The sequence below is a fragment of the Lutibacter profundi genome (assembly GCF_001543325.1).
Lineage (GTDB): Bacteria > Bacteroidota > Bacteroidia > Flavobacteriales > Flavobacteriaceae > Lutibacter > Lutibacter profundi.
On sequence record NZ_CP013355.1, the window covers coordinates 2228774 to 2286444 of the forward strand.

Below are 57671 nucleotides of genomic sequence, written 5' to 3' on the forward strand. Positions count from 1 at the left end.
AGATTTTAAATATTTTTAGAGAAAAAACATAAATTGAGAATTACAAATTATTTACTATTAGAATGATAAATGTCATTAATTTAATCAAAAATTCATACTACTTTTACAGCACTTATTCATTACTTAATAGATTTTTAAGTGGTGAGTTTTTGATTTTTTTAGTTAGTAGTAAAAAAGGGAGCCTCCAAGGCTCCCTTTTTTAAATTTTGTTTTATTTTGGCTCCATAGTTCAAGGGATAGAATAGAAGTTTCCTAAACTTTAGATCCAGGTTCGAGTCCTGGTGGAGCTACTAAAAATTATTAGTTAGTTAAAATGAAATTCTAAAGGTGAAATTTGGAGTTAAACCTATTGAGTTATTATTAACAGCACTTATACTGTTTTCAGCATTTATTTTGTAATATCTGTTTAAGATATTTTTATTGTTGAGTATATTAAGAATTGAAACTCCAGTCATACCATTTATAGTTTTACTCAATTTGAACTTATAGGTAGATGAAAAATCTACTCGAAAATAATTTGGAAGCCGATTGCTATTAGGCTTATTATAATTAATATAATTGCTAACTCCATCAAAAGAAATTGAGTTATCACTAAGCGGTGTTGTAAGTGGTTTTCCTGTTCTCCAAAGTAAGCCAATTGCTATATCTAATTTTTTATAAGTATATGTATTACCCATAGAAATACTGTGTTTTATATCTAAATTATTTGGGAAGTTTGCAGGGGTGAGTTCGCTAAAATTATAATTATTATTGTTAAAAGTATAGCCTAGCCAAGTGCTAAAGGCCTCTGTTTTTTTATTTATTAAAAACTCTATTCCGTTAACGGTGTAACTACCCGAAGTTTTGATAAATTGATTTTGATTTTGAAAACCTTGGTTAGCAGTTGTTATACCGTTAACGTATTTGTAAAACCCTTCTATATCAATAAAAAAACTATTTTTTTTATAATTAATGCCTATAGATGCTTGTTTACTTTTTATAATTGGTATTGATTCATTATCGGCCAATATCCATCTGTTTTTTTCAACGCCTAAAAAATCTTCTTGTAAATCAATTACTTGAGTGGCATTTTGACTTTTAAATTCACCCGCAAATTTTAATGATAAATTTGAATTTACTTTGTGTAATGCCTGAATTCTTGGTTCAGGAATGAAAACTCCAAATTTTTCAATATAATTAAGTCTAAAACCACTATTAATAAAAGTTTTATTATTGGTTGAAATATAGTTTAGCTCACTATATAAAGAATGATTTCTAATAACAGATTTTAGGATTCTTATGTATAAGGGAAGGTTTACATCTTCAGCATTTGAAATACCTAATTCATAAAAATGATAGCCAGTTAAAATTTTAATATTTTTAGTTGGTTGGTAATAAGTGTTTAATTTAACACCTGTTTCTAATACTTCATTATTTTGTAGTAAACGTTGTTCAGTTAATAAGGTGTAATTAGATGCTTTTATATTATATTTTGTGTAATATATATTTAGAAGTGTTTTAAACTTTTTGCCCCATTTGCTAGAAAGTTTAGCACCAAAGGCTAAGTTTTTTTGCTGTAGAGTACTTGTTTTAGATTCATTTAATGTTTCATTTTTTAACGTTTCATTGTAATCTAAATTGTTTTCAACCTTTAATAAGTTAAACCTAAATTTGTGTTGTTTGTTAATATTGTACAAGAACTTTAAATTATAATCATAAAAATTAAAATTAGAAGCCGTTTTAACATCGGTATTATTAATATTAAGTTGGGTAGAAATTTTAGAATCTTGAAATATACGATTAAAGTATTGTTCAAAAGTAGGAGTGCTAAATAAATCGGTTACAGAGCGTCTTCCTGAGAATTGTATGGCTACTTTTTTTGAAATAGGAACTTGTCCGTAAGCATCAACACTTAAAAGATTAAACCCAGCTCCACCAAACGGTTTTTCTTTAATATCATTTATAGATTTCATATCTACTGTGCCAGAAACACCATCGTTATATTGTGAGCTAGTACCATTTTTAATAATTGTAACATCCTCTATTAAATAGGGGTTGAAAGCTGAAATTAAACCAAAAAAATGACCTGAATGATACATTTTAATACCATCCCAAATAAGTAAATTTTGATCATTTGTACCACCTCTAATGTTGATAGTTGAAATAGTTTCATTAACACTGCTAATCCCTGGAATTGATTGAATTTTATGTAGTACATCAGGTTCAATAAGGCCAGGTAAAATACCAAATTTTTCAGTATTTAGGTTAATTGTGTTATTTGTTTTTACAGTTATACCAGAGGTTAAATAATTTGTTAAAATTACTTCATTGAGTTGTTCAACCTTTTGAGTTAAAGGGATAATTAAGCATTTATTTTTTTTAATAAAATCAGTTGAATTTAAATAAACGGTAGCGTATGAAATATGACTTATTTCTACAATGTCGTTTCCATCAATTTCAGGTAATTCAAAATAACCTTTAGCATTAGAAACGGTACTAACATTTGTGTTTAAAACAGCAACATGTGCATTGTCAATGAAAATTTGAGAATTAACATCAAATAAGTTTCCACAAATTTTAATTCCTGCAGTTTTGCTATTAATTAAAATATTATTTGAGGTTAAAAAAGTGAAGTTTAATTTTGTAGCATTTTTCAAATAAGAAATAGCTTCCTTTAAGTTTAGAGCTGTACTGTACGGGATTATTTCAAAATTTTCAACCGTTTTATCTGCGTAAGTAAAGGTAATGTTATACTGTTTTTCAGCAACAATTAGAACATCCAAAAGAGGATGAGCTTTTTTATTAGGGGTTTGAGAGTAATTGCAAACGGTATAAAAAAAGCATAAAGTAATTAAAAAAAATTGTTTTAAAAATTTCATTATTAATTTAAACGAACCTTATTATTTGTTACAAAGGTATAATTTAAATTAAAAGGAATGGTAATAGCTTTTAAAGCATTTTTTAAATTGTTATGTGTAAAGTTACCTGTAAATAAGTTTTTTGAAAGTGTATTGTCAAACTCAATAGATATATTGTATTGTCTTTCAAGTTCATTAACTACATACCAGTAAGGCATACTTTTAAATGAGCTATTGTTTTGAATCCACGATGGGCTTAAGTCTGTAATGGTTTTTTCAAACTTAGTTTTAGAATTTATGACTTTAAAAGAGCTTCCAGCAGGAATCTTAATGGTGTTATTTTTATAAGTAGCACTAACTAAACCTTCATAGCAAATAACTTCGAAATAATTATTTCTAGCTACAACATTAAATTGTGTTCCAAGTACGGTTACATTTCCGAGTGCCGTTTTTACAGTAAATTTAGAGCCTTTTGCAACTTTAAAATAAGCTTCACCTTTTAAAGATAAATTTCTATTATTTTTCCAGTTGCGTATTTTATATTTTATCTCTGAATCGGCATTTAAATTTACAATGGACTTATCTGGTAAATTAAAAGTGATTTTCTGAGCAAAAGAGGTTGTATAGTTTTGTGAGCGATTACCAATAAAATAGTAAGAAGAAACAACAACAATAATAATTGCTGCTACTTTGTATATAAATTTCGGAAAGTTTAATCTTCTTACCTTTGTTTTAGAATTCTTTAAATTTAATTTTTTTAGCGCTTCTTCAGCATTAAAAACAGGTGCTTCAAGTTTATTTGAATGGGAAACAATTTTTTTGTAGGTACGTACCTCGTCTTCACTTAAATATTTTTTAAGTTCAGTTTCTGAAATTTCGTTTGCAAGCCATTTGGCTAAAAAATTATTTTCTTTCATACCTTTCATTATACGTATAACAGTCAATTTTAAAAATACCCTACCTTAATTTTATAAATTTTCTATTTCACTCCTTAAATTTAACAGTGCATTGTGAATTCTTTTCTCTACTGCTTTTACTGAAATCTCTAAAATTTCAGCAATTTCTTTGTATTTTTTACCGTCAATTCTATTCATTAAGAAGGCTATTCGTTGAGCTTCAGATAAATTTGATATTGCACGTTGTAACTTTATGCCAAACTCTTTTTCTTCTAATAAAAACTCAGGAGATTCATTGGTGTAATTTTTTGTTTGAGAGTTTTTAAAGGTAAGTACAACGTTGCTTTTAGAATATTCATTTAAAAATAAATTATTGGCAATAGTATATAGAAAAGATTTGGCTTTTCCCGGAATTACTTTTTTACAATTACTCCAAAACTTAAGAAAAGCATCTTGAACAATGTCACTTGCTAAATTAGAATTACCACATTTATAGAATATATAATTGTTTAATAATTTAGAGTGATTTATAAAAAAATCACTAAATATTTTTTCATCACAATAATTATTATTCTTGTTAATATCCATTAATATTAATTGGAGATTTATTAAAATTAAACGCAAAGATAAAATTTTTAAAAATAAGGTAGGGTATTTTTAAAGTAGATTGTTACAAGAGTATTAATAACACACAAATTATATAAATTATGAAAATTATAAGCAAATTACTTTATCTAAATTTCTTTTTATTACTATTTATTTCTTGTGATAAGAATGATGATTTAAGTTTTAATGATGTTGCAGGAATCTACGAAGGAACTCTTTCAACAAACGTAGCAGGAAAATCTAATACCAAATCTGTTACAGAAACAACAAGCCAAGCAACTGTAGAAATAACAATGAATGGTAATGAAATTCAAGTGCATTGCTACAATGACAATTTTGACACAACCCAAACGTTAGATTTATTTAGAGATAATGAAGATATTAAGGTGTGTTTAACAGGAAGCGATTTTGAAGGAATGTACGGACATATGGAAGGGGATAGGGAGATGAATGGAGGAATGATGGGAAGTGAAAATGAATGGATGCAACATTTAAACGATGAACACAAACAAGGTGATGAACATTTTGGAGGATTTGATATGAGCCAAAACTCATTTGATTATACCTTTAAAGTAAATGGCATGGATTACCATTTTGAGGGGTATAAACAATAATTATTTTGAATTAATAATCTTCCAGTACAAATGTATTGGAAGATTTTTTTAATTTTAAGGTAGGGTAACTTAAGTTTAAAATGTTACATATATAAACACAAACATTTAATTATGAAAACAATCAGCAAATTTTTACTATTAAGCTTAAGTATTATTGTTTTTATTTCTTGTCAAACCGAAATTAACAGTATAGAACAATCTTCTGAAAGTGAAACCTTAAATGCTGCATCTGAAGTAGCCACTCTAGTACAGCGTACCGTTTCTCAAGATGGTTCAAAAGATAATATCATTGATAAAGCAAGTTGTATAACCGTAAGTTTACCGGTAACAGTTTTAGCAAATGGCGTAGAAATTGCTATTGAAAATGAATCAGATTTTGAACTTATTGAGCAAATTTTTGATGAATTTGAAGATGATGATGATATTTTACAAATAGTATTTCCAATTGTAATTACTTTAAGTGATTATACAGAAATTACAGTCAATACTATTGAAGAATTACAAAATTTAGCCAGTGAATGTGGTAATGAAAACGAAATAGATGATGATATTGAATGTTTAGATTTTGTATACCCCATTACATTATCAAAATATGACGCTAACAGTCAACTAATTGAAACAGTTGTAGTTACTAATGACATGCAGTTTTACGCTCTTGTAAATCATTTAGGTGATGGTAACATAATTTCAATCAATTTTCCAATTACAATGAAACTTTATGATGGTACTGAAGAAATAGTCAACAATATGGAAGAAATGGGTAGCTTAATGGAAGATGCTGAATTTATGTGCGATGAAGATGATGATAATGATTATGATGATGATGATTGTATGCATTGCACAGAAAATCAAATTTCTGAATTATTGCAAACCTGTAGCTGGAATATTCACAAAATAATTATAGACGATATTGATATAACAGCGCAGTACACAGATTTTATATTTACATTTTTAGAAGATGGAACTGTTGTAACTATTATTGCAGGAGATTATATATATGGAACATGGGAACTTATAACATCGCAAGACGGTATGGGTATGGGAAATAATTCTCAAGCAGGGAAATACATCAATATTTATTTTGAAGACTACCCAGATTTTTCATTCAATTGGATGGTTTACGAAATGAATGATGATAATGAAATAGATTTGCGATCAAACCAAAATAGACTAACATTGGAGATAGTATGTGATGATAATGATAACGAGGAAAATGATAGTAAAACCGAATTAATAAATATATTAAGTGAAGGAACTTGGTTGGTTGCTAATTTTAATTATGAAGGACAAAATGAAATCACAAATTATAATGATTTTGTTATAGATTTTAAAAATAATTCTTTAGTAACTGCAACTAAAGGAGATAATACAATAGAAGGGAGTTGGTCTGTTTTTTATGAAGATGAAAAGCTAAAACTAGAATTAAACTTTGGCGAAAACATGCCCTTTAATAAATTTAATAAAAATTGGTTAGCGGTTGATATTAAAAATACTAGAGTTGAGGTAAATAATTTAGACGACTCAGGAAATGAAGAGAGTAATTTAGTGTTTGAACGTATTTAGAGACCCCTCTTTAGTTTAATTTAATTTCATTAAAAGCCACTTTTTTAAGTGGCTTTTTCTAGTTATAAACTTTTGTGAAATAAAACTTTATAACTTGAATTAATAATTACTTAAAAACTCAAATAAATTATTATATTTATAATGATAGAATTTAAATTTATATCAAAATTAGTTCAGTTATTTTAATTCTAAATGTTTTACTAAAAATAAAAACAGTAGATGAATGAAAATTTAATCTACATTGTAAAAATAAAGAATAAAAAAGTATCTTTAAATAAAGTGAAATAGTGAAAATAAAAAACAAAGAAATAGAAAATTCAACAATTTCTAATTTGCTATTAAATGAAGCTGATATATTAGTGATTTCATATAATAGAAAAGGTGAAGTAACCTATATTTCCCCAACAACAGAAAAACTTATTGGTTATAAATCTAAGAAACTATTAGGTAAACAGTGGTGGAGTTTAACTTTTTTTTCAAAAGAAAAAAGCAAATTATTTAGAGATAAAATAAAAGAAACTATATCTGGAAAAAGAGAATTTAATCCAACGCCATATCGAAGAAAATTAAAATGTGAAAACGGGAATGTAAAATGGATTGAGTGGAGAGACTCTTTAAGTGATAATGAAATAGTTTCTGTAGGAACAGATATTACTTATTGGAAAAAGAAAGAAGCATCAAAAATACAATCAGATAAAATTTTAGAGAATATTAATTCTCTTGTTATGGTTAGTAATAATAAAGATGAAATTATTTACTCATCACCCTCAGTAAAAAAAATGTTAGGATATGAAGTTGAAGAAATTATGGGAGATAAATGGTGGGATGTTACTTACGATAATAAACAAGAAGCAATCAAAACTAAAGAAGCAATTAATAATTATGTCAATTTCAGTATAAAAAATTTTGTTGATATATCTAAACGAAAAATTAAAGCACGTAACGGAGAATATAAATGGATAGAATGGCACATATCAAAAGGCGTAAACGATACTTATATTTCTGTTGGAACGGATATTACAGATAGGATATTAACAGATATTGAATTAAAAAAAGCTAAAGAATCTGCTGAAGAGTCATTAAAAGTTAAAAATGAATTTTTAGCAAATATGAGTCATGAAATTAGAACCCCACTTAATGCAATTATTGGATTCACAGATTTATTACTTGAAACAAAACTAACCACAGAACAAAAGTTACATTTAGAAACAATGCAAAACTCAGGAGAAATTTTACTTTCTCTAATTAATGATGTTTTAGACCTTTCAAAATTAGAATCAGGAAAATTAGAAATTGAAGTAATTCCATTTAATTTACATAAACAATTAAATGAAGTTGTTAGACTTATGAAAATAAAAGCTCGTGAGAAAAATATTTCTTTAAACTTGGAGATTGATTCAAACACACCAAAAGAAGTTGTTGGAGACCCTACCAGATTAGGGCAAATACTTCTAAACTTAATTGGAAATGCTATTAAATTCACAAATAAAGGATCAGTAACTGTTTCGGTTAAACAACTAAAAGAGTCAACAAAGAGTACAACAGTTTTTTTTGAAATTCAAGATACAGGTATTGGCATAGTTTCGAATAAAATAAATACGGTATTTGGAGCATTCACACAGGCAAAAAGTGATACTTCTAGAATTTATGGAGGTACAGGTTTGGGACTTACAATTGTAAAAAAATTAGTTAGCTTATTAAGTGGGCAAATTACAGTTGAAAGTAAATTTGGAAAAGGAAGTGTTTTTAAATTTACATTACCACTGCAAAAAAGCTCTAGTAAAACAAAAGTTGAAGAGCATGAAGAAGATTTAGCTATGGATAAACCATTGAACTTAAATATTTTATTGGTAGATGATAATAAAACAAATCAACTGCTTGGTAAAACTAGGCTAAAAAGATGGGGATGCAATGTTGATCTTGCAAATAACGGGATAGAAGGTGTGAAAAAAACCCAACAAAAATTATACGATGTTATTTTAATGGATATTCAAATGCCTATTATGGATGGTTATGAAGCAACAAAAATTATTAAAAATGATATTTCTGAACAAGTATCTAAAATACCAGTAATTGCCATGACTGCTTATACCTCTAAAAATGACATTAAAAGAGCCATAAATGCGGGTATGGATGATTATATTTTTAAACCTTTTAAACCTGCTGAAGTTTACAAGTTGTTAAAAAAATATGGGAAAATTACTGAAGAAAATAATGATAAAAATCCTGAAAACATTGAAAAACAAATTAAACCTAAATCTAAAAAGTATATAGACTTAAAATTTATTAGAGAAGAAACAATGAACGAAAGCTCTATTTTAGCATTATTAATAGAGTCTTTTATAAATGATATTGATGAGTTTTTAGAAATATTAGATAAAGGATTTAGAAGTAAAAACTGGAAACTTTTGCATGAAGCTACACATAAAATTAAACCAAGCATAAGGATGTTTGGAATTTCAAAGTTAGATCAAGTAATTCATGACCTTGTAAATAGATTTAGAGAAAAACAACAATTGAATAATGTTGATGAGCGTATTAACTTATGTAATGAAATACTTAAAGATGTTAAAACTGAATTATTAACAGAACTAAAATTATTAAAAGATGAACAATAAAAAAAAGATTGTTTTAGCAGAAGATAATTCTACACTTTCATTGCTGTTAAAGTTTAAGTTAGAAAAAGAAGGATATGAAGTTTTAGTAGCTGAAGACGGGAAGAAAGCCATAGAGCTTATAGAAAAACACAACCCAAATTTAATTTTAACAGATATAATGATGCCTTTTGTAAGTGGATTAGAAGTGATAAGCCATGTTAGAAATAAATTAAATTTAGAAACCAAAATTATTGTTTTTTCTGCAGCAGGACAAGAGGAAATGGTGTTAAAAGCATTTAATTTAGGAGCCAGTGATTTTATGGCAAAACCTTTTAGTCCCAATGAGTTAACAATTAGAATTAAACGTTTGTTGTTGTAACCTAATAATAAAATTAACTTGGAAACATTTAAAATTATTCAAAACTATTTTCAGCAATTACCATTCTTATTGCAATTAGTATGGATAGTGAGTAGCTTTTTGAGCTTTCTTGTAGTTATTTTTGTAATTTATTTGAAAATTTTAAGGAACTCGTTAAGAAAAAAAGAAGTTTTAAAGGAAGAGTATAAAAAAAAATACGAAACCTTACTATTATCCTTTTTGTTTAATGAACCTGATGGAGATAATGCTAGTTACCAAGAGGATGAATTCATAAATATAATTAACACTGAAATTAATGTTGATTTTAATAGAAAAATTATTATTGAAACTTTACTAAAGTTAAAAAATGAAATTTCAGGTGAAATTGAAAAAAACATTCAACATATTTATTTACAATCAAATCTAAAAGAGTTTGCCTATCAACAATTAAAAAGTAAAAATTGGTACGAAATAGCCAAGGGAATAAAAGAACTAACTCAGTTTAAGGTAAAAGCAGCATATTCAGAGATTAAAAAATTAATGAATCATCCTAAAAAAGAGGTACAAAAAGAAGTACAACTATATTTGGTTAGTTTATTCCATTTTGGAGGACTTAAATTTTTGTCTAGTTTAGAATCATATTTATCTGAATGGGATCAAATTGAATTGCTAGAAGAACTAAAACATCTTGAAAATCAGGAAATTCCGGAAATTACAGATTGGTTAATATCTAAAAATGATTCGGTGGTTATGTTTGCCTTAAAATTAGCTAAAATGTATAATAAATATGAAAATGTTGACACATTAATGCAATTAATGAACCATGAAAATCAGAAAATAAGATTACAAGTTATTTTGGTTTTAACTCATTTACAAGTGACAGATGTTAAACCTATTTTAAAAACCAATTTCAAAAGTTATAGTGAAGAGGAGCAAATTGCTATTTTTAAAATGTTAGAAAATATTTTTGAACCATCAGATGAAAAATTTATAACAGAAAATATTTATAACAACAATTTTGAAATTCAACTAGCAGCCTTAAAAATGTTAAAATCTATAAATAAAAATACTTTTTCTCAACTGTTTACCAGCAAAACGGCATTTAAAAATACAAAGGTGTTAAATTTCGTCCAAAAAAATTAATATATGAATACAACCACATTAAATGGTATTATACAGGTAATTCATTATTTGTTTTTTGGCTATGCTTTTTTAGCTATTTCGTCTTATATAATTTTATCAATAATATCGGCTTTTGAAACTATTGAATATTTTAAAAAAAATAGTTTTGTTAACTATAAAAAAATACTTTCATCTGATGCAGCTCCTTCAATTTCAATAATAGCACCAGCATTCAATGAAAGTTTAAATATTGTTGAAAATGTTAGATCGTTACTATCTAATCACTATGTTAATTATGATGTAATTATTGTAAATGATGGTAGTAAAGACAACAGTTTAGAAAAACTTATAGAGGCGTATGACTTGGTTAATGTTAATTATTTAATAAATCAACAAATAAGTACGCAACCACTTCGCAAAGGAGTTTTTAAATCAACCAATCCAGCATTTGAAAAACTAATTGTGGTTGATAAGGAGAATGGAGGAAAAGCAGACGCGCTAAATATGGGCTTAAATATTAGTAATAGTAGGTATGTTGCCTGTATTGATGTGGATTGTCTATTATTAGAAGATGCTTTACAAAAAATGGTAAAACCTTTTTTAGAAGCAACAGAAAAAAGAGTTGTAGCTACAGGAGGAGTTATTAGAATTGCAAATAGCAGTATTATCAAAGATGGTAAATTAATGGATGTAAATTTACCAACAAAGCTTATTGAAAAAGCGCAAATACTAGAATATTTAAGATCATTTTTATTGGGAAGAATGGCTTGGAGTAGGTTAAATGGATTGCTTGTTATTTCGGGGGCATTTGGTATGTTCGATAAAAAAATTGCTATTGAAGTTGGAGGGTATGATACCTCAACAGTGGGTGAAGACATGGAAATAATTGTACGAATACGAAGATATTTAGAAGAAGAAAAAGTAAACTATAAGGTTGCTTATATTCCAGACCCACTATGTTGGACTGAAGCTCCTGATAATTATAAAATATTTATTTCACAACGTAATAGATGGACTAGAGGAACTATTGAAGTTTTAAGAAAACACCGTAAAATTGGCTTTAATCCTAATTATAGAAACTTAGGGTTGTTAAGTTATCCTTATTGGCTAATTTTTGAACGTTTTGCACCAGTTATTGAAGTTATAGGGATTATTTATTTTGGAATTTTAATTGCACTAAATGAAGTGAAATGGGATTATGCATTGGCATTTTTTATTTTGGCCTACTTATTTACAATACTGTTATCATTGGGAGCTATTTTTTCAGAAGAGTTAACTTACCATCAATACAAAAAGAAAAAAACAGGCTTAAAATTAATAATTATAAGTTTGTTAGAACCTTTTGTTTTACACCCTTTTATTTTATACGCAGCTGTGAGAGGAAACTTAGATTATTTTTTTAATAAAAAGAAAAAATGGGGAGAAATGACAAGAAAAGGCTTGGGAAATATTAATAAATAAATACAATTAATAAGTAAATATGAAGCTAAAGATTTCAAAATTATTGACTAGTTACTTCCAGCTGGTATTCACGCTATTGATTCTATTATGGATTGGTAGTTTTGTTGAATGGCTTTTAACAGATTATGATAAAAATTTATCGGCATTAAATATTATTGTATATAAGCTTTTAAATGATTTTTGGGCAGTTACATTCTTAGGAATAGTTTTTTTCCCACTATTTTGGCTATTTGGCCTTATTTTAAAAAAATATACGACTTCAGTTTTTCAAGTATTATTTTTAATTATTTTATTAATACAAGCATCTTTAATAAAATATAGTTTAACAACCCATATTAATTTAGGAGCAGATTTGTTAGGGTATTCATATAATGATATGTACACTACAGTAACATCGTCGGTTTCTTTATCACTGTATACATTTCTACCATTTTTATTACTAATAGGTTTGTTTTATGGAGTTTACTGGTTCCTAAAAAAATGGTTGAATGGTTCTAGAGTACTTATTATTTCTATATTGTTAATATTAATTTTTGGAAGTTTAAAACTGGTATTTGCAGATGCATCAAATGAATTATTTCAAAATAAAACACAGTATTTAGTTACTGAAATTATAAACTTCCATACTGAAAAATACAAATCAAATGCAAATTTATATGGGAGAGATGATTACCCTCTACTTAAATCATCTTCAAAAATAAATGACGTACTAAAACCTTTTTTTAACATTTCAAAAAGTAAGCCAAACATTGTAATTATAATGGTTGAAGGTTTGGGAGGTGAATTTGTTGGAAATCATACCTATGCAGGTTTTACACCATATTTAGATTCATTAATATCAAAATCATTGTATTGGGAAAATTTTGTAAGTAACACTGGAAGAACTTTCGGAATATTACCATCTTTAACAGCTTCTTTACCATTTGGAGATACAGGATTTTTAGAAATTCATAACACACCTTCTCATATTTCTCTAATTAGTATTTTAAAGGCAAATGGCTATACAACGTCTTATTATTCAGGAGATCCTTCAAGTTTTGACAGGAAAATCAACTTTTTAGAATACAATCAAATTGATGATGTAATTGATGAAAGTAAATATGGCCCAAAGTATCAAAAAACAGCAGCTAATGAAGGTGGATTTTCTTGGGGGTATCCTGACGAGGAAATATTTAAAAAAATGTTGGAGTCAATTCAAAATAAAAAGTTACCAAGATTAGATATAGTGATGACGCTTACAAACCATGAGCCATTTTCATTTCCCAACAAAGAAAAATATTTAAAGAGAGTTGACAGTATTTTAAATTCAGAAAAAATTTTAAAAATTGACAGAGATAAAGTAGTAGAGAACAAAGCTATTTTTGCAAGCCTATTGTACACAGATACGTCTATTAAAAATTTCATGGAAGCGTATGTAAAAAGACCAGAATATGAAAACACCATTTTTATCATTACTGGTGATCATCGGTTAATTCCTATTACACAAAAAGATAAATTATGCCGTTTTCATGTGCCTTTATATATTACAAGTCCATTATTAAAAAAAGCAGTTACATTTAAATCGGTTTCTTCGCATTGGGATATTACCCCAAGTTTAGTATCTTTTTTAATGAATAATTATAACTTAAACCCAATAGAAGAGGTGTCTTGGATAAGTGAAGGCCTAGATACAGCCAAACAATTTAGGAATATACACCAAATAGCTTTTATGCGTTATAAAGGAAAGATTAATGATTTTATGTATAAAGATTATTTGTATTCAGCAGGTGATCTGTACAAAATTAACAGTCATTTTGGAATTTATAAAGTGAAAGAAGACGAGCTTCTAAAAACAATTAAAGACTCATTAGAGAAATTTAAAAATATAAATGCCTACCTAACCAAACGAAATAAAATTTATCCAGATTCATTAAATATTTACAGAAAGCCTAATTTTAAATTTACGGATACCGAAAAAGCTACTATTAAAAAATTAACTAAAGAGTTAAATTATGATCAAATATTTTTTCTTGCCCGAGAAAAAGCATTTAATAAAGAGTATAAAACAGCACAGTTATTATGTAATTATATTTTAAATGAATTGCCAAACCATGCTGATGCGAGAACGTTAAAAGGAAGAACTTTTGCTTGGAATGGGCAATATAAAAAGGCAGAAGCAGCATTTTTAAACGTATTAAAAAGAAATCCTTATTATTCAGATGGATATGTTGCTTTACTCGACTTGTATTGGTGGTCAGACCAAGATAAAAAATCTGTTGCCATTTATAAAAAAGCATTAAAAAATGAAATAACCAATCCATCAGTTAGTTTTAAAATGGCAAAAGCACTTAAAAGAATGGAAGACATACAACAATCGAATTTTATTATTGATAGTTTGTTGCTAAAATATTCCGAAAATAAAGAATATAAATCGTTTAAAAATACACTCCAAAACTAATGTCAAAATCAATCCTAATTTTTTATATCGTCGTTATTTTTAGTTCAATACATGTATTTGGTCAACAAAAAGTTTTTGATGGAAACCCCGATTCTGCTTTTGAAGTAGCTAGAGAGTTAGCATTTAATAAGCATAGAAAACAAGCACAAGACTCTTTGTTGTTTATTTTAACAAAGTACCCTAATTATCATGATATTAGAGCCTTTTTAGCTAGTACATACTCTTGGGATAGCAATTATAAAAAAGCAAGAAAAGAATTTATGTATGTATTAAATAAAGATCCTCAAAGACAAACAACTTGGATTGCAGCTATCAACAATGAGTTGTGGAGTGAATCTCCTTTTAAAGCATTAGAATTAACAACTACAGCTTTAAAATATTTTCCAAACAATGAAGAAATTTTATTGTTGAAAGCAAAAGCACAACAAAATGGAAAGAATCCTGAAGATGCATTGGCAACAGTTGAGCAAGTTATTCTATTAAACCCCAGTAATCAAAAAGCACTAGATTATAAAAATAGTTTAATAAATGCATTGAGTTTTAATACTATTGGTTTAAGAGCTGCAGTTGATTTGTATTCTGAAGTGTTTGACCCAATGCAATTACACACATTAAAATACAGTAGACAAACTAAATACGGAAGTTTAATCGCCAAAGTAAATTTTAGCAGAAGATTCCAAGAAAATGGAATGCAATTTGAAGTTGATTTATACCCTAAAATTGTAGAAGGCTTATACGCTTACTTAAATGTTGGATTTGCAAATACATTTTTATTTCCAGATTATAGATATGGAGCAGAACTGTATAAATCTTTACCTAAGAGTTTTGAAATTTCAGCAGGATTCAGAGCTTTAAAATATACTTCTACAACCACTATTTATACTGGCTCTATTGGTTGGTATACAGGTAATAGTTATTGGGCTTTTAGAACATACATAACTCCAAATGATAATGGAATTAGTAAATCGGGAACTTTAAACTATAGAAAATACAGAAAAGATGCAGATAATTATTTTTCAGTTGCATTTGGAATGGGATATTCTCCTGAAATAGATAGATTTAATTTTGGAGGAAATGAAAATTTAATTATTAATTTACAATCTCAAAATTTAAATTCAGGATATTATTTTTCTTCTAAAAACAATAAAAATTTATGGGGCTCAAGGTTTGAGATTATTCATCAAGAAATCACTTTTGATCCAGGAAATTACTTTTGGATATATTCTTTTGTGTTTTCTTGGGAAGTAAAATTTAGATAAACATTATAAAGAGTTAATATGGCTGTTGAAATAGAACGAAAATTTTTAGTTAAAGGTGATTTTAAAAATTTAGCTATTAAGAAATATAGCATAGCTCAAGGGTTTTTATCAACAGTACCTGAACGAACTGTTCGCATTAGAATTAGAGAAAATAAAGGGTTTATTACCGTTAAGGGAATTAGTGATAATAAAGGGATTTCTCGATTTGAATGGGAAAAAGAAATTTCTAAAACTGATGCAGAAAGTTTATTAGCTCTTTGTGAAAATACAATAATAGAAAAAGTAAGATACATTATTCCGGCTAGCAATAACCTTTTTTTTGAGGTAGATGAATTTTTAGGTGAAAATAAAGGGCTTATTGTAGCTGAAATTGAACTGCCAAATGTAAATACAACTTTTAAAAAACCTGATTGGTTAGGAGATGAAGTTACGGGGCAAGTAAAATATTACAACGCTATGTTGGCCCAAAAATCATTTAATAAATGGTAAATTATAATTATATTGCTACATAAATTGAAAAAATATGTTAGAATTAGCAGGAATTATAGTTTTAGGAATCATTGCTCAATGGGTAGCGTGGAAATTTAAAATTCCAGCTATTTTACCTCTAATTATAATTGGCTTACTAGTAGGCCCAATATCAACACTATATACAGTAGACGGAACCAAATTATTAGAGCCTGTTTGGAATGGAAAAGAAGGTTTGTTTCCAGGTGAACGTTTGTTTAATTTTGTTTCATTAGCCATTAGTATAATTTTATTTGAAGGAGGTTTAACACTTAAAAAAGAAGAGGTTTTAAATGTAGGATCTTCTATTTTAAAGCTAATAACAGTTGGTTCTCTAATTACTTTTATTGGTGCAGGAATAGCAGCACACTTTATATTTAATTTAAGTTGGCAAATTTCCTTTTTGTTTTCTGCCTTAATTATTGTTACAGGGCCAACTGTAATAGCTCCAATCTTACGAAATATACCACTTAAAAAAGATGTGTCGGCGGTTTTAAAATGGGAAGGTATTTTAATAGATCCAATAGGAGCCTTGGTATCTGTATTAGTTTTTGAATTTATAATTGTTGGAGAAGGTTATGAATATACAAAAGAAGCTCTTATAGAATTTGGTAAAATTATAATTATTGGGACTTCAATTGGGTTTACATCAGCATATGCACTCTTTTATGCTATTAAATTTAAAGTAATTCCTCATTATTTATTAAATGTAATTGTTCTCTCTAGTGTCCTTGCTGTATTTGTTTTATCAGATTTGTTTGCTCATGAATCAGGATTATTAGCTGTTGTTATTATGGGAATGGTACTTGGAAATATGAAAATAAATGAATTGAAAGAAATCTTATACTTTAAAGAATCTTTAAGTATTTTGTTAATATCAATTTTGTTTATTCTTTTGGCAGCCAACATGAATATTAAAGATATGTTGTTGTTGTATAGATGGGAAACAGCGTTATTATTTGCAATTATTATTTTGATACTTAGACCTTTATCTGTTTTTTTTAGTACAATAAATTCAGGATTAAAATTAAATGAAAAATTATTTATAAGTTGGGTAGGCCCAAGAGGTATAGTTGCTGCAGGTATTGCTTCTTTATTTGGATTGAAGTTATCAATGGAAGGTGAACCAGATGCTGAATATATTACACCTTTAGTGTTTATGGTTGTATTGGGAACAGTTTTATTAAATGCTACAACGGCTAGGTTATTTGCTAAAATTTCAGGAGTATTCTTAAAATCATCTAATGGAATTATTATTATTGGTGCGTCAAATTTTGCACGCTTAATAGCTTTGTATTTGCAAAAAAATAACAGAAGAGTTGTTTTAATAGATAGTAACATAAATCATATAAATAAGGCGAAATCACTTGGGTTAGAAGCCATAGAAGGAAATGTTTATTCAGATGATTTGATTGAAAATATAGAATTAAATGATATAGGGTTTTTATTAGCACTCACCGGAAGTGCTTCTGTAAATGAATTTGCAATTGAGAAATTCACTAAAATATTTGGAGAGAAAGGAGCTTACAGACTTATTTCAAGTGATGAAATGAAAGCAGACAACACAGTACCTGTTCAAAATTTATTTATAGATAATGACGATTATATTAACTTAAGTGAAATTGTTCGAGATTTCCCACTAATAAATGAAGTTACTATAAATTCAAACGAGCACTACATAGCTTTACTAAAGGAAATTGATAAAGAACCACAGGCTGTACCTTTATTTTTAAAAGATAACAATAATGAAATACACATAATTTCCTCATTAAAAGACTCTTCTAAAATTGAGAAAGGAAATATATTAATTTATCTTGGAAAAAAAATTATTTAGTTTTTTAACTTATTAATAATAATTACTAAACATTAAAATTACAATAATACCTTTAATTGCACCCCAAATAAGTTCAATAAATAGTTTTGAATGTAAATTTTGATGTGTGAATTCAAATAAGAAGAAAAGAAAACTTGATGTTGTTGTAATTTCAGATGTTCACTTAGGTACTTATGGGTGTCATGCAAAAGAATTGTTACGCTACCTCAAAAGTATCAATCCTACAACCATAATTCTTAATGGAGATATAATTGACATTTGGCAGTTTAAGAAAAGCTATTGGCCAAAAGCACATATGAAAGTGATAAAATATATAATTGGCTGGATTTCTGAAGGTAAAGAAATTTATTATATCACGGGGAATCATGATGAAATGCTTCGAAAATTCATTGATTTTAAAATCAGTTCTTTCTCAATAAAAAACAAAGTAGTACTTGAATTGGATGGTAAAAAAGCTTGGTTTTTTCACGGAGATGTTTTTGATGTTACTATGGAGCATTCAAAATGGTTAGCAAAACTAGGCGCAAAAGGATATGATTTGTTAATACTTATAAATAAACTGGTAAACAATATTAGTGAGTTTTTTGGAAAAGGGAAGATTTCATTATCAAAAAAAATTAAAGACAGTGTAAAATCTGCTGTAAAATTTGTAAATAATTTTGAAAAAACGGCTACGAATATTGCAATCCAAAACAAGTTTGATTATGTTGTTTGTGGGCATATACACCAACCTGTTATTAAAAATATTGTTACAAATGAAGGAGAGGTAATGTATTTGAACTCTGGTGATTGGATAGAGAATTTAACAGCGTTAGAATATAATAATAAAAAGTGGTCTTTGTATAAATACAATGATGCTCATTACAAAAAAGAAGATTTTAAAGTAATAAATAATGAAATAGATGTTATAGATAAAACTGCTAAAGAAATTTTTGGAGAATTGGTTGAAGACTTTAATTTTAAAAATTAAAAGCATGAAAATATTATACGCAATACAAGGTACAGGTAACGGGCATTTAAGCAGAGCGAAAGAAGTAATACCAGCGTTATTAAATAGAGCTCAAGTAGATATTTTAATAAGTGGTACTCAGGCAGAAGTAGTTTTAGATTACACTATAAATTATAGGTATAAAGGGCTTAGTTTTTACTTTGGTAAAAACGGAGGAATTGATTTTGTAAAAACACTAAAAAACAATAATATTTTTAGAATATTTTCAGAAATTAGAAAGTGTCCAGTAAAAAATTATGATTTAATAATTAATGATTTTGAGCCAATATCAGCTTGGGCGTGTAGGTTGAGAGGTGTAAAAAGTATATCTCTTAGTCACCAAAGTATATTATATACTAAAAATGTACCTAAACCTTTCCATAGGGATTTACTAGGTAGCTTCATTATTAAAAATTATGCAAAATGTGCATACAATTATGGTTTTCATTTTAAAAAATATAACAACAAAGTATATACTCCAATTATTAGAAATAACATTAGGTTGCTTAAACGTACTGAGAAAGATCATTTTACAGTGTACTTACCCGCATATTCTGACAAAAGAATAATAGACGTACTATCTAGAATTAAAGGTGTAAAATGGAAAGTTTTTTCTAAAGAAGCAAAAAAATATTACCAAAAGAAGAATGTATTTGTAAAGCCAATTGATAGTGAAAAATTTGAAAAAAGTTTAGCTTCTTGTCAAGGAATTTTATGCGGAGCAGGTTTTGAAAGTCCGGCAGAAGCCATTTTTTTAAAAAAGAAATTATTGGTAATACCTATGAAAAATCAATACGAACAGCACTTTAATGCAAAAGCATTGGAAGAATTAGGTGTGCCAACGTTAAAATCTTTAAAAAAGAAGCACATTTCAAAAATTAAAACTTGGATTGAAAGTAATGAAAAAGTTGAGTTAGATTTTCCAAATGAAACCCAACAGATAGTAGATTATATTTTATACGAATTTATTGAAAAGGCAACTATTTCTGAATTAGAAACTATTTAGAATTTTTCCAATATTGAGGTTTGGTTTCTTCAGTTTTTTGATTCCAATACTCGTGCGTTACTTTTCTACCATCTAAGGTTTTTAATTTACGTTCAAACACCCATATAGTTGGGTTAAAAACCATATCAGTTACAGCAACGGTATACAATTGAGGTTCTTCTTCAGATTTTCTTTTTTCTTCTTGAATAACTACTTCAAAACCATTGTGTTCTAATAATTTTTTTAAAAAATCTTTACGGTTTTCATCTGTCTTTTTTTCAACAAAAGTAACTCGTTGATCTTCAATACTCCCAAACAAATGTTTGCCTCCTAGTGCCATACTAAATTAATTTAAAAACTATTACTAATTGAGAAAATATACTCATATAATGGGCTGTATAAACCTGCAACTAAAATACCTACAGCTGCCATAATTAAGCCTAATTTCATGTAAGGTTTACTTTTAAAATATGGGATAGCGTCAGGGTTTTTTCGTAAAAACATAGCTCTAATCACCAATAAATAATAATACAATGAAATTGTAGCGTTTACAACTCCAATAAATACTAAAATATAATAACCTTTACTTGCAGCAGCCACATATAAAAAGAATTTACCAAAAAAACCTGCTAATGGAGGTATTCCTGCTAATGAAAATAAAGATAGCATCATAACCATACTTAACCTTGGATTGGTTCTGTAAAACCCTTCATAATCATCAATATTTTCTTTATTTGATGCGGCTGATATTGCTTGTACAACACCAAAAGCTCCCAAATTTGAGAAAATATAAACAGCTACAAAATAAACAACAGTTGTAGCACCCAATTGATCAACAGATAATAAACCTAATAAGATAAAACCAGCCTGTGCAATTGAAGAATACGCTAAAAAACGTTTCATGTTTTGTTGTCTTAAAGCAAAAAGATTTCCAACAAACATAGTGGCTATTGCAATGATGTATATAATTTTACTCCAAATAGGAATTAAGGGCTTAAAAACAGTAAATAAAACGATCATTAAAATAACTACAGCTGCACCTTTTGATATAACAGATAAATAAGAGGCTACATTTATAGGCGCACCTTCATAAACGTCAGCAGTCCAAAAATGAAATGGAGCTAGTGAAATTTTAAATGCCAAACCGGAAAAGAAAAATATAAATCCTAAGATAGAAAGATTTGAAATTGTTAAAATTTCAGCCATAGCATCAAAATAGATGGTTCCTGTAGTTGCATATAATAGAGAAACACCAAATATTGTAGAACCCGAAGCTAAAGCAGAAGACAAAATATATTTTACACCTGCTTCAGCAGATTTTCTTTTAAAGGTTTCATAAGCTACTAAAGCGGCAACAGGAAGTGTTGTTAATTCAAGGCCAATATAGAACATTAAAAAATCTCCAGCAGAAATCATGTAATATGTACCTAGTAAAGAAGATAAAATAAGAATTAAAAATTCTGTTGATTTGTTTTCAGTAATTACCTTTTCTTTAAGCCAATCAGCAGATTGTAACAATAAAATTAAAACACCAATACTTAGTGTAGTTTTAAATAAATGTAATAGGGCATTTGTTCTAAACATTCCGCCAAATATTTCACCGGTATTTAAAGGTAAAAAACCTATCACTGTATTTATTGTTAATAAAATAAGTGCAAATGGAATTATACTTGCTTTTTGTTTCTTGTTAGAAAATATTTCGAAAATTACTAACAATAATATAATTGCCAATAACCCTATTTCTGAACGCATTAATAGTAAACTTTCCCAGTTCATATTTTTAATTTTTTAGAGTAACCGTTCTAAAAACGGTTGAATACTTGCTTTAATCATTTCACTTAATCCAAGAGGCATTACACCAATAATAACAACAGGAATCATTAGTAATACCAACCCTACTTTTTCATACCAGGTTGCTTTCGGTAATTTTCTATATTCATCATTTGTAATAGGCCCCATCATAATTTTACCTACCATTCTTAAAATATAAACAGCTGTAACAACAATAGATGAAACTACAATTATTGTTAGAATTCTATGAAACATATCAGGATGCTCAAAAGCACCAACAAAAATATTCATTTCAGCCACAAAACCACTAAAACCAGGTAATCCTAAATAGGCTAAACCAGTAATTACATAAATAGCGCCTATAAAAGGTAAAATTTTCATTAAACCACTTAATTTAGATATTTCACGTGTATGTGTTCTTCCATACACCATTCCAATTAGAGCAAAGAATAATGCGGTTAACAATCCATGAGATAAAGATTGAATAATAGCTCCATTCCAAGCCGTTTTATTTAACATTAGTAAAGCAAATAAAACGAGACCTAAGTGGCTAACAGAAGCATAAGCATTTACATATTTTAAATCTTTTTGCATAATAGCTCCAAAAGCTCCATAAATAACACCAGTAGCAGATAAAACTAAGAAGAAATTAGACCAACTTAAAGCACCTAGTGGTAATAAATACATGGCGATTCTAAACACACCATAACCTCCCAATTTCATAAGTACTCCTGCATGTAACATAGATACTGCAGTTGGTGCAGAAGCATGACCTGATGGTGACCAAGTATGGAAAGGAAACAGAGCCCCAATTACAGCAAAGCCAACAAAAACCAAAGGGAAAAATATATTTTGAGCAGCAAGAGGAATATTAACTTTTGCAATTTCTAAAATATTAAATGTTAACGCTCCTCCATCAGCATTAGAATTAAAATATATTCCAAAGATACCTACCGATAATACAGCTGAAGCACCCATTAACATCAAGGTTAATTTCATTGCAGAATTTTCCTTAGGGCCAGAACCCCAAATACCAATTAGTAGATACATTGGAATTACAGCAATTTCGTAGAAAACAAATAGTGTAAATAAGTCGGTTGAAATGAAAAACCCAAAAACTCCCGATGATAAAACAATCAACGAAATAAAGAATTCTTTAGGTAAATCATCTATTTTCCAAGAAATAAATACACCAGCTAAAACAATAATAGATGTTAACGCAATCATAACTACTGAAATTGCATCAACTCCAATACTGTAATGAATGTTCAAGCTTTCAAACCAAACAGCATCTTTGGTGAAAACCATAATGTCATTATTTACAGCTCGCTCTTTTATATAAGCAAATATTAAATTTATTGACATTGCAAATTGAATTGCCATTCCTATTAGTGATATTATTCTTGCTTGTTTTAAATTTTTAGCAAAAGCTAAAATTAAAACAGTTAAAACAGGTACTATTACAAAAAGTGATAAAATATCCATTACATTAAATTAATTTATCCATATATAAAAAACAACCATTGCGAGTATAACACCTCCACCTACAAATGCCATTGCATAATCTTGAAACTTTCCAGATTGCATTCCTTTTATTTTATTCGAAAAAGATACAGTTACATTCCCAATGCCTATCATTGAAGAATCAACAACATATTTATCAAACCAAGCAACAGTTGATGCTACAACACCAAATATTATTTTCTTAGTTACAAATAAATAGATTTCATCAAAATAAAATTTATGGAAGGTCCACTTATAAAATATTCCAAAAGCATGTGAAAATTTATCAGCTAAATTATTCTCTTTTTTGTAGAAAATGTAAGCAAGTAAAATACCTATTAGTCCAACGGTTGTTGCAATTGCGGCTAAAGAGTAATTTAAGTGTGCTGCAAAAGGTTTGCGATCTGCAGTAATATAATCACTAAAATGAATGTACCCAGCAGCAATACTCATAAAGGCTAAAAACATTAAAGGTATTTTCATTGACATTGGAGATTCATGAGGAGTGTGTTCATATTGTTTTTCTTTTCCCCAAAAGATTCCGAAATACAAACGAAACATATAAAAAGCTGTTAAACCAGCAACAAACACACTACTAATATAAATAAGCATATTGTGTTCATAAGCTGCAGCTAAAATTTCATCTTTACTAAAGAACCCAGCAAAAAATGGAACTCCTGAAATTGACAATGCAGCAATTAAAAATGTAATATGAGTTACAGGCATATATTTGCGTAAGCCACCCATATCTTTTAAATAATTACTATGAACTGCATGAATAACAGAACCAGCACCTAAGAATAGTAAGGCTTTAAACATAGCGTGTGTAAACAAATGAAACATTGAAGCCATATAACCTAACCCTTCATGCCCTTCATATTTTGACACACCTAAAGCTAACATCATATAGCCAATTTGAGACATTGTTGAGAAAGCTAAAACTCTTTTAATATCATTTTGTGTTAAAGCAATTATTGCTGCAACCAAAGAAGAAATAGCTCCTACATAGGCTACAACTTCCAAAGCAAATCCGTTTTCAACAAAAGAAAATGCAGGGAATAGCCTTGCTACTAAATATACACCAGCAACAACCATGGTGGCAGCGTGTATTAAAGCCGAAACAGGAGTAGGGCCTTCCATTGCATCAGGCAGCCAAATATGAAATGGTAACATAGCCGATTTTCCTGCTCCTCCCATAAATATTAAAATTAATCCCCAAGTCATTACGGATAAGCCCATAAATGAGGTAGAAGCCCAACTGGTAATAACATAACCTTCAGGGTTATTTATTTCACTAAAATCAAAAGTTCCACTGTAATAGCTAATAAGTAATATTCCAATTAAAAAACCTAAATCGGCAAAACGAGTAACAATAAACGCTTTTTTTGCTGCAGCAACAGCAGAAGGTTTCGTATAATAATAACCAATTAATAAAAATGAAGAAGCCCCTACCAATTCCCAAAAAATATACATTTGGAACAAATTGGTTGCTAAAACCAGTCCAAACATAGAAAAGCTAAACAGAGCTAAGTAGGCAAAAAAGCGAGTATAACCATCATCTCCTTTCATATATCCTCTACTATATAGGTGAACCATAAAAGAAATTGTTGAAACAACCACCAACATCATTACTGATATAGGGTCAATTAAAACACCCATATCTATGTGTAATTTATCAGAGAATATTAGCCAAGTACTTTTATAGGTAAAGGTTTGATAAACACCATTTAGCTTTCCTCCCAAGTAGTAGTGGTAAGCTGTATAAAGTGATAATGCAAATGAAGTTGCTAAACCTAAAGAACCTAACCATCCTGAAATAGAAGGGGGTATTTTTTTGCTAAATATTCCTAATATTAAGAATAAGGCCAAGGGAATCAACGGAATAAATATAGTATAACTAAAATCCATTTTTTATGATTTAAATTTTTGTCTTAATTATTAATTTGTTTAAACTATAATTTATTAATATTTCATAGTTTCTGTATCTTTCACTTCTACAGAGTAAACCAGTTTATATAAATTGATAATAATTGCTATGGCTAATGCGGTTTCAGCTGCAGCCAATGCAATTATAAAAATTGAAAATACAGCTCCTTGTAAAAAATCGGGATATAAATAGGTGTTAATAACTACAAAATTAACAGCCGAAGCATTCAAAATTAATTCGATAGACATTAATACTGTAATTAAGTTTTCTCTTGTAAAAAACCCATAAGTTCCAATAAAAAACAAGATACTTGTTAGGGTTAAAATTTCGTAAATACTAATACCTTCAATCATTTTTGACTAATTTTCTTTTAATTTTTTTCCTTTGGCTATAATAATAGCTCCTATCATAACGGCAACTAATAACACACTAATTACTTCAAATGGTAAAATAAATCCACCGTCTCCATAACCTAATAATTTATAACCTATATCAGCTACTTCAATAGATTTGTAGGTGTTTGCAGTTTGAAAATGGTAGGTAAAAATTGCCCAAAGCGTAATTCCTAAACCAACAATACTAAGTAAACCAGCTATAATTTTTCTCTTAATAGGTGTTTTTTCCAATTCTAGTTCAACATGATGAACTAGTAAAACAGAAAATATAAATAGCACTATTACACCACCGCCATAAACGGTTAATTGTATGGCTGCTAAAAGGTTGTAGTTTATCATAAAATACAGTCCTGAAATACTAATTAAAACAAATAATAAATATATTACTGCTCTTAAAATTTTACGGCTTGTAACTGATGCAATGGCAAAAATTACTATAAATGCCGCTAGTATATAAAATATTGTTGCTTCCATAATATTAATCTTCTATTCCGGCTTTTACTACGGATCCTGGTTGGTTTAATACTTTTGTTAATGCAGCTCTGTCATAAACAGAATTTTCATAATTCTGAGCCCAAACAATGGCGTCAGTAGGGCAAGCTTCTATACACAAACCACACATAGTACACATAGACAGATGATAAATGTGTTTATCTATCTTTTTTTTCTTTTTCCCAGTTTCAGGATCAACAGCTCTGTCCCAAATAATTTCAATAGAACCATTTGGACAAGCAATTTCACATGATTGACAGCCTGTACAGTAATGTTCATTATTTTTATCATGTGGCATTACAACTTCCCCTCGAAACCGATCAAACATTTTTAAAGTTTCTCTATTATCGGGATATTGTTGTGTTAAACTTCCTTTACGAGCTCGAATAAAATAACCTCCTGTAACACTCATTCCGGTGAGTAAGGTTTTTATTCCGTTATATATATCTGAAAAATAACTCATTATATAGTATTATATCATTTATTAAATTGTCCAGTTTAACCAAATTACAATTGCCATTATTAGTAAATTAACCAAATTTAGTGGCAATAAATATTTCCACTCTAAGGTTAATAATTGATCCACTCTTAAACGAGGGAATGTCCAACGAAACCACATCATTAAAAATATGATTATTAGCACTTTAATTAAAAACCAGATTACTTCAGGAAACCAAGTGATACCTTCCGTAATTCCGAAAGGAGATAACCAAGCGCCAAAAAATAACACAACAGCAATTGAAGCTATAATAAACATGTTGATAAATTCTGCTAAAAAGAAATAGGCAAATTTCATTCCTGAATATTCCGTATGAAAACCAGCTCCTAATTCAGATTCAGCTTCAACTAAATCAAAAGGAGCTCTATTTGTTTCTGCCGTACCAGCAATCATAAAAATCATAAATGCAATAATAGCTGGAATATGACCTTGTAAAATTAACCAACCTCCTGTACGTTGAATTTCTACAATTTCTGATAATTGTAATGTGCCCGTGAGTAAAACCATTGTTAAAATTGATAGGCCAACTGATAATTCGTAACTAATAGTTTGTAAGCCACTACGCATTGCTCCAATTAAAGAGAATTTATTGTTGCTAGACCATCCTGCAACTAAAATTCCAATAACGCCAATTGAAGAAATAGCAAATAAGAAGAAGATACCAATATTGATATCAAAACCTTGAAATTGTTTTGAGTATGGAAAAACAGCCATTGCCATTAACGATGTTACAATAACAAAGTAAGGGGCCAGATTGTATAAAAATTTATCAATTCTATCATTACTGGTTAATTCTTTTGAAACTAATTTTAAGGCATCAGCCATTGTTTGGAATAATCCCCAAGGACCAACTCTATTAGGGCCAAGTCTTAATTGAAACCAAGCAGCAACTTTACGTTCTAGTAATACTAAATATAAACCAGCTACGGCAAATAATGCTAGGTATACAATAGCAATTAAAACCCATTCTGTGATATTTGCGGCCATTTCTGGCATTATTGAAAATATCCAATCATGGATAGTTTTGGTAATGTTTAACGGTATGTTCATCATTAAAAAATTCATAATCTATAATTAACGATCTATATCTGGAATTACAAAGTCAAATGAAGCCATAGTAGCAACTAAATCTGCAATTTTAACACCTTTAGTAATGTGGTTTAGTACTGATAAATTTGAAAACCCTGGTGAGCGAAATTTAACTCTATAAGGGTTTTTAGTTCCCGTACTATTTATATAAACGCCCAATTCACCTCTTGCAGTTTCTACACGTTGGTAAAACTCTCCTTTCGGTAATTTTATTACAGCTTTTGTGGTCTCTTTAATATTTCCTTCAGGGATGTTGTCAATTAATTGTTCAATGATGGACATAGATTCCCACATTTCAGCTATTCTAACTTTATATCTTGAATATGTATCTCCTTCAGTAAAAAGAATTTCTTTAAAATCAACTCTATCATATGCACTGTACGGATGGTGTTTACGTACATCACTGGCAAATCCAGAGCCTCTAGCAACTGGACCAGAAACACCGTAAGAAATAGCATCTTCTTTTGTTAATATGCCAACTCCTTTTGTGCGTTTTTCAAAAATTACATTCCCCGTTAGCAATCTGTCATATTCAGGTAATTTAGTTTTAAAATGCTTAATAAATTCTTTGGTTCGTTTTACAAAATTAGGATGAATATCAAACATCAATCCTCCAGGTACGTTATAATTCATTGTTAAACGAGCACCACAAGTTTCTTCAAAAATATCATTAATCATTTCACGATCTCTAAAGGCATAAAAATAAGTAGTTAATGCCCCTAAATCCATTCCCATAACACCCCACCATAATTGATGAGAAGCTAAGCGGGTTAATTCAGAAATGATAGTTCTTATAACTTTAACTCTATCACTTACCTCAAGTTCTAATGCTTTTTCAACGGTTAAACAAACAGCTTCATTATTAATATGTGAAGATAAATAATCCATTCTATCAGTTAAATGAACTATTTGTTGATAGCTATCTCGTTCACACATTTTTTCAATAGAACGGTGTATGTAACCTAAATCTGGCTCTACATTTTTTATTATTTCACCATCAATGGTTAATAATAAACGTAACACTCCGTGTGCGGCAGGGTGTTGAGGCCCCATATTAACGAAATACTCTTCTGTTTTTATTTTATTTTTTACTTCTTGATTGGTCATAGAAAAAATTATTTAACAATCATATTAGCTTCATCTACATAATCCTTTCTCAAGGGAAAACCATCCCAATCTGGCGTTAAAAAAAGACGTCTTAATTTTGGGTGCTTATTGAATTTTATACCAAAGAAATCATACACTTCTAATTCATGAAATTCTGCTGTTTGCCAAATGTCATGAACAGAGTCTAATACAGGATTTTCTCTGTCATCAACCATCACTTTCACAACAATCTGATGTTTTAATTCCGTAGATTCTAAATGATAAATTACACCTAAATCTTTTCCCCAATCCATTCCAGTAATACAAAAAGCATAATCAAATTTCAAACTGGAATTTGATTTCAATTGATTACAAATATTGTGAAGTTGTTCTTTAGGTACAACAACATTTAAAAATTCAGATGCCTCAGTAGAGAACTCTAAATTATCACTAAAACCATTTATAATACTTTGTAAATCTTCGTTTTTCATTTTATCAATTGCTTAAATTCAAACTTTACCTTCGTCAAAACCATCAATAGGATTAACTTTATGCTTCATATTTTCAGTTTTTATTTTTTGCTGTAGCATAATCATTCCCTCTAATAATGCTTCTGGGCGTGGAGGGCAACCAGGGACATACACATCAACAGGTATTACATGGTCAGCTCCTTTTATTACAGAATATGAATTGTAATAAAAAGGGCCTCCAGAAATAGCACAGGCTCCCATGGCAATTACGTATTTTGGTTCAGCCATTTGGTCATATAACCTTCTTAAAACAGGTCCCATTTTATTTACAATGGTTCCTGCAATAATAATTAAGTCTGCTTGTCGTGCCGATGGTCTTGCAACTTCAAATCCAAAACGAGAAAAATCATGTTTTGGAGCTCCAGTTTGCATCATTTCTATAGCACAGCAACTGGTACCGAAATAAAGAGGCCACAAAGAATTTGATCGCCCCCAATTTATAACACTATCTAAAGTTGTTACCACAATATTTCCTCCATTACCACCTGGAATAACTTTTCCTGGAAAATCGTCTGGAACAACTTGTTTTAACCCTTCAGCTTCTAATTGATTTAAAAATCGTTTTTTTTCTACTCCCATTGTAAAGCTCTTTTTTTGTAGGCATATGCCAATCCTAATCCAAGTATAACAAGAAACACTATAATTTCAACCAAAGCAACTGTTCCAACTTCCTTATAAACTACAGCCCAAGGGATTAAGAAAGCTACTTCAACATCAAAAATTAAAAATAGAATTGCAAAAAGATAATAACCCACTTTGAATTGAATCCAAGTTGGTCCTATTGTTTCTATTCCACATTCATAAGGTTCTCTTTTTTGTGGATTATCTGATTTGTGTGAGATTAAATTTGATAAAAAATTTGCACCAGCAACTAAAACAACGCCTGATAGTAAAAATACAATAATGGCTTCTGATCCCATTTAATAAATGCTTTTTTATTAGTGTGTAAAATTATTAGAATTCTATAACTTTTTAACTGATATTAATCAGTAAAAGATGTAAAAAATGTTACTTAACTTCGTACGTTTCTCCAGAGAAAAATAAATCGTCAGTTTTAGTGAATTTTGAATTTGCTTTTACTTCTTCGGTTAAAGCATTTTCTCTCTCTTCTAAGGTAACATCATCAAAACTTCTAATAATTCCTGTTGCTATAGGGTATTCTAACCTAACAAGCATTTGATGTAATGTTGGATCTTTTACTTTTGCGTTGTGTACCAATAAATCTTCTTGTGTAATTCCATTTTCTCCAATGGTTACAACTTCTAATTTAAGACCGTTAAGTATTAAACCTTTGTTACGTTCTTTACCAAAAATCATTGGTTTTCCGTGTTCAAGGAAAATCTGTTTATCTGCTTTTACAGTCTTATCGGTAAATTTAGAAAAACATCCATCGTTAAAAATAACACAGTTTTGTAAAACTTCAACTAGTGAAGTCCCTTTAAATTTGTGAGCTTCGATAAAAATTTGTGACATTTCTTTTGGAACATTACCACCAATTCTTGCAAAAAAGCGTGCGTTAGCACCCAGTGCTAATTCACCTGGGGAGAAAGGAGGTTGTGTATTTCCGTAAGGAGATGATTTTGTTTTTTGACCAACTAATGAAGTAGGAGAGAACTGTCCTTTAGTTAAACCATATATTTCATTGTTGAACAGGATAATATTTAAATCTATGTTTCTTCTTAACACATGAATAAAATGGTTACCACCAATAGCCATTGCATCACCGTCACCTGTCATTACCCAAACGCTTAGGTTTGGATTGGCCAATTTTACACCAGAAGCTATTCCTGGAGCCCTACCATGAATACTATGCATTCCATAGGTGTTCATATAATATGGAAAACGAGAAGAGCAACCAATACCTGATATAAATACAACGTCTTCTCTTTTAACGCCCATTTCAGGTAGTGCTTTTTGCATGGAACGTAAAATAACATAGTCATCACATCCGGGACACCATCTTACTTCTTGATCACTTGTAAAATCTTTAAATGTATATTTTTGAACTGCTGTTTCCATAATTATTTTACTAATTTTTTAAATTCATCTGTTAGTTCCGTATTTCCAAAAGGCAATCCTTGTATCTTGTTTTGTTGTAAAAATTCAAATCCACTAAAATTATTTCTTAAAATTTTAACAAATTGTCCGTTGTTTAATTCACAAACAATAATTTTTTAAATTTAGACAAAATTTCTTTGGTATTTCTTGGAAGAGGGTTTATATAATTGAAATGGGCATAACCAATATTTTTGTAGCCATTATCACTTAGTTGTTTTACGGCAGAATGTAAAGAGCCATAAGTTCCACCCCAACCTATTACTAATAAATCTCCACTATCAGCAAATTCTGTTTTAAGTTTTGGTATAACATTTTTAACTCTTTCAACTTTTTCGGCTCTTATTTTGGTCATTTTTTCATGGTTCTCAGGTTCGTATGAGATATTACCTGTGATACTATCTTTTTCTAAGCCACCAATTCGGTGTTCAAAACCTTTAGTACCAGGAATTGCCCAGTTTCTGGCAAGTGTTTCTTCATCTCTATTATAAGGGTGCCAATTTTCAGTTATTTGGTTAACTAAATTGTTTTTAATTTCAGGCATTTCGCTAATAGATTTAATTTTCCATGGTGCTGAACCGTTTGCAATATATCCGTCAGTTAATAAAACAACAGGAGTCATGTGTTCCAAAGCAAGTTTGGCTGCTTCAAAAGCAAAGTCAAAACAATTAGCAGGAGTACTTGCTGCAATAACAATTACAGGGCTTTCTCCATTTCTCCCATACATTGCTTGTAACAAATCAGATTGTTCAGTTTTTGTTGGTAAACCAGTTGAAGGGCCTCCACGTTGTACATCAACAACTACCAATGGTAATTCAATCATCATTGCTAAACCTAAAGCCTCTCCTTTTAAGGCTAAACCAGGACCTGAAGTAGTTGTAATTGCTAAATCTCCAGCAAATGAAGCTCCAATGGCAGAGGTGATTCCTGCTATTTCATCTTCTGCCTGAAAAGCTTTTACGCCAAAATGTTTGTGTTTCACCAATTCATGTAAAATATCAGTAGCAGGAGTTATAGGGTAGGATCCTAAAAATAATTCTAATCCAGATTTTTCTGCAGCAGCTAAAAGACCCCAAGCTGTAGCTGTATTTCCCATAATAATTCTATAAGTTCCAGCTTCCATTTTAGCAGGTGAAATAGTATAGGAATTTGGAATAAGTTCTAATGTTTCTGCATAAAAATAACCAGCGTTCAATACTTTGGTATTCGCCTCAATTATTTGAGGCTTCTTTTTAAATTTTTTATTAAAAAATTCTATAGTATGTTCTATTGAACGGTCATACATCCAATAAACCATTCCTAGAGAAAACATATTTTTACTTCGTGTAATGGATTTATTATCTAAACCTTCTACATTTTTTAAAGCTTCTTTCGTTAGTCTAGTCATTGATACTTCAATAACTCTATAATTATCTAAACTTCCATCTTCTAATGGGTTGGTTTTGTATTGTGCTTTTTCTAAATTTTTCTTTGTAAAAGCATCAGAGTCTACAATAATAGTATGTCCTGATTTTACAGCATATAAGTTAGTTTTTAAACCGGCAGGATTCATTGCAACCAATAAATCTAAATTATCACCCGGTGTGCTAACTTCAACACTACCAATATGTACTTGAAAACCAGAAACTCCATATAAGCTTCCTTGTGGTGCTCTAATTTCTGAAGGGTAGTTTGGGAATGTTGCAATATCATTACCAAACATTGCGGAAGTGTCAGAAAATTGCGTTCCTGTTAATTGCATTCCGTCTCCTGAATCACCAACAAAACGAATAACTACTGCTTCTAGTACTTCGGGTTGTTGTTTTGTTTTAGCTGTATTCATAATTTTTATGCTAATTAGAAAATTTTGTTTAAATTTATTGAAATTATTTTATATAATAAAAACAAGTTCCAAAGGTATATTTAGTTTCTAAAACAGTAAATGACTTTTGTCACATTTTTTCGTAAAAAAAATAATAATTTTGTAACTTAATAAATATTTAAAATTAGTAAACAATGGCTATTAAAATAACAGACGAATGTATTAACTGCGATGCATGTATCTCAGAGTGTCCAAACAATGCAATATACGAACCAGATAGTGAATGGGCGTATGCAGATGAAACAGCTTTAAGCGGAATGGTAACTACACCTAGCGGTGAAGAGGTTGACGCTGATGCGATGAACGAACCAATATCTGATGAGTTTTATTTTATTGTAACGGATAAGTGTACTGAATGTAAAGGGTTCCATGATGAGCCTCAATGTGCTTCTGTTTGTCCGGTTGATTGTTGTGTTCCTGATGAGGATCATGAAGAAACTGAAGAGCAGTTACTAGCTAAAAAAGCTTGGTTGCACGGAGAGTAAATTTTCTAAACACATAAAAAAAGCATCTATTGGGTGCTTTTTTTATGTGTTAAAATTAAAATACTATTTATCACAATTAGAGTCTTGTCTACCAGCAATGTATGCAATTTCTTCAGCAATATAAACTATTCCCGCTATAGCAGCAAGAGTTCCTAATATCAAAAACCCACCATTAGTATTTTGAAGTTCTTTGGTGCCCATAACTTGAACACCATAATTTTCTAATTTTTTCATAAAGTTAAAATTTTTAATTAAACATTTGTTTTTATGTATTGAAAATTACCTTTAAATTGACAAGAAATAAATTCATAGAAATGAGATTCCTCGTCGCTCCTAAGGTCGCTCTATCGGAATGACAGTGCAATTTTTCAAAAAAAAATACTCTAACTGACGAATTTTACTCTAAAGATATAATATATAAAAAGGGTTTAATCGTTTAACTTTAAAACAGCCATAAAAGCTTCTTGTGGAATTTCTACGTTTCCAACTTGGCGCATACGTTTTTTACCTTTCTTTTGTTTTTCTAATAATTTACGCTTACGTGAAATATCACCTCCATAACATTTAGCCGTAACATCTTTTCTAAGTGCTTTTACCGTTTCACGAGAAATAACTTTTGCACCAATAGCAGCTTGTATTGGGATATCAAATTGTTGGCGAGGTATTAATTGGCGTAATTTTTCACACATTTTTTTACCAATATTATAGGCGTTATCTGCATGAATTAATGCAGAAAGTGCATCAACCGATTGTCCATTTAATAAAATATCAACTTTTACTAATTTTGATTCTTTTAATCCAATTGGATGATAATCAAAAGACGCATATCCTTTTGAAACGGTTTTTAAACGATCATAAAAATCAAAAACAATTTCAGCTAAGGGCATGTCAAAAGTTAATTCAACACGTTCAGGTGTTAAATAGGTTTGGTTGGTTATTTGTCCACGTTTTTCAATACACAAGTTCATTACTGGTCCAACAAAATCAGATTTGGTAATTATAGTAGCTTTGATAAAAGGTTCTTCAACTCTATTTAATTTTGAAGGTTCAGGTAAATCGGAAGGGTTATTAACTAAAAGTACTGTATTAGGGTGCTTATTTGTAAATGCATGATACGATACGTTTGGTACTGTGGTAATTACCGTCATATCAAACTCACGTTCTAAACGTTCTTGAATAATTTCTAAATGAAGCATTCCTAAAAAACCACATCTAAATCCAAATCCTAAGGCAGCTGAGCTTTCAGGGATAAATACTAAAGAAGCATCATTGAGCTTCAATTTTTCCATAGAGTTTCGAAGTTCTTCATAATCGTCGTTATCTACAGGGTAAATACCAGCAAAAACCATTGGTTTCACATCTTCAAACCCATCAATACTATTTTGAGTTGGGTTTACAGCATCTGTAATGGTATCTCCAACTTTTATTTCACTTGCAGTTTTAACACCCGTTATTAAATAACCTACATCACCAGCTTTTATACTTTGTTTAGGAACTTGAGTAAGTTTTAAGGTGCCTACTTCATCAGCGTTATATTCTTTGCCTGTAGCCATAAATTTTACGCGCTCTCCTTTCTTTATTTCACCATTTAAAACTCTGAAATAAGTTTCAATACCACGATAAGAATTATAAACAGAATCAAAAATTAAGGCTTGTAATGGTGCATTTACATCTCCTTTTGGAGCAGGCACTTTTTCAATAATAGCCTTTAAGATATCTTCAACACCAAAACCCGTTTTACCACTTGCATGAATTACTTCATTAGGGCTACATCCTAATAAACCAACAATATCATCAGTAACTTCTTCGGGATTTGCACCAGGTAAATCAACTTTATTTAATACGGGAATAATTTCCAAATCGTTTTCTAAAGCTAAATATAAATTTGAAATAGTTTGAGCCTGGATACTTTGTGCAGCATCAACTATTAATAAAGCTCCTTCACAGGCTGCAATTGATCTTGAAACTTCATAAGAAAAATCTACATGCCCAGGTGTATCAATTAAATTTAACACGTACTTTTCGCCTTCAAAGGTATAGTCCATTTGAATTGCATGACTTTTAATGGTAATACCTCGTTCACGCTCCAAATCCATATTATCAAGTAACTGAGCTTGTTCTTCACGTGCTGTTGTGGTGCCTGTAAAGCTTAATAACCTATCAGCTAAAGTGCTTTTTCCGTGATCAATGTGTGCAATGATGCAAAAATTTCTAATGTTTTTCATACTTCGTAATCCTATCTACAATATTTGCGCAAATATAATCAATTCAGTGGTTTAAATAACGTCCTCTTAATGTTTATTATTCTACCCAATCAGCAACAAATAAATTGGTATCGTGTGTTCCATTGTTATTTCTATTCGAAGAGAAAATCAATTTACTTCCATCAGGTGAAAACATAGGAAAAGCATCAAAAACATTGTCATAAGTAATTTGTTCTAAATTGCTTCCGTCAATATTAATCATAAATAGATTGAAACTGTGTTTGCTTTTGTGATTAGAAGAAAAAATTATTTTCTTTCCTGAAGGATGAAAGAACGGAGCCCAATTAGCATTTCCTAAATTGGTAATTTTAGTTAATTCGCTTCCGTCAATATTGCAAGTATATAATTCCATATTAGTTGGTTGCACCAACCCTTGAGTTAATAAATTTTTATATTCTTTAATTTCTGAAGGCGTTTTTGGGCGAGATGAACGAAAAATTAATTTAGTTCCATCTGGAGAAAAGAAAGCGCCACCATCATAACCTAATTCAAAAGTTATTTGTTTTACGTCACTTCCGTCAATATTCATGGTAAAAAGTTCTAAATCACCTGTTCTTGTTGAGGTAAAAACAATTTTATCACCTTTTGGAGATACCGTTGGTTCAGCATCATATCCGTCTTCAAAAGTGAGTTGTTTTAATTGATTTCCTTTTATATCTGCAATAAAAATATCGTAACTTTTATAAACAGGCCAAATATATTTATTGTCATAATCTTCTTTTTTTGGAACTGGCGGACATTCTGTGCTTACTAAATGAGTAGATGAATACACAATAGTAGAATCTCCTGGTAAAAAATAACTACAAGTGGTTCGGCCTTTTCCCGTACTTATTAATTGAGGAATTTCTGTACTATCTAACGGTTTTGAAGCATCCATAATATAAATTTGATCACATTGTAACCCCCAGACTTTGTTATTTGCCTGAAAAACTATTTTAGAACCATTCGAATTCCAATAAGCTTCGGCATTATCACCGCCGAAAGTTAATTGTTTTACGTTTTTTAAATGTTTTTCTTCTGAATAATGAAGTTTATTTACAATTTTTGTTGCTCCTGATTTTGCATCGAGCTTGTTTTTGTTAGATGATGGTTTACAACCTATAAATAAGATAGTAGCTACTATTAATGTAATATTTAATTTCATAATTTGTATTATAGTTGAAGCCAAAAATACAATATTAAGAATGAACCTAAAAATAATTTATAGAGGTCAGTAGCTAGTTTCATACGATTAAATTCTATTTGTTTGTGTCAGGTTGAGCGCAGTCGAGACCTATTTATGTGAGATATAGTTCTTGTCTGCGCTCGAACAGACAAATTATTTTTGCATTACACTTTTTATATTCAGTGTTTTACCATTTCAAATTTATTTGTAGTTATTTACTGACCTCTAATAATTTAAGTTGGTATATATTATAATTGTATTTTACAATTTTACTTAAGATAAACGAAGTAGGAAATTTATGACATTTAAATTTTTTATATAAAAACAGCTCTAATAAATTTTTAAATTCTGTTAGATTTAAACAGAATAAGAATACTATAAATTTGTGATATTTTGAATTTGCATTAGGGATTGAGGTGGCATCCTTTTTTGTAATGTAACATAGTGAAATAACAAAAAAGATATAACAGAAAGCCCGACCTGAAAGGGAATGCACAAATAAAAAAACGAATAAAAATAATTATGTAATTTTGCAGCCATAAATTTTTTAGGTTTGGTAAAAATTGGAGATATAAAATTAAATGACTTTCCGCTGTTGTTAGCACCAATGGAAGATGTGAGCGATCCGCCGTTTAGAGCATTGTGTAAAGAGCAAGGGGCAGATGTTGTTTATACTGAATTTATTTCTTCGGAAGGGTTAATTCGTGATGCTGCAAAAAGCAAAAAAAAACTGGATATATATGAAAAAGAACGCCCGGTTGGAATTCAGATTTTTGGAGCAAATCTTGAATCTATGTTGCGAACTGTAGAAATTGTTGAACAGTCTAAACCAGATATTATTGATATAAATTTTGGTTGTCCTGTAAAAAAAGTTGTTAGTAAAGGGGCTGGAGCTGGAATTTTGAAAGATATTGACTTAATGGTAGCACTTACTGAAGCTATGGTAAAACACACCAATTTACCCATAACAGTGAAAACTAGATTGGGTTGGGATGAAAGCTCAATACAAATTGTTGAAGTGGCTGAACGTTTACAAGATGTTGGATGTAAAGCGATTTCAATTCATGGTCGTACTCGCGCACAAATGTATAAAGGCAACGCAAATTGGGCACCTATTGCTGAAGTGAAAAATAATTCAAGAATGCATATTCCTGTTTTTGGAAATGGCGATGTAAATACACCTGAAAAAGCAGTTGAAATGCGTGATAAATATGGTTTAGATGGAGCTATGATTGGACGTGCAAGTATAGGAAATCCTTGGTTTTTTAAACAAGTAAAACACTTCTTTGAAACAGGTGAACACCTGCCTGAAATATCTATTGCAGAACGTGTTGAAATGGCTCGAAGACATTTGCAAATGGAAATAGCTTGGAAAGGAGTTGAAATTGTTGGCGTTATGGAAACGAGAAGGCATTACACTAATTATTTTAAAGGAATTCCACACTTTAAAGAATATCGTTTAAAAATGGTAACTTCAGATTCAGCAGAAGAAGTGTACCGTGTTTTTGAAGAAGTTTTACAGAAATTTGCTTAACTCTTTACTAAATAAGTTTATTTAATTCTACTCAACTAATTTTTTAGAAATTCTACTACTTGCAATTTTGGATGCTAAAAATCCTAATATGAGTATGGTTACAATTACAGTAATTACATTTGAGAGTGTTAATTCAACAGGGTAAGCTAAATGTTGCGTTATCATAAACAACTGATACTTTTGTTGAAGTAACACTAAAATAATTCCAGTAGATAGCCCTATAAATAACCCGAATAAAGAGAGCATAAAACCTTGTAAAACAAATATGTGTTTGATTTCTTTTATAGTGGCTCCAATACTGTACAATGTTTTGAGATTGTCTTTTTTATCTAAAATCATCATAATTATTGCGCCAATAACATTGAATAAAGCAATAATTAAAATTAATGTAAAAATTAAATAGGATGCTAAATTTTCTGTATTCAGCATTTTATAAAAAACAGCATTTAATTGCTCTCGGGTTTGAATTTTGAAATTACTGCCAAGTTTGGCTTTAAGTTCAGTTATAATTTGAGCACGGTTATTTAAATTTTTTACTTTTATCTCAATAGCTGAAATTTGTTGTGGTGAATAACTCAATAATTCTTGTGCTAGTTCTAAAGAAGTAAATGTAAATTTTTTATCAAGCTCATCTGTTAATGCAAAAATACCAATAGGTTGGGTGTTTATTTTTTTGAATGCATTTTTAGGGTTTGTAATATAGCCTTTGCCGGGTTTAGGGACATAAATTTTTAAAGGTTCAATAAAATCAAAAACACCAACTGAAAGTGTATTTGAAATCCCGTTTCCAACTACAACGCCTAAAGGTATTTTGGTATCTAGCCAAGTGCCAAGATATACAGTGGTATCTATATTGTTTACATGTACATAATTTGTATCAACACCTTTTATATACGCTATATGTGTTTTTTTATTGTACTCAAAAAAGGCACGTTCTTCAATAACTTTTGAAAAAGAAACTATTCCTTTTTGGGATTTTAATATTTTTTGAATGTTGGTGTTGAAATTATATGATTTTCCTTTAATGGAAGTAATTTTTATATCAGGATCTGAGGTTTTTAAGAATCCTGAACTAAAAGACCTTAAGCCTGAAAATCCGGAGAGTACAATAAATAGAGCTAACGTTCCAATAATAACGCCAATAGCAGCTATGAAGGTAATTATATTTATAGTGTTATTGCCGCTTTTTGAAAATAAATATCGCTTAGCTATGTATAAGGGAAAATTCAAATTAACGTTTTTGACGTTTATCTAAAAGTTCAGGGTTTTTAATAGGATTTCCTTTTTTACCTTTTAAAGCATTGTCAATATCTTCAATATAATCTAAGCTGTCATCAATATAAAAAGAAAGCTCGGGCATACGTCTTAATTGATTTCTAGTACGTTTAGCCATTTCATATCTAATACTTGAAGTGTTTTCCTGAACACCTTTTAAAATAATTTCTCTTTTTAATTGAGGGAAAATGCTGATATATACTTTTGCTTGTGACAAATCTGAGGTGACATGAACTTTGGTAACAGAAATAATAACCCCTCTCATACCATCTTGAGCTGCATGCTGCAAAACATCAGCTAAGTCTTTTTGTAAAACACTTGCTATTTTTTTTTGTCTGTTTGTTTCCATTTTGCAAAGATAATAGTTAAAAGTACATAAATATTATTTTGTTTTAGGATTGTTAGGTTTTTTTAATCAATAATTTATTCAAAGTAATATTTGAGGAGCTTTTAAATCTAAAATTCAGTAAATTTGTTTTGATAATTAATTCAAAGATGAAAAAAATAGAACATATAGGTATTGCAGTTAAAGATTTAGAAAAATCAAATACACTTTTTGCAAGCCTTTTAGGAAAGTCTCATTATAAAATTGAAGAAGTTAAAAGTGAAGGTGTAAAAACTTCTTTTTTTGAAATTGGCTCAAACAAAATTGAATTGTTAGAGGGAACTTCAGAAAATAGCCCTATTTCAAAATTTATAGCCAAAAAAGGTGAAGGCGTTCATCATATTGCATTTGCAGTTGATGATATTTTAAGTGAAGTAAAACGATTAAAAAAAGAAGGATTTGTGGTGCTAAATGAAACTCCTAAAAAAGGAGCTGACAATAAATTAGTAGTATTTTTGCATCCAAAATCTACTAATGGTGTATTGATAGAGCTGTGCCAGGAAGTAGGTTAAATTAGTAGAGCTGTACGGGACTTGTTTAAGTAGTGCCTTCTGAAATTTAAAGGAATATCATAAAATTTAGAAACAAATTAATAATAACTGTAAGTTTGCGTTAGGGATTAAACGGTTTGTTTGAGCTCTTTTAAATTGTAAAATACAATTTAAAAAGCGAGTAGTGAAAGCCCGACCCTGTGGGTAACGCACATAAAATTAAAGGAGTTGTTATTTAACAAATAAACAAATAAACGATTCAGCAACTATTTGTATATTGCGAATTCTTAAATGAAAATTACTATTGGATAAATCTTTTGAAAAATATCAAAAAAGAAGATTGCAATCATCATATTTATCAGTGATTATTAGTATTTCTTTAGTCCTTTTTTTAATAGGTGTATTAGGGTTGTTTGTTATAAAAGCAAAAAGTATAACTGAACATTTTAAAGAGAAGGTGACAATGACTATTTTTTTAAATGACAATGCAGCTAAAAACGATGTAGAAATTTTAAAAGCAGAGTTGAAAAAAGCGGCATACACAAAATCGGTTATTTATATTTCTAAGAAAGAAGCAGCACAAAAATACAGTGAAGAAATAGGTGAAGATTTTATAAAATTTTTAGGAGATAACCCCTTAAAAAATGCGATTGACTTATCATTAAAATCAGCATTTGTAACTCCTGAAAAAATGGCTGAAATAGAAAAAAAATTGTTAAATAGAAGTATAATTGCTGAGGTTTCATATGATAAGCCTTTAATTGAATTATTGACAAAAAATATTACTCGGTTAAGCTTTTGGATGTTAATTTTTAGTGGAGTTTTTACTTTAATAGCAGTAGTTTTAATAAATAGTTCAATACGACTTTCAGTATATTCAAAAAGGTTTACAATAAAAACAATGCAAATGGTTGGTGCAACAAAAGGATTTATTAGAACCCCTTTTATTTGGAAAAGTGTTCAGTTAGGGATTTTGGGAGCTGTGGTTTCTATTTTGGGGATAGTTGCTTTTATTTTGTATATAAATAAAACAATACCAGAATTAGAAATGCTGTCTGATTATGAAATGTTGGGAATCTTATTTATTGCTATAATTGTATTGGGGGTATTAATAACAGGGGTTAGCACGTTTTTTGCTACTCAACGCTTTTTAAATTTAAGAACAGACGAACTTTACTATTAAGAGAATGAAAAAACAAAAAGCAAGAAAAAAACAGGAAAATAAAAACGATTTTTTATTTGGAAAAAGAAATTACACTTTTATGCTAATTGGAGTGGCTTTTATAGCTCTTGGATTTATTTTAATGGCAGGTGGGGGAAGTGATGATCCAAAAATATTTAACCCTGAGATATACAACTTTAGAAGAATTCGTTTAGCACCAACATTAGTTCTTATTGGACTAGCAATAGAGATTTACGCAATCTTAGTTAAAGCTAAAAAATAAGAATGAGTTTTATTGAAGCTATTATTTTAGCCATTATTGAAGGAATAACAGAATACTTGCCAGTTTCATCAACAGGACATTTAATTATAGCCTCTTCTTTCTTTCATATTGCAGGAGATGATTTTACCAAACTATTTACAATTATTATCCAATTAGGAGCAATTTTGGCAGTTGTATTTTTATATTGGAAACGTTTTTTTCAAAGTATTGATTTTTATTTAAAGCTACTTTTTGCATTTATTCCTGCTGTTATTTTAGGGTTGTTATTTAACAATGTAATTGATGAATTATTAGAAAGTCCAATAATTGTTGCTATATCACTTATATTAGGTGGAATTATTTTGCTAAAAGTTGATAACTGGTTTAAATCTAATGAGAATAATAATCAATTAGAAGAACACACTAAAATTACCTATGTAACAGCATTAAAAATAGGATTTTTTCAATGCCTTGCTATGATTCCTGGAACCTCAAGAAGTGGAGCAACTATTGTTGGAGGAATGACCCAAAAATTAAATAGAAAAACAGCCACAGAGTTTTCTTTTTTTTTGGCGGTACCAACAATGCTTGGAGCAACTGCAAAAAAATTATTTGATTATTACCAACAAGGGTTTACCCTAACACCTCAACAAATTAACTACTTGTTAATTGGAAATGTGATAGCATTTATTGTAGCTATATTTGCTATAAAATCTTTTATAGATTATTTAAGTAAACACGGATTTAAATTATTTGGATATTACCGTTTAGTTGTTGGTGTAGCTATTTTAATTATTCATTTTTATATATATCCCTTAACAACGATATAATGAGAACGGTTGAAGATTTTAAAAACGGACAAGTTTTATTGATTGACAAACCATTGAAATGGACCTCTTTTCAGGTGGTAAATAAATTGCGTTGGCATATAAGAAAGCAATTTAATCTTAAAAAAATTAAAGTTGGCCACGCAGGAACTTTAGATCCTTTAGCAACAGGTTTATTAATAATTTGCACTGGGAAATTCACAAAAAAAATAAGTGAATATCAAGGGCAAGAGAAAGAATATACTGGGGAAATAACACTTGGAGCAACTACACCAAGTTATGACTTGGAAACTGAAATAAATGCTACTTTTTCTACAAAACATATTACTGAAGAGTTAATTAATAATACAGCAAAAAAGTTTATAGGTAATTTAGAACAAAAACCACCTATTTTCTCAGCATTAAAAAAAGACGGAAAACGATTGTATGAATTGGCGAGAGAAGGTAAAACTGTTGAAATTAAATTGAGAAAAATTACAATAAGTGCATTTGAGATTACAAAAATAGATTTACCTATAATTAATTTTAGAGTTGTTTGTAGTAAAGGAACATATATTAGATCTTTAGCTTATGATTTTGGAAAAGCATTAAATTCAGGAGCACATTTATCTGCATTAAGAAGAACCAAAATAGGAAATTTTAACGTTGAAAACAGCCAAGGAATTGAGGAGTTTATTGCCAGTTTATAAATTTAAGATTTTTACGAACGAATTTTTATTTTAAAAAATGCCCTAGCCAACTATCCATAATATTAATTTCCCAATTTTGGTTTAATTCGCTTTTAGTAGAGATTATATTGTTAAAAACAATTGTTTTTTGTGACACCCCTTTTGTTTTAATCATCTTTTTAAAATCTTTTATGTCTTTGTATTGTACAAATTCACCTTGCTTGTAACACACATTTATTTTGTCCATTAAAACAATCTCAAATATTTTTTCGAGTTCTTGAATAAAAGCAATTAATAAATCATGAGCTTGTAAACTTAAACTATGTGTGATATCATCAACAGCAATAATTATAAAACGATCGTATTTTAATAGATAAGAGCTATTTATAGAATTTTCCTGATCGTCCCAATCAGTTAAAAAATCTTCAATACGTTCTTTAAGCACGGCTATTTCTTGTGAATAAAATTTTCTACTAGAAGGGAATACCCAAACTTTACCTTGTTTAGGGATTTTTTTAAAATCTATAATCATTGAGTTTATTTAAGAATCAAAGGTATTTAAATTAATTAAGTTAAAGTTATGATGCTTTAAGTAGTTTTATAATTTCTTCTTGTGTGTTAATTCCTTTGTCTTTATTATACCAAAGTTGTAAATTCTTTTTTAAATCAGCATCTATACGTCCGTTTTTTTCTTTGTAATCTATCACCATTTTTGCTGCAATCATAGGTCTTGGCCCCCAGGAATTTATAACACTGTTTTCGCTATCAATAATGATAATTTTAGGAATTGATTCGTTCCCATTTGTTAAAAACTGATTCATTAACTCGGGATTTTCATCTCTTAAAACAATTTTTAAATCGATTAGAGGAGAGGTTTCAGCTATTTTATTTAAAATAGGTAAAATTTGTGCAGCATCTCCACACCAACCTTCAGCAATTACCAAAAATGTAAATTTATTTTCTAATAAGCTCATTGATTTTAAAGTTTCACTTGATACTTTTAAGGTTTTATCTAACCTATCCATTCTTCTATCGTTGAGTATGCTGAAATTTAAAATGGCTTCTGTTTGAGTTTTACCGGTAGATTTTTTTTGAGTTAATAAATCTTTTATAAGAGATCTATATGAAGCATATGAGATTCCTTTTTTAAGACTATCATTAATTAATTTGTCTATCATTTTTTTTAATTTAGGACTAAATTGTTTGAGGGAATTTCGGAATTTAACTTATATTTGTTTTTATGTTCAATAAGTGTTGCAAAGGTAAAGCTTGTTTTTTAATTCTAGATGTAACTATTATCACATTTTAATAAGACAAAAAGGTCTTTAAATTTGCCATATATGATATTTGTCATTTTATTAATAACAATGTAATGCTACATTTGTCACATAATTTATTAATGTTAATATTAAAAGTATAATTATGAAAAAAATCAATTTAACTTACACTTTATTAACCGTATTAGCACTTTTTATAGTGTCATGTAATGGAAGTGATAAAAAACCAGAAAACAAAGCGACAAAAACTGAAGTAGCTCCACAAGGCAAAGGGCAATCAGCAGTTAAAGATGATGTTTCAGATGCAAATGTACTGCAAGTCGCTGAATCATTAGACGATTTTAAAACACTTGTAGTTGCGATAAAGGCTGCAGGAGTTGAAGATGCTCTAGTTAATGCAGGTCCTTTAACAGTTTTTGCACCAGTAAATAGTGCATTTGATAAACTTCCTGAAGGAACGGTAGAAACTTTATTAAAACCAGAAAATAAAGAAAAACTTGCATTTATTTTAGTAAATCATGTTGCTCCTTCAAATTATCCTATTAAACAATTAACAAAAGAAGCTAAGAAAGGCCGTAAGTTATATATGGCTTCTGGTAAGTATTTAGTTGTTGAAAACAAAGATGATGGGATTTATGTTGGAGGAACAAAAATATTAAAATCTGTAAAAGTAAGTAATGGTTGGATACACGTTATAGGTGATGTGTTAGTTCCGGCAGAATAATTAATATGTAAAAATAACTAAAAAAATGAAATTTAAAGTAGTTGTATTAGCAGTAGTTGTAATTTTTGTAACTAGCTGTGGTAACGAGAAAAAAGAAGAAAAATCTTCAGCACCAGTAGAGGTAAAAAAAGAAGTAGTTAAAAAGGAGGCTACTACCAACCCTATGGATGATAAAGGGATTGGCCCAATAACAAGTTTAACCCTTGCTGATATTGATGAAACAATGGTTGCAGAAGGGAAAGAGTTATTTAAAATGAAATGCTCTGCATGTCATAAAATAAGTAAGCGTGTTGTAGGGCCTGCATTGGCGGGGATTACAGAAAGACGTTCGCCTGAATGGATTATGAACATGATTTTAAACCCTGAAGAAATGGTGGCAAAAAATCCTATTGCTAAAAAATTACTAGCTGAATATCTAGCTCCTATGGCAAATCAAAATTTAACAGAAAAAGAGGCTAGAGTAATATTAGAATACTTTAGAACAAAAAAAGCAAAATAAGCTTTATAAATTAACAAACAAACAACAATCAAATGAAAACAATTTTTAAATCTTTATTAGCAATTACTGTAGTATCACTAGTGCTGAGTAGTTGTGGTAATGGAAGCTCTAGTAAAAAAGGAGCTTTGTCGAGTAGCGTAGCTGAAAAGGTATATGTTGCTCCAGGTGAACACGATGAATTCTATGCATTTGTATCAGGAGGATTTAGTGGCCAATTGGCAGTATATGGACTTCCTTCAGGTCGTTTATTTAAAGTAATTCCAGTTTTTTCAGTAGATGCTGAAAAGGCTTATGGTTTTAACGAAGAAACAAAACCAATGTTAAATACGTCTCATGGGTTTATTCCTTGGGATGATTCTCACCATCCTGATATTTCACAAACAAATGGTGAACTAGATGGTAGGTATGTGTTTATTAATGGTAACAATACACCACGTATTGCAAAAATTGATTTAACAACTTTTGAAACTACTGAAATTATTGAAATTCCAAATTCAGCAGGTAATCACAGTTCATCTTTTGTAACTGAAAATACTGAATATGTTGTTGCAGGAACTCGTTTTTCTATACCATTTCCTCAAAGAGATATGCCTATTGATGAATATAAAGGTAATTTTAAAGGAGCATTAACTTTTATATCTGTAGACCCTAAAGATGGAGCAATGGATATTAAGTTTCAAATTATGATGCCTGGATTTAACTATGATTTATCACATCCAGGGCGTGGAAAATCTCACGGTTGGTTTTTCTTTACAACGTACAACACAGAAGAAGCAAATTCATTATTGGAAGTGAACGCTTCACAAAATGATAAAGATTTTATTGCAGCAATTAACTGGAAAAAAATTGAAGAATATGTAAATAATGGAGGAGGAAAAAAAGTTCCTTCAAGATATGCACATAATGTTTACAGTGATGAAACTCACTCAGCAACATCAACAATTAAAAAAGAAGTATTAATTGTAAACCCAAGTGATGTTCCTGGAGCAGTATATTTCTTACCAACACCAAAATCTCCGCACGGTTGTGATGTTGATCCAACAGGTGAATACATTGTTGGTAACGGTAAATTATCGGCAGACCTTACTATTCATTCATTTTCAAAAATGATTAAAGCTATTGAAGATAAGAAATTTACAGGAGAAGCTTATGGAATACCAATTTTAGATTTTGATGCAGTTCATGCAGGAACTGTGAAACAATCTGGATTAGGCCCTTTACATACAGAATTTGACGGAAAAGGAAATGCGTATACTACATTCTTTATTTCTTCTGAGGTTGTAAAATGGAAAATAGGAACTTGGGAAGTTATTGATAGAAAACCAACATATTATTCTGTGGGTCACTTAATGATTCCTGGAGGGAACTCAAGAAAACCTTATGGTAAATATGTATTGGCGATGAATAAAATTACAAAAGACCGTTATTTACCTACAGGTCCTGAGGTAACTCAATCTGCTCAATTATATGATATTACAGGAGACAAAATGGAATTACTATTAGATTTTCCTACAATTGGAGAACCTCACTATGCAGCTGGAATACCTGCTGATATTGTAGCTAAAAATTCTAAAAAAATATATAAATTAGAAGAAAGTAAACATGAATTTGTTACCAAATCTGAAGCAGATTCTAAAGTGGTAAGAGATGGAAATGAAGTACATATTTATATGACAATGATACGCTCTCATTTTGCTCCTGATAATATTGAAGGAATTCAAGTTGGAGATAAAGTATATTTTCACGTAACTAATTTAGAGCAGGATTATGACGTGCCGCATGGTATTTCAATGATTGGAGCTCAAACATCAGAGTTGTTAATTATGCCAGGGCAAACAGAAACATTTGTATGGTATCCAAAACAAGTAGGTGTATGGCCGTTTTATTGTACAGATTTCTGCTCTGCATTACACCAAGAAATGCAAGGGTATGTTAGAGTTTCTCCTAAAGGATCGAAAGTTCCTATTAAGTTTACTCTAGATGGCGACGCTGTTGATGCTGAATAGTAAATATTTATAAAGGATAAAAAAGTTAAACGGGCGGTCATTATATCTGCCCGTTTTCTCATTTCAAACAAATAAGATTATTTTATCTTTTTATGTAAGTTTTATTACATATTTAAATAGTGTTGTTTCGTAAATTTGTAACTAATATTGCCTTTATAACCATTAGAAATTTAAACCTGTAAAATTATGAAGAAATCGAAACTATTAATGATTGTAGGATCATTGTTATTATTAGGACTTTTTGTATTCCCACTTTGGAACATTACTTTAGAAGCACCGCAATATCCTATTCCATTAGGTATGGATATTCATATAAATAAGTTTGAAGATACACATGAATTTGATATAAAAAATATTAACTTAATGAATCATTATGTTGGAATGCAGTATATTCCAGAAACTATTCCAGAGTTTAAAATATTTCCTTGGGCAGTTGGAATAATGGTTTTTTTAGGAGTAGTAATAGGCTTAAAAGGCAATTATAAATTATTTTTAGCTTGGTTTATTGTTATGAGCATGTTGGGAATTGCTGGAATGTACGATTTTTATTTATGGGAATATGATTATGGACATAATTTAAACCCAAAAGCAATTATGAAGTTTACTAATCCCGATGGTTCAATTATGGGATTTCAGCCTCCATTATTTGGTTCAAAAGATATTTTAAATTTCAAAGCACATTCATATCCTAGAGCTGGAGCCTATTTCATGTTTATTGGAATGTTACTTACTGTTGTAGCTTTCTTTGTTGGGAAAAAAGAATCAAAAGTTTAATAAAAATTAAAATTTTATATAAATAAATTAAAACGAGTATAGTCTATATGAATATACTCGTTTTAATGTATATTTGAAAATATCTAAAACTGAAAATAATGAAAATAAATTATTTAAAACCAATAATAGGTATCTTTGTTTTGTTATTTGTAATTTCTTGTAAAGTTGAACCGCAACCAATTGAATACGGGAAAGATCAATGTAGTTTTTGTAAAATGAATATTGTTGATAAAACACATGCTGCCCAATACGTTACAAATAAAGGAAAGCAGTTTAAGTTTGATTCAATTGAATGTATGATTAATGATTTAAGTAATAAAAATGAAGGAGATATGGCAATGCTGTTGGTTGCTAATTATGGAAAACCTGGAGAAATGATTGCTGCTAAAACAGCAACATATTTAATTAGTAAAAAAATTAAAAGTCCTATGGGAGCAAATTTATCTGCCTTTTCTTCAAAAAGTAAGGCTGAAGAATTTAAGCAACAATATGGAGGAGAAAATTACACTTGGATAACGTTAAAACAAAAGCTTTCAGATAAATAATGAGATTTAAAATTTTCTTTTTCCTTTTTTTCAGTATCTTAACTAGCACGGCTAAACAAATTGAGGTTTGTAATAGCTGTAATATAAAAACCATAACAGAGGCCATTAAAATCTCAGTAGCAGGTGATACAATTTTAGTTAAGAAAGGCGTATATAAAGAGCAAAACATTATTATTGATAAATCAATTTCATTAATAGGTGAAAAAGGAGCCATAATTGATGGTGAAAATGAAGGAGGGATACTAATATTTGAAACAGATAATTTCACAATAAAAGGTATAAAAATTATCAATGTTGGTTTAAGTTATACCATTGATTATGCAGCAATAAGAGTTGTGAAAGCAGAAAATTTCATCATTGAAGATTGTATATTAGAAGGTGTTTTTTTTGGAATTTTAATTGAAAAATCAAAGAGAGGTATAATACGTAATAATAAAATTTCAAGTGATAGGAAAAATGAAGCGAGCTCTGGTAATGGTATTCATATATGGAGTGGAAGTGAAATGGAAATTTACAATAATGAATTGTTTGGATTACGAGATGGACTTTACTTTGAATTTGTTAAGAAAAGTAAAATTTATAAAAATGTAAGTCATGATAATATTCGTTATGGATTGCATTTTATGTTTTCAAACCATAATATCTATCACCATAATGAGTTTAGAAACAATGGTGCTGGTGTAGCAGTTATGTTTTCTAAGTTCATTACAATGTATAACAATACGTTTAAATTAAATTGGGGTTCTGCTTCGTATGGATTATTATTAAAAGAAATTTATGACGCTGAAATTTACAATAATTTATTTGAAGAAAATACCATAGGTATAAACGGAGAAGGTTGTACCAGAATTAATTATACAAATAATACTTTCTTGCGTAATGGTTGGGCAGTTAAAATTGCAGGAGCTTGTTATGCAAATATTTTTGAAAAGAATGACTTTATGCATAATTCTTTAGATTTAGCATATAATTCTAAAGTAAACGATAATAAATTTGAAAATAATTATTGGAGTGAGTATACAGGATATGATTTAAATAATGATGGAATTGGTGATATCCCATATCGTCCAGTAAAATTATTTTCATACATCGTAAATAAAACACCAGAAGCTTTGGTATTATTAAGAAGTTTATTTGTAGATATTATCAATTTTTCAGAAAAAGTTTCACCGGTTTTTACACCAGATAATTTAATGGATAAGAACCCTATAATGAAAAGAATTAATGATTGAATTTAAAAATTTACACAAAAGTTTTGGTAAATTAACTGTTTTAGACGGTTTAGATTTGTCAATAAAAAAAGGAGGAATTTTTGCCATTCTAGGACCAAATGGATCGGGTAAAACAACACTAATTAAATGTTTGCTAGGAATGGTAATTCCAAATAAAGGAGAAATAAACTTTAATAATGAGAGTGTTTTAAAAAAATGGGAGTATAGAAATAATTTAAATTATTTACCTCAAATAGCCAATTTCCCCCCAAATTTAACAGTTATTGAACTAATTAATATGGTAAAAAACCTTCGCCCAAAAGAATCAAAAGAATCTAAATTAATAGAACTTTTTGGTTTAGAAGATTTTTTAAATAAAAAATTAGGAAATTTATCGGGTGGAACAAAACAGAAAGTAAATATTGTACTTACGTTTATGTTTGACAGTGAACTAATAATTTTAGACGAACCAACTACAGGTTTAGATCCCATAGCACTTATTCACTTAAAAGAGTTAATACAACAAGAAAAAGCGAATGGGAAAACCATATTAATAACAACGCACATTATGAGTGTTGTTGATGAGTTGGCTGATGAAATTGTATTTCTGTTAGATGGTAAAATTTATTTCAAAGGAAGTATTGAAGCCCTTAAAAAGCAAACCAATAATAATAATTTAGAGCATGCCATTGCCAATTTAATTTCAAAACAATATGCTTAAAATATTAAAATATAGTTTTTATGACCTTATGCGTAGTAGATGGAGCTACGTGTACTTTGTCTTTTATTTATTACTAGGTTTTGTATTGTTATTTTTAAATAATGATGTATCAAAAGCAGTAATAACATTAATGAATATCATTATAGTATTAACACCGCTTATAGGAACTATTTTTGGGGTTATGTATTATTATAATTCAAGAGAATTTACAGAGTTGTTGTTGGCACAACCAATAAATAGAAGTAAAATATTTATGGGGCAATACATGGGTATATCACTTTCATTAACACTAAGTTTACTCCTAGGTTTAGGAATTCCATTTATAGCATATGGCTTATTTAAATCTGCAGCAATTTTTAATTTTAGTTTATTGTTAGTAGTTGGCTCATTTTTAAACTTTATTTTTGTTGCTCTTTCATATAATATAGCACTTTCAACCGAAAATAAAATAAAAGGTTTTGGATATGCAATTTTAATGTGGTTGTTTTTAGCTGTTATATATGATGGTATTTTCTTAATTTCTTTGATGGTTTTTAATGATTATCCGCTAGATAAATTTTCATTAATTGCAACCATGTTTAACCCTATTGATTTATCAAGAATACTAATTTTATTGAAATTAGATATTTCAGCATTATTAGGTTATACAGGAGCTGTTTTCAGAAAGTTTTTTGGAACAAATATGGGAATGTTACTTTCAATGTGTACACTTATATTATGGGTAGTATTCCCAGTTTTTAGAATCAATAGGAAACTTAGAAAAAAAGATTTTTAATATAGTGAAGTTTAGTTGTTGTTAAATTTTTTAAATAAACTATTTAACATATTTTCAGACATTGAGTGTAAATCAAATTTAGGTTGCCACCCCCAATCTTTTTTAGCATTAGAATCATCAATACTTCTTGGCCAACTATCAGCAATATTTTGCCTAAAATCTTTATGATAAGTAATTTCAAACTCAGGGATAAAAGTTTTTATTTCTGAGGCAATTTGTTCAGGTGTAAAACTCATTGCAGCCAAATTATAAGATGATCTAATTTTTATTGCTTCTGGTTTTACATCCATAATTTTTATGGTAGCTTCAATTGCATCATCCATATACATCATTGGTAGTTTTGTATTTTCACTTAAAAAAGAATCATATTTACGATTGTGCAGTGCATTGTGATAAATTTCTACGGCGTAATCGGTAGTTCCACCTCCAGGATTTGTTTTCCAACTTATAATTCCAGGATAACGTAGGCTTCTAACATCAACACCATACCTATTGTAATAATATTCACACCAACGTTCACCTGCAAGTTTACTTATACCATAAACTGTTGTAGGCTCCATAATTGTTTTTTGAGGGGTGTTTTCTTTAGGTGTAGTTGGTCCAAATACAGCAATAGAACTTGGCCAAAAAACTTTTTTAATCTTTCCTTCTTTAGCTAAATTAAGTACATTAAATAATGAGTTCATATTTAATTCCCAAGCTTTTGAAGGGTGCTTTTCACCAGTTGCAGAAAGCATTGCTGCCATTAAATACAATTCATTAATTGCGTATTTATCAATAATTTTTTCAATAGCACCTTTATTTAAAGCATCTACTATTTCAAAAGGCCCAGACTGCATTAACTCATCATTTCCCTCTCTAATATCAGCAGCAATTACAGCATCACTTCCATTAACTTCACGAAGTTTTAGTGTCAATTCAGTACCAATTTGACCACAAGCCCCAATAATTAAAATACGGTTATTCATATAGCTATATATCCTTTTGTTGTGACTTCAAAGATACTTAAAATAAATTTTTTATAGATATTGGTTCGATTTTTATCAAAACAATATTTTTTTAATAAAATAGCTTAATAATTAGTATTTTTGAAGTCAATAAATTTTAAAATGAAATACTTATATAGTTTTTTATTAATCTTTTTATTTTTAATTTTTTCTTGTAACAATTCAAAAAAGATGCAAGAAGGAACTAAAAACTCAGATTCATTAAAAATAAGTTTAGATTATAGAATAGTTAGCAGACTTGGAGAAACGTTGATTCCGAAAGCAAAAAAAGCAATTTCAGATTGGAAAGAATATAGAAATGTAGATAAATTTATTTTAAAATATTATAATATTTCAAATATGGAAGCACTTCAAAATGCGCGTGAACTTTCTGAGTTAATAAAGCAAATGAAGGATTCTATTAGGGTTGAACAGTTAAAGCAACCAAGCGTTATTGCTCGTTTAAATGTATTGCATAATGAAGCTTTAAGATTGGCTGATATGGCTACAATTCATACAATTTCTAATGAAGAAGTAAAAAATGAGGTTGAAAAAATAGTTGAAATTTATTCAGCAGTTAATTCTAAGATAAATACAATTTATAAGGTGGCAGCTATTCAAAAATCATTAGAGGTTGATACTGAAAGTCCTGTTGAAATTGAAAAGAAGCAGAAACCTATAAAAAAATATAAGAAGTACACAAATAGAATAATACCACCAAAAAAAACGAAACAATGAAAAATATAATTTATTTTTTACTTATATCATCTTTGTTTTTGAGTTGTGAAAAAAAACAAACATCAAAACAAGTTAATATTACTGTTGAGAAAGAAAAGATTAATAATGTACTAAATGCGTGGCATAAAAGCGCTGCTGAAGCAAATTTTGATTTGTATTTTAATGCGATGGCTGCAGATGCTATTTTTATAGGGACGGATGCTTCAGAAAACTGGACAATTCCAGCATTTAAAAATTTTAGTAAACCTTATTTTGATAAAGGTAAGGCTTGGAACTTTAAGCCTGTTGAACGTAATGTGTATGTTAATTCAGATGGGAGAATTGCATGGTTTGATGAATTATTAGATACTTGGATGGGGGTTTGTAGAGGTTCAGGAGTATTAAAGAAAAATGGAGATACTTGGAAAATTGAACACTATGTTCTTTCTTTAACAATACCTAATGGTAATGTAGAAGATGTAAGAAAAATAAATAAAGAAAAAGATTCATTATTTCTAAAAAAAATTAGAAAATATGTTAAATAAGGGTATTTACAATCTTATAAATTAATTCAGATTCATAACCTTTTGAAATAAGAAAAGTAACAAGTTTATTTTTTTTCTTAAACGCATTTGGTTCTCTTATCAGACTCATTTTTTTTTTAGCAATTTTTTGGAGCGTACTAAAATATTCCTCTTCATTAATTTCTTTCAAAGCCGTTTTAATATTGTATGAAGAAATATTTTTAAATTTAAGTTCATTCACAATTTTAATTTTTCCCCATTTTTTGATAGAGAATTTACCTCTTACAAAAGCTTTAGCAAATCGTTCTTCATTTAAAAAATTATGCTGTAATAAATGAAGAATTATCTTTTCTTTGGCTTCAGGAATCATTTGTAAATCATATAATTTTTGTTCAACTTCTTTATGACACCGTTCTTGGTATGCACAAAAATGTTCTAAAACTTTAGTAGCTTCATCAACAGTATATGATTTTTGTTTTTTCATGAATGTTTATTAAAATTAAATAAGGCTTTTAAAAGTTATTCTTTTCGTTAATCTAAACTTGATTCAGGTTCTTATAATAAGATGCTGAATCAAGTTCAGAATGACGGTGCATTCTGTTATTTTCAGACAGCCAATTTTAAGTAATCTATTGCTTTCTATTTAGCCACAATTTAAAGTTGTTTAATATTGAAAACATCACAGGAACAATAATTAATGTTAAAAAAGTGGCAAAAGTTAATCCAAAAATAATGGTCCAAGACATTGGCCCCCAAAAGGCAACATTTTCACCACCAATATAAAACTGAGGGTTAAACTCCGTAAACAGTGTCATAAAATTTATATTAATACCAATTGCCATTGGTAATAATCCTAAAATAGTTGTTATAGCTGTTAATATCACAGGTCTTAAGCGTGTTTTACCACCCTCAACAATACTTTCATAAATTAGTTCTTTGGTTAATATTCCTTCTTCTAAACCTAGTTCTAATCGTTTACGTTGCATAATTAAAATAGTATAATCTATCAATACAATGGCATTGTTTACTACAATACCTGCTAGTGAAATAACACCAATCATAGTCATCATAATCACAAATTCCATTCTAAAAGCAATTAACCCAAGTAATACACCAATTAAACTTAACACAACCGATAATGAAATGATAATAGGTGTTGAAGTTGAGTTAAATTGACCTACAAGAATTAAGAAAATTAAAAATACCGCTATTAATAAAGCCTTGCTTAAAAATGCCATTTCTTCAGCTTGTTTTTCTTGTTCGCCAGTAAATGAAACAGCAACATTTTTAGGTAACTTATAATTTGCTAAAATTTTTCTAATTTGATCATTCACTTCAGTAGCGTTGTAATTTTCAAGAACATTTGAAAAAATGGTAATAACCCTTTTTAAATCTTTTCGTTTAACAGCACTAAAAGTTGATGATTTTTCAGCGTGTGCTACTGCAGAAATTGGGACTTGTACAATTTTACCATCACTTTGGTTTCTAAAGGTGATTTTTTGATTAATAAGTGCCTCTTTATTGTATCTGTATTTATCCATTAACCGGATGTTAATTGGATAATCATCTTCACCATCTTTAAAAGTTGAAACTTCTTTTCCAAATAATGAAGTTCTTAAAGCATCTCCAATTTGTACTGTTGAGATATTTAAACGTCTAGCTTTCTGACGGTCAATAATAATAGGTAATTCTGGTTTGCCTTGTTCTACATCTAATTTTAAATCTTCAATACCTAAAATATTGGATTCGTTAATAAATTGTTTTATAGCTTCTGATGTTGTTAATAATTGATTGTAATCTTCACCTGAAACTTCAATATTAATTGGAGCACCAGTTGGAGGTCCATCCGATGGTTTATCAACCGTTATATTTACGCCTGGGTATTCTTGAAGTAAATTTCTAATTTCAATTAAAACATCATTGGTATGAATTCCTTTTCGCTCCATAAATTTCACAAAATCTACTGTTATACGAGCTTTGTTAGGTGTTGGTCCACCTGGTTGACCTCTATTTGGGTCGCTAGTTCCTTCACCAACTTGTCCAATAACTGAAGTAATTAAAAAATTAGCTCCGTTTATTTCATATTTCTTTAAATAATTTTGAATTTTAGTTTCAATTTCAGATGAAAGTTTATTGGTCACTTCAATATCTGTTCCAATAGGGTATTCTAAATAAACATATACTTGTTTTGGCGGTGTTTCTGGAAAGAAAAGTACTTTAGGAGGAAATACACCAAAAAGCAGTATAGATAAAATTAACAAACCAAAAGTTCCAAAAAGAAATCTTCTAGGTCTTTTCCCTTTTAATGAAAATCGTAAAACTCGCTCATATAAATTTTCTTGTCTAGGTAAATAAACATATTGAAACCATGCAGTTGCTGGGGATAATATTTTAGTATTTATAACTCTTAATAAACCAGCGAAAACAAGAAGTAATCCGAATGCGTTAAATCCTTTAGTTTCTGTTGTTAACCCTAAAATTATAAACACAACTCCTACAGAAAAAACGATAGAACTATATAATAATATTTTTTTAAAATTAACTTTATCTTCTTTTATTTTCATAAAAACAGAAGTTAACATAGGGTTTATAACTAATGCAACAAACAAAGAAGATGTTAAAACAATAATTAACGTAATAGGCAAGTATCTCATAAATTCACCCATTATTCCAGGCCAAAAAGCCAAAGGTAAAAAGGCCGCCAAAGTAGTTGCTGTTGAAGCAATAATTGGCATGGCAACTTCTCCAACGCCATATTTAGCAGCATCTATTTTTGAATAGCCTTCATCTAATAACCGATGCACATTTTCAACTACCACAATACCATTATCTACCAACATTCCCAGAGCAATTACTAAAGAGAATAACACCATTATATTTAAGGTAACACCTAAAGCACTAAGTACAATAAAGGAGATAAACATAGATAATGGAATAGCAATTCCTACAAAAAGAGCATTTCTAATTCCAAGGAAAAAAAGTAATACCAACACCACTAATATAATTCCTAAAATAATACTGTTTTCCAAATCGGCAACCATTGTTTTGGTGTCGTTAGTTTGATCATTTGTTTTAGAAATGTTTAAGTTTGAAGGGAAATAA

The 57671-nt window shown here is 29.3% G+C and carries 57 protein-coding genes and 1 tRNA gene (2 of these 58 running past the window's edge); 31 read left to right on the forward strand and 27 right to left on the reverse strand.

Translation table 11 applies throughout. The features are described from left to right. On the forward strand, window positions 1-32 hold the final stretch of the coding sequence (locus Lupro_RS09860; RefSeq protein ID WP_068209501.1) for a hypothetical protein. 373 nt of this gene lie to the left of the window's left edge; the window shows 32 of its 405 coding nt (coding positions 374-405); the start codon falls outside the window, past its left edge; its stop codon occupies window positions 30-32. Between the two features lie 186 nt (window positions 33-218). Continuing rightward, window positions 219-290, forward strand: a tRNA-Arg gene (locus Lupro_RS09865). Between the two features lie 18 nt (window positions 291-308). Here Lupro_RS09865 and Lupro_RS09870 read toward each other — a convergent pair. The 3 genes from Lupro_RS09870 to Lupro_RS09880 all read right to left on the reverse strand — a co-directional run bounded on the left by Lupro_RS09870 (window position 309) and on the right by Lupro_RS09880 (window position 4321). After that, the gene (locus Lupro_RS09870; RefSeq protein WP_158499564.1) at window positions 309-2762 is read right to left on the reverse strand and encodes a TonB-dependent receptor; all 2454 of its coding nucleotides are present in this window, start codon (window positions 2760-2762) and stop codon (window positions 309-311) included. Window positions 2763-2860: 98 nt separating this feature from the next. Further along, a complete protein-coding gene (locus Lupro_RS09875) occupies window positions 2861-3754 on the reverse strand; it encodes a FecR family protein (protein ID WP_068211574.1) in 894 nt (297 codons plus the stop codon). A 51-nt stretch (window positions 3755-3805) separates the two neighbouring features. Then, window positions 3806-4321: an RNA polymerase sigma factor gene (locus tag Lupro_RS09880; RefSeq protein ID WP_068209506.1), complete on the reverse strand. Its 516-nt coding sequence runs from the start codon at window positions 4319-4321 to the stop codon at window positions 3806-3808. Window positions 4322-4440: 119 nt separating this feature from the next. Here Lupro_RS09880 and Lupro_RS09885 point away from each other — a divergent pair, with 119 nt between their 5' ends. The 12 genes from Lupro_RS09885 (at window position 4441) to Lupro_RS09940 (ending at window position 20085) form a co-directional block, all read left to right on the forward strand. Next, on the forward strand, window positions 4441-4953 hold the full coding sequence (locus Lupro_RS09885) for a hypothetical protein (RefSeq protein ID WP_068209509.1): 513 nt from the start codon (window positions 4441-4443) through the stop codon (window positions 4951-4953). A 111-nt stretch (window positions 4954-5064) separates the two neighbouring features. Further along, the gene (locus Lupro_RS09890; RefSeq protein WP_068209512.1) at window positions 5065-6516 is read left to right on the forward strand and encodes a hypothetical protein; all 1452 of its coding nucleotides are present in this window, start codon (window positions 5065-5067) and stop codon (window positions 6514-6516) included. 287 nt (window positions 6517-6803) lie between these two features. Then, window positions 6804-9134 carry a hybrid sensor histidine kinase/response regulator gene (locus tag Lupro_RS09895; RefSeq protein WP_068209515.1) on the forward strand — a complete coding sequence of 777 codons (2331 nt, stop codon included), beginning with the start codon at window positions 6804-6806 and terminating at the stop codon, window positions 9132-9134. Further along, a complete protein-coding gene (locus Lupro_RS09900; RefSeq protein WP_068209518.1) occupies window positions 9124-9492 on the forward strand; it encodes a response regulator transcription factor in 369 nt (122 codons plus the stop codon). The genes Lupro_RS09895 and Lupro_RS09900 overlap by 11 nt, the downstream gene beginning before the upstream one ends. 18 nt (window positions 9493-9510) lie before the next feature. Next, window positions 9511-10614 (forward strand): HEAT repeat domain-containing protein, encoded by a 1104-nt coding sequence (locus Lupro_RS09905; RefSeq protein WP_068209521.1) that lies wholly within the window; start codon window positions 9511-9513, stop codon window positions 10612-10614. A 3-nt stretch (window positions 10615-10617) separates the two neighbouring features. Next, complete coding sequence (locus Lupro_RS09910) at window positions 10618-12054, forward strand: glycosyltransferase family 2 protein (RefSeq protein WP_068209525.1); 1437 nt, start codon at window positions 10618-10620, stop codon at window positions 12052-12054. A 19-nt stretch (window positions 12055-12073) separates the two neighbouring features. After that, window positions 12074-14491, forward strand: coding sequence for an LTA synthase family protein (locus Lupro_RS09915; RefSeq protein WP_068209528.1), 2418 nt, complete (start codon window positions 12074-12076; stop codon window positions 14489-14491). Continuing rightward, a complete protein-coding gene (locus Lupro_RS09920) occupies window positions 14491-15750 on the forward strand; it encodes a YaiO family outer membrane beta-barrel protein (RefSeq protein WP_068209531.1) in 1260 nt (419 codons plus the stop codon). Before Lupro_RS09915 ends, Lupro_RS09920 begins: the two co-directional genes overlap by 1 nt. A gap of 18 nt (window positions 15751-15768) precedes the next feature. Further along, window positions 15769-16239 carry a CYTH domain-containing protein gene (locus Lupro_RS09925; protein ID WP_068209535.1) on the forward strand — a complete coding sequence of 157 codons (471 nt, stop codon included), beginning with the start codon at window positions 15769-15771 and terminating at the stop codon, window positions 16237-16239. Window positions 16240-16273: 34 nt separating this feature from the next. Continuing rightward, window positions 16274-18091, forward strand: coding sequence for a cation:proton antiporter (locus Lupro_RS09930; protein ID WP_068209538.1), 1818 nt, complete (start codon window positions 16274-16276; stop codon window positions 18089-18091). A gap of 106 nt (window positions 18092-18197) precedes the next feature. Then, window positions 18198-19061, forward strand: coding sequence for a UDP-2,3-diacylglucosamine diphosphatase (locus Lupro_RS09935; protein WP_068209541.1), 864 nt, complete (start codon window positions 18198-18200; stop codon window positions 19059-19061). A 4-nt stretch (window positions 19062-19065) separates the two neighbouring features. Beyond that, window positions 19066-20085 carry a glycosyltransferase family protein gene (locus Lupro_RS09940; protein WP_068211576.1) on the forward strand — a complete coding sequence of 340 codons (1020 nt, stop codon included), beginning with the start codon at window positions 19066-19068 and terminating at the stop codon, window positions 20083-20085. Here the strand turns inward: Lupro_RS09940 and Lupro_RS09945 are convergent. From Lupro_RS09945 to Lupro_RS10010, 14 genes are all read right to left on the reverse strand, one after another. Continuing rightward, window positions 20078-20404, reverse strand: coding sequence for a hypothetical protein (locus Lupro_RS09945; protein WP_068209544.1), 327 nt, complete (start codon window positions 20402-20404; stop codon window positions 20078-20080). The genes Lupro_RS09940 and Lupro_RS09945 overlap by 8 nt on opposite strands. 11 nt (window positions 20405-20415) lie before the next feature. Then, window positions 20416-21840 (reverse strand): NADH-quinone oxidoreductase subunit N, encoded by a 1425-nt coding sequence (locus Lupro_RS09950; RefSeq protein WP_068209547.1) that lies wholly within the window; start codon window positions 21838-21840, stop codon window positions 20416-20418. Window positions 21841-21852: 12 nt separating this feature from the next. Beyond that, window positions 21853-23340, reverse strand: coding sequence for a complex I subunit 4 family protein (locus Lupro_RS09955; RefSeq protein WP_068209551.1), 1488 nt, complete (start codon window positions 23338-23340; stop codon window positions 21853-21855). Window positions 23341-23349: 9 nt separating this feature from the next. Further along, window positions 23350-25266 (reverse strand): NADH-quinone oxidoreductase subunit L, encoded by a 1917-nt coding sequence (gene nuoL, locus Lupro_RS09960; RefSeq protein WP_068209554.1) that lies wholly within the window; start codon window positions 25264-25266, stop codon window positions 23350-23352. A gap of 54 nt (window positions 25267-25320) precedes the next feature. Further along, the gene (nuoK, locus tag Lupro_RS09965) at window positions 25321-25638 is read right to left on the reverse strand and encodes an NADH-quinone oxidoreductase subunit NuoK (protein ID WP_068209557.1); all 318 of its coding nucleotides are present in this window, start codon (window positions 25636-25638) and stop codon (window positions 25321-25323) included. A 6-nt stretch (window positions 25639-25644) separates the two neighbouring features. Continuing rightward, on the reverse strand, window positions 25645-26154 hold the full coding sequence (locus Lupro_RS09970; protein ID WP_068209560.1) for an NADH-quinone oxidoreductase subunit J family protein: 510 nt from the start codon (window positions 26152-26154) through the stop codon (window positions 25645-25647). A 4-nt stretch (window positions 26155-26158) separates the two neighbouring features. After that, entirely contained in the window at window positions 26159-26635 is a 477-nt protein-coding gene (locus Lupro_RS09975) for a 4Fe-4S binding protein (RefSeq protein WP_068209563.1), read from the reverse strand. Window positions 26636-26656: 21 nt separating this feature from the next. Next, entirely contained in the window at window positions 26657-27736 is a 1080-nt protein-coding gene (nuoH, locus tag Lupro_RS09980) for an NADH-quinone oxidoreductase subunit NuoH (protein ID WP_227807440.1), read from the reverse strand. Window positions 27737-27745: 9 nt separating this feature from the next. Further along, window positions 27746-28867: an NADH-quinone oxidoreductase subunit D gene (locus Lupro_RS09985; protein WP_068209566.1), complete on the reverse strand. Its 1122-nt coding sequence runs from the start codon at window positions 28865-28867 to the stop codon at window positions 27746-27748. An 8-nt stretch (window positions 28868-28875) separates the two neighbouring features. Next, entirely contained in the window at window positions 28876-29337 is a 462-nt protein-coding gene (locus Lupro_RS09990; RefSeq protein ID WP_068209569.1) for an NADH-quinone oxidoreductase subunit C, read from the reverse strand. 18 nt (window positions 29338-29355) lie between these two features. Further along, window positions 29356-29955 (reverse strand): NADH-quinone oxidoreductase subunit B, encoded by a 600-nt coding sequence (locus Lupro_RS09995; RefSeq protein WP_068209572.1) that lies wholly within the window; start codon window positions 29953-29955, stop codon window positions 29356-29358. Further along, a complete protein-coding gene (locus Lupro_RS10000; RefSeq protein WP_068209575.1) occupies window positions 29946-30296 on the reverse strand; it encodes an NADH-quinone oxidoreductase subunit A in 351 nt (116 codons plus the stop codon). The genes Lupro_RS09995 and Lupro_RS10000 overlap by 10 nt, the downstream gene beginning before the upstream one ends. 88 nt (window positions 30297-30384) lie before the next feature. Beyond that, window positions 30385-31395, reverse strand: coding sequence for a 2-oxoacid:ferredoxin oxidoreductase subunit beta (locus Lupro_RS10005; RefSeq protein WP_068209578.1), 1011 nt, complete (start codon window positions 31393-31395; stop codon window positions 30385-30387). A 133-nt stretch (window positions 31396-31528) separates the two neighbouring features. Beyond that, window positions 31529-33253 carry a 2-oxoacid:acceptor oxidoreductase subunit alpha gene (locus tag Lupro_RS10010; RefSeq protein ID WP_227807441.1) on the reverse strand — a complete coding sequence of 575 codons (1725 nt, stop codon included), beginning with the start codon at window positions 33251-33253 and terminating at the stop codon, window positions 31529-31531. Between the two features lie 173 nt (window positions 33254-33426). Here Lupro_RS10010 and Lupro_RS10015 point away from each other — a divergent pair, with 173 nt between their 5' ends. Further along, window positions 33427-33777 carry a 4Fe-4S binding protein gene (locus Lupro_RS10015; RefSeq protein ID WP_068209581.1) on the forward strand — a complete coding sequence of 117 codons (351 nt, stop codon included), beginning with the start codon at window positions 33427-33429 and terminating at the stop codon, window positions 33775-33777. A 63-nt stretch (window positions 33778-33840) separates the two neighbouring features. Here Lupro_RS10015 and Lupro_RS13555 read toward each other — a convergent pair whose 3' ends face one another. From Lupro_RS13555 to Lupro_RS10025, 3 genes are all read right to left on the reverse strand, one after another. Further along, a complete protein-coding gene (locus tag Lupro_RS13555; RefSeq protein ID WP_158499565.1) occupies window positions 33841-34011 on the reverse strand; it encodes a hypothetical protein in 171 nt (56 codons plus the stop codon). A 194-nt stretch (window positions 34012-34205) separates the two neighbouring features. Next, window positions 34206-36002 (reverse strand): translation elongation factor 4, encoded by a 1797-nt coding sequence (gene lepA, locus Lupro_RS10020; protein ID WP_068209584.1) that lies wholly within the window; start codon window positions 36000-36002, stop codon window positions 34206-34208. A 76-nt stretch (window positions 36003-36078) separates the two neighbouring features. Next, window positions 36079-37185, reverse strand: coding sequence for a TolB family protein (locus Lupro_RS10025; RefSeq protein WP_068209587.1), 1107 nt, complete (start codon window positions 37183-37185; stop codon window positions 36079-36081). Between the two features lie 574 nt (window positions 37186-37759). Between Lupro_RS10025 and dusB the strand changes: the two genes are divergently transcribed. Beyond that, on the forward strand, window positions 37760-38740 hold the full coding sequence (gene dusB / locus Lupro_RS10030) for a tRNA dihydrouridine synthase DusB (RefSeq protein WP_068209590.1): 981 nt from the start codon (window positions 37760-37762) through the stop codon (window positions 38738-38740). A 27-nt stretch (window positions 38741-38767) separates the two neighbouring features. On the opposite strand, the gene Lupro_RS10035 is transcribed toward dusB, so the two are convergent. Beyond that, on the reverse strand, window positions 38768-39970 hold the full coding sequence (locus tag Lupro_RS10035) for an ABC transporter permease (protein WP_068209593.1): 1203 nt from the start codon (window positions 39968-39970) through the stop codon (window positions 38768-38770). 1 nt (window position 39971) lies between these two features. After that, a complete protein-coding gene (gene rbfA / locus Lupro_RS10040; RefSeq protein ID WP_068209596.1) occupies window positions 39972-40364 on the reverse strand; it encodes a 30S ribosome-binding factor RbfA in 393 nt (130 codons plus the stop codon). Window positions 40365-40510: 146 nt separating this feature from the next. Between rbfA and mce the strand changes: the two genes are divergently transcribed. From mce to truB, 5 genes are all read left to right on the forward strand, one after another. Then, window positions 40511-40912, forward strand: a complete 402-nt coding sequence (gene mce, locus Lupro_RS10045; protein ID WP_068209599.1) for a methylmalonyl-CoA epimerase — start codon at window positions 40511-40513, stop codon at window positions 40910-40912. 283 nt (window positions 40913-41195) lie between these two features. Beyond that, complete coding sequence (locus Lupro_RS10050) at window positions 41196-42074, forward strand: cell division protein FtsX (protein ID WP_068209601.1); 879 nt, start codon at window positions 41196-41198, stop codon at window positions 42072-42074. A gap of 4 nt (window positions 42075-42078) precedes the next feature. Then, a complete protein-coding gene (locus tag Lupro_RS10055) occupies window positions 42079-42336 on the forward strand; it encodes a DUF3098 domain-containing protein (RefSeq protein ID WP_068209604.1) in 258 nt (85 codons plus the stop codon). Between the two features lie 2 nt (window positions 42337-42338). Further along, entirely contained in the window at window positions 42339-43145 is an 807-nt protein-coding gene (locus tag Lupro_RS10060) for an undecaprenyl-diphosphate phosphatase (protein ID WP_068209608.1), read from the forward strand. Continuing rightward, a complete protein-coding gene (gene truB, locus Lupro_RS10065) occupies window positions 43145-43831 on the forward strand; it encodes a tRNA pseudouridine(55) synthase TruB (RefSeq protein ID WP_068209611.1) in 687 nt (228 codons plus the stop codon). The genes Lupro_RS10060 and truB overlap by 1 nt, the downstream gene beginning before the upstream one ends. Before the next feature lie 25 nt (window positions 43832-43856). On the opposite strand, the gene Lupro_RS10070 is transcribed toward truB, so the two are convergent. Both Lupro_RS10070 and Lupro_RS10075 read right to left on the reverse strand, forming a co-directional pair. Then, entirely contained in the window at window positions 43857-44342 is a 486-nt protein-coding gene (locus Lupro_RS10070; protein ID WP_068209614.1) for an ABC transporter ATPase, read from the reverse strand. Between the two features lie 46 nt (window positions 44343-44388). Then, window positions 44389-44988 (reverse strand): thioredoxin family protein, encoded by a 600-nt coding sequence (locus Lupro_RS10075; protein ID WP_179945742.1) that lies wholly within the window; start codon window positions 44986-44988, stop codon window positions 44389-44391. Window positions 44989-45232: 244 nt separating this feature from the next. Between Lupro_RS10075 and Lupro_RS10080 the strand changes: the two genes are divergently transcribed. The 8 genes from Lupro_RS10080 to Lupro_RS10115 all read left to right on the forward strand — a co-directional run bounded on the left by Lupro_RS10080 (window position 45233) and on the right by Lupro_RS10115 (window position 52342). After that, the gene (locus tag Lupro_RS10080; protein WP_068209617.1) at window positions 45233-45811 is read left to right on the forward strand and encodes a fasciclin domain-containing protein; all 579 of its coding nucleotides are present in this window, start codon (window positions 45233-45235) and stop codon (window positions 45809-45811) included. Window positions 45812-45836: 25 nt separating this feature from the next. Then, the gene (locus Lupro_RS10085; protein WP_068209620.1) at window positions 45837-46310 is read left to right on the forward strand and encodes a c-type cytochrome; all 474 of its coding nucleotides are present in this window, start codon (window positions 45837-45839) and stop codon (window positions 46308-46310) included. Between the two features lie 32 nt (window positions 46311-46342). Further along, window positions 46343-48316: a Sec-dependent nitrous-oxide reductase gene (nosZ, locus tag Lupro_RS10090; protein WP_082703893.1), complete on the forward strand. Its 1974-nt coding sequence runs from the start codon at window positions 46343-46345 to the stop codon at window positions 48314-48316. Window positions 48317-48502: 186 nt separating this feature from the next. Continuing rightward, the gene (locus Lupro_RS10095) at window positions 48503-49090 is read left to right on the forward strand and encodes a hypothetical protein (RefSeq protein WP_068209622.1); all 588 of its coding nucleotides are present in this window, start codon (window positions 48503-48505) and stop codon (window positions 49088-49090) included. A gap of 98 nt (window positions 49091-49188) precedes the next feature. Then, window positions 49189-49635, forward strand: a complete 447-nt coding sequence (locus tag Lupro_RS10100) for a nitrous oxide reductase accessory protein NosL (RefSeq protein ID WP_068209625.1) — start codon at window positions 49189-49191, stop codon at window positions 49633-49635. Continuing rightward, window positions 49635-50867 carry a nitrous oxide reductase family maturation protein NosD gene (locus tag Lupro_RS10105; protein ID WP_068209628.1) on the forward strand — a complete coding sequence of 411 codons (1233 nt, stop codon included), beginning with the start codon at window positions 49635-49637 and terminating at the stop codon, window positions 50865-50867. Before Lupro_RS10100 ends, Lupro_RS10105 begins: the two co-directional genes overlap by 1 nt. Further along, window positions 50860-51567 carry an ABC transporter ATP-binding protein gene (locus Lupro_RS10110; RefSeq protein ID WP_068209631.1) on the forward strand — a complete coding sequence of 236 codons (708 nt, stop codon included), beginning with the start codon at window positions 50860-50862 and terminating at the stop codon, window positions 51565-51567. Before Lupro_RS10105 ends, Lupro_RS10110 begins: the two co-directional genes overlap by 8 nt. Continuing rightward, window positions 51560-52342, forward strand: coding sequence for a nitrous oxide metabolic protein (locus Lupro_RS10115; RefSeq protein WP_068209634.1), 783 nt, complete (start codon window positions 51560-51562; stop codon window positions 52340-52342). The genes Lupro_RS10110 and Lupro_RS10115 overlap by 8 nt, the downstream gene beginning before the upstream one ends. 11 nt (window positions 52343-52353) lie before the next feature. On the opposite strand, the gene Lupro_RS10120 is transcribed toward Lupro_RS10115, so the two are convergent. Then, on the reverse strand, window positions 52354-53310 hold the full coding sequence (locus Lupro_RS10120; protein ID WP_068209637.1) for an NAD-dependent epimerase/dehydratase family protein: 957 nt from the start codon (window positions 53308-53310) through the stop codon (window positions 52354-52356). A 210-nt stretch (window positions 53311-53520) separates the two neighbouring features. Here Lupro_RS10120 and Lupro_RS10125 point away from each other — a divergent pair, with 210 nt between their 5' ends. Continuing rightward, window positions 53521-54066, forward strand: coding sequence for a hypothetical protein (locus Lupro_RS10125; RefSeq protein ID WP_144439136.1), 546 nt, complete (start codon window positions 53521-53523; stop codon window positions 54064-54066). Next, entirely contained in the window at window positions 54063-54590 is a 528-nt protein-coding gene (locus tag Lupro_RS10130) for a nuclear transport factor 2 family protein (protein ID WP_068209644.1), read from the forward strand. Before Lupro_RS10125 ends, Lupro_RS10130 begins: the two co-directional genes overlap by 4 nt. On the opposite strand, the gene Lupro_RS10135 is transcribed toward Lupro_RS10130, so the two are convergent. Both Lupro_RS10135 and Lupro_RS10140 read right to left on the reverse strand, forming a co-directional pair. Beyond that, window positions 54583-55053, reverse strand: coding sequence for a regulatory protein RecX (locus tag Lupro_RS10135; RefSeq protein WP_068209647.1), 471 nt, complete (start codon window positions 55051-55053; stop codon window positions 54583-54585). The two genes, Lupro_RS10130 and Lupro_RS10135, sit on opposite strands and share 8 nt — an antisense overlap. A 145-nt stretch (window positions 55054-55198) precedes the next feature. After that, window positions 55199-57671, reverse strand: the 3' portion of a protein-coding gene (locus Lupro_RS10140; protein ID WP_068209650.1) for an efflux RND transporter permease subunit. The gene runs 953 nt beyond the window's last position; 2473 of the gene's 3426 nt are visible here — the last part of the coding sequence; the start codon falls outside the window, past its right edge — the gene reads right to left on this strand; it ends in the stop codon at window positions 55199-55201.

Excerpts from the sequence above, each read along its gene's own strand:
- Lupro_RS09875 (WP_068211574.1), bottom strand. The coding sequence starts at position 3,754 with ATGAAAGAAAATAATTTTTTAGCCAAATGGCTTGCAAACGAAATTTCA.
- Lupro_RS09880 (WP_068209506.1), bottom strand. The coding sequence starts at position 4,321 with ATGGATATTAACAAGAATAATAATTATTGTGATGAAAAAATATTTAGT.
- Lupro_RS09885 (WP_068209509.1), top strand. The coding sequence starts at position 4,441 with ATGAAAATTATAAGCAAATTACTTTATCTAAATTTCTTTTTATTACTA.
- Lupro_RS09890 (WP_068209512.1), top strand. The coding sequence starts at position 5,065 with ATGAAAACAATCAGCAAATTTTTACTATTAAGCTTAAGTATTATTGTT.
- Lupro_RS09900 (WP_068209518.1), top strand. The coding sequence starts at position 9,124 with ATGAACAATAAAAAAAAGATTGTTTTAGCAGAAGATAATTCTACACTT.
- Lupro_RS09910 (WP_068209525.1), top strand. The coding sequence starts at position 10,618 with ATGAATACAACCACATTAAATGGTATTATACAGGTAATTCATTATTTG.
- Lupro_RS09915 (WP_068209528.1), top strand. The coding sequence starts at position 12,074 with ATGAAGCTAAAGATTTCAAAATTATTGACTAGTTACTTCCAGCTGGTA.
- Lupro_RS09920 (WP_068209531.1), top strand. The coding sequence starts at position 14,491 with ATGTCAAAATCAATCCTAATTTTTTATATCGTCGTTATTTTTAGTTCA.
- Lupro_RS09925 (WP_068209535.1), top strand. The coding sequence starts at position 15,769 with ATGGCTGTTGAAATAGAACGAAAATTTTTAGTTAAAGGTGATTTTAAA.
- Lupro_RS09930 (WP_068209538.1), top strand. The coding sequence starts at position 16,274 with ATGTTAGAATTAGCAGGAATTATAGTTTTAGGAATCATTGCTCAATGG.
- Lupro_RS09940 (WP_068211576.1), top strand. The coding sequence starts at position 19,066 with ATGAAAATATTATACGCAATACAAGGTACAGGTAACGGGCATTTAAGC.
- Lupro_RS09945 (WP_068209544.1), bottom strand. The coding sequence starts at position 20,404 with ATGGCACTAGGAGGCAAACATTTGTTTGGGAGTATTGAAGATCAACGA.
- Lupro_RS09950 (WP_068209547.1), bottom strand. The coding sequence starts at position 21,840 with ATGAACTGGGAAAGTTTACTATTAATGCGTTCAGAAATAGGGTTATTG.
- Lupro_RS09955 (WP_068209551.1), bottom strand. The coding sequence starts at position 23,340 with ATGGATATTTTATCACTTTTTGTAATAGTACCTGTTTTAACTGTTTTA.
- nuoL (WP_068209554.1), bottom strand. The coding sequence starts at position 25,266 with ATGGATTTTAGTTATACTATATTTATTCCGTTGATTCCCTTGGCCTTA.
- nuoK (WP_068209557.1), bottom strand. The coding sequence starts at position 25,638 with ATGATTGAAGGTATTAGTATTTACGAAATTTTAACCCTAACAAGTATC.
- Lupro_RS09970 (WP_068209560.1), bottom strand. The coding sequence starts at position 26,154 with ATGGAAGCAACAATATTTTATATACTAGCGGCATTTATAGTAATTTTT.
- Lupro_RS09975 (WP_068209563.1), bottom strand. The coding sequence starts at position 26,635 with ATGAGTTATTTTTCAGATATATATAACGGAATAAAAACCTTACTCACC.
- nuoH (WP_227807440.1), bottom strand. The coding sequence starts at position 27,736 with ATGAATTTTTTAATGATGAACATACCGTTAAACATTACCAAAACTATC.
- Lupro_RS09985 (WP_068209566.1), bottom strand. The coding sequence starts at position 28,867 with ATGACCAATCAAGAAGTAAAAAATAAAATAAAAACAGAAGAGTATTTC.
- Lupro_RS09990 (WP_068209569.1), bottom strand. The coding sequence starts at position 29,337 with ATGAAAAACGAAGATTTACAAAGTATTATAAATGGTTTTAGTGATAAT.
- Lupro_RS09995 (WP_068209572.1), bottom strand. The coding sequence starts at position 29,955 with ATGGGAGTAGAAAAAAAACGATTTTTAAATCAATTAGAAGCTGAAGGG.
- Lupro_RS10000 (WP_068209575.1), bottom strand. The coding sequence starts at position 30,296 with ATGGGATCAGAAGCCATTATTGTATTTTTACTATCAGGCGTTGTTTTA.
- Lupro_RS10005 (WP_068209578.1), bottom strand. The coding sequence starts at position 31,395 with ATGGAAACAGCAGTTCAAAAATATACATTTAAAGATTTTACAAGTGAT.
- Lupro_RS10010 (WP_227807441.1), bottom strand. The coding sequence starts at position 33,253 with ATGAATACAGCTAAAACAAAACAACAACCCGAAGTACTAGAAGCAGTA.
- Lupro_RS10015 (WP_068209581.1), top strand. The coding sequence starts at position 33,427 with ATGGCTATTAAAATAACAGACGAATGTATTAACTGCGATGCATGTATC.
- Lupro_RS13555 (WP_158499565.1), bottom strand. The coding sequence starts at position 34,011 with ATGAAAAAATTAGAAAATTATGGTGTTCAAGTTATGGGCACCAAAGAA.
- lepA (WP_068209584.1), bottom strand. The coding sequence starts at position 36,002 with ATGAAAAACATTAGAAATTTTTGCATCATTGCACACATTGATCACGGA.
- Lupro_RS10025 (WP_068209587.1), bottom strand. The coding sequence starts at position 37,185 with ATGAAATTAAATATTACATTAATAGTAGCTACTATCTTATTTATAGGT.
- rbfA (WP_068209596.1), bottom strand. The coding sequence starts at position 40,364 with ATGGAAACAAACAGACAAAAAAAAATAGCAAGTGTTTTACAAAAAGAC.
- mce (WP_068209599.1), top strand. The coding sequence starts at position 40,511 with ATGAAAAAAATAGAACATATAGGTATTGCAGTTAAAGATTTAGAAAAA.
- Lupro_RS10055 (WP_068209604.1), top strand. The coding sequence starts at position 42,079 with ATGAAAAAACAAAAAGCAAGAAAAAAACAGGAAAATAAAAACGATTTT.
- Lupro_RS10060 (WP_068209608.1), top strand. The coding sequence starts at position 42,339 with ATGAGTTTTATTGAAGCTATTATTTTAGCCATTATTGAAGGAATAACA.
- truB (WP_068209611.1), top strand. The coding sequence starts at position 43,145 with ATGAGAACGGTTGAAGATTTTAAAAACGGACAAGTTTTATTGATTGAC.
- Lupro_RS10070 (WP_068209614.1), bottom strand. The coding sequence starts at position 44,342 with ATGATTATAGATTTTAAAAAAATCCCTAAACAAGGTAAAGTTTGGGTA.
- Lupro_RS10075 (WP_179945742.1), bottom strand. The coding sequence starts at position 44,988 with ATGATAGACAAATTAATTAATGATAGTCTTAAAAAAGGAATCTCATAT.
- Lupro_RS10080 (WP_068209617.1), top strand. The coding sequence starts at position 45,233 with ATGAAAAAAATCAATTTAACTTACACTTTATTAACCGTATTAGCACTT.
- Lupro_RS10085 (WP_068209620.1), top strand. The coding sequence starts at position 45,837 with ATGAAATTTAAAGTAGTTGTATTAGCAGTAGTTGTAATTTTTGTAACT.
- nosZ (WP_082703893.1), top strand. The coding sequence starts at position 46,343 with ATGAAAACAATTTTTAAATCTTTATTAGCAATTACTGTAGTATCACTA.
- Lupro_RS10095 (WP_068209622.1), top strand. The coding sequence starts at position 48,503 with ATGAAGAAATCGAAACTATTAATGATTGTAGGATCATTGTTATTATTA.
- Lupro_RS10100 (WP_068209625.1), top strand. The coding sequence starts at position 49,189 with ATGAAAATAAATTATTTAAAACCAATAATAGGTATCTTTGTTTTGTTA.
- Lupro_RS10105 (WP_068209628.1), top strand. The coding sequence starts at position 49,635 with ATGAGATTTAAAATTTTCTTTTTCCTTTTTTTCAGTATCTTAACTAGC.
- Lupro_RS10110 (WP_068209631.1), top strand. The coding sequence starts at position 50,860 with ATGATTGAATTTAAAAATTTACACAAAAGTTTTGGTAAATTAACTGTT.
- Lupro_RS10115 (WP_068209634.1), top strand. The coding sequence starts at position 51,560 with ATGCTTAAAATATTAAAATATAGTTTTTATGACCTTATGCGTAGTAGA.
- Lupro_RS10120 (WP_068209637.1), bottom strand. The coding sequence starts at position 53,310 with ATGAATAACCGTATTTTAATTATTGGGGCTTGTGGTCAAATTGGTACT.
- Lupro_RS10125 (WP_144439136.1), top strand. The coding sequence starts at position 53,521 with ATGCAAGAAGGAACTAAAAACTCAGATTCATTAAAAATAAGTTTAGAT.
- Lupro_RS10130 (WP_068209644.1), top strand. The coding sequence starts at position 54,063 with ATGAAAAATATAATTTATTTTTTACTTATATCATCTTTGTTTTTGAGT.
- Lupro_RS10135 (WP_068209647.1), bottom strand. The coding sequence starts at position 55,053 with ATGAAAAAACAAAAATCATATACTGTTGATGAAGCTACTAAAGTTTTA.